Below are 56,489 nucleotides of genomic sequence, written 5' to 3' on the forward strand. Positions count from 1 at the left end.
GAGACGCTGATGTCCAGCACCGCCCGGCACTGGTTGGGCGGGCTGCTCGCGCACGCGCCCGCCGCGGCGGCGTTCACCACTCCCACGGTGAACGGGTACAAGCGGTACCTGCCGTTCTCGCTGGCGCCGGACCGGGTGGTGTGGGGCGCCGACAACAAGGGCGCGATGGTCCGGGTGGTCGGCGCCGGCACCGACACCGGGGCACGGCTGGAGAACCGGTCCGGCGAGCCGGCTGCCAACCCGTACCTCTATGTCGCCGCGCAGGTGGTGAGCGGCCTGGACGGCCTGGCCCGCGGCCTGGACCCGGGAGAGCCCACCGAGAATCCGTACGCCGCCGAGGCGGTGCGGCTGCCGGCCTCGCTGGGCGCGGCGGTGGACGCGCTGACCGCCGACCCGGTGTTCGCCGGTGCGCTCGGCGAGCGGGTGATCGCCTGGTACGCCCGGCTCAAGCGCGACGAGTTCGCCCGTTACCTGGCACACGTCTCCGATTGGGAGCAACGTGAATACTTCGACCTGTTCTGAGAGGATATTTCGGTCATGAAGGCTTTCCTCGTGAACGGTGTGTGGATCGAGCCCGGCGACCGGGAGACCATCGCCGTGCTCGACCCGGCCAGCGGTGACCTGATCACCGAGATCGCCCAGGCCACCCCAGCCGACGTGGACGCGGCGGTGGCCGCGGCCGCCGCCGCGCACGCCGACCGCCGCTGGTCGGGGCTGGCGCCGATCGACCGCACCCGGGTGCTGACCCGGATCGCCGACCTGATCGAGGAGCACCTCGAGGAGCTGGCGGTGCTGGAGACCCGGGACAACGGCAAGCCGATCGAGCGGTCCCGGGCCGACACCGCGTTCGCGGCCCGCGACTTCCGGCACTTCGCCGGCGCTCCGGGCCGGCTGACCGGCACCGTGGTGCCGATCGACGGCGGCGCGCACCACGTCTACACCGTGCTGGAACCGGTCGGGGTGGCCGCGCTGATCCTGCCCTGGAACTTCCCGATCATGACGGCCGCGCACAAGCTGGCACCGGCGCTGGCGGCCGGGTGCACGGTGGTGGTCAAGCCGGCCGAGCAGACGCCGCTGACCATGCTGCGGCTGGCCGCGCTGTGCGAGCAGGCCGGGCTGCCCGCCGGGGTGCTCAACGTGCTCACCGGCGACGGGCGCACCGGCGCGGCGCTGGTCGCCCACCCGGGCGTGGCGAAGGTGTCGTTCACCGGCTCCACCGAGGTGGGCCGGCGGGTGATGGCGTCGGCCGCGGCCACCACCAAGCGGATCACCCTGGAGCTGGGCGGCAAGAGCCCGAACATCGTGTTCGCCGACGCCGACCTGGACGCGGCGACCGCGACCGCGATGCGGGCCAGCTTCGGGCACTCCGGGCAGATGTGCACGGCCGGCAGCCGGATCCTGGTGCAGCGGTCGATCCACGACGAGATGGTCGAGCGGCTGACCGCGGCGACCCGCAGGGTGCCGGTCGGCAACGGGCTCGACGGCGGGATCTCGGTGGGGCCGCTGGTCTCCGAGGAACAACGGCAGATCGTGCTGTCCTACATCGAGCGGGGCCGGGCCGGCGGCGCGGCGGTGGCGGCCGGCGGCGGCGTGCCGGACCGGCCGGGCTACTTCGTCGAGCCGACGCTGTTCACCGGGGTCACCAACGACATGGTGATCGCCCGGGAGGAGATCTTCGGGCCGGTGGCCGGGGTGATCGCCTTCGAGGACGAGGCGGAGGCGGTCGCGATCGCCAACGACACCGGCTACGGCCTGGCCGCCGGGGTGTGGACCCGCGACCTGTCCCGGGCGCACCGGATGGCCGCCGCGCTGCGCACCGGCACGGTCTGGGTGAACACCTACAACGTCTTCGACCCGGCGCTCGCCTTCGGCGGGGTCGGCGACTCCGGGCTCGGCCGCGATCTCGGTGACGAGGCGCTGCGGTCGTTCTGCGAGTCCAAGGGAGTGGTGATCGCGCTGTGAGCGGCTCCGCTTCGTACGATGGGATCCAATCTTATGATTTTGACATCCAAACGATGAACCCGGTCGAGCTCAGGGCCGCCACCCCCGGCGCCCGGCACGCCCGGCACCTCAACGCGGCCGGCGCCGCCCTGCCCAGCGAGACCGTGCTCGGCACGGTCATCGACCACCTGCGGCTCGAGGCCCGGATCGGCGGTTACGAAGCGGCCGAGGCCGCCCGGGACCGCTCCGAGCAGGTGTACGCCCTGGCCGCCCGCCTGATCGGCGCCGAACCCGGCGACATCGCCCTGGTGGAGAGCGCCACCGTGGCCTGGCACCGGGCCGTCGACGCGCTGCCGCTGCGGGCCGGCGACCGGATCCTCGCCGCCGCCTCCAGCTACGTCAGCTCGGCCCTGCACCTGCTCGAGCTGCGCCGCTCCCGGGGCATCGAGGTCGAGGTGCTGCCCTGCGCCGCGGACGGCACCGTCGACCTGACCGCCCTGGCGGACGCGCTGCGCCGGCCGGCCGCCCTGGTCACCGTGGCGCACGTGCCCACCTCCTCGGCCCTGATCGAGCCGGTCGGGCAGATCGCCGCGCTGGCCCGGGCGGCCGGGGTGCCGCTGCTGCTGGACGCCACCCAGTCGCTCGGGCAGCTGCCGCTGGACGCCACGGCGATCGGCTGCGACATCGTGGTCGGCACCGGGCGCAAGTTCCTGCGCGGCCCGCGCGGCACCGGCCTGCTCTACGTCTCGCCGCGGATGCGTGAGCTGATGAGCCCGCCGCACCCGGACGTGCGCGGCGCGGTCTGGCAGCACGGCGACGCGGTCGAGCTGGCCCCCGGCGCGCGCCGCTTCGAGACCTGGGAGACCTCGCACGCGCTGCGCCTGGGCCTGGGTGCCGCCCTGCGCGAGACTCTCGACCTGGGGGTCGAGGCGATCGGCCGCTACACCACCGGGCTCGCCGATCGGCTGCGGGCCGCGCTGGCCGGCCTTCCCGGGGTACGACTGACCGACCCGCCCGCGGGCGGCGGCGCGATCGTCACGTTCGTCCGCGACGGCGAGAAGCCGGTCGAGACGGTACGGCGACTGCGCGCCGCCGGTGTGCACCTGGTCGCGGTGCCGGCCAGCCACGGCCGCTGGGATCTGGAGCGTCGCGGGCTGGACGCGGTGGTCCGCGCGTCGGTGCACGTCTACAACGACGAGTCGGACGTGGACGCCCTGGTCACCGCGCTCGGGAGGACGACCGGCGCCCGGACCGCGCCCGCCCTGATCAGCTCGGCCGCCCGGGCCGACGTGATCGTGGTCGGCGCCGGCGTGCACGGCTCGTCGACGGCCTGGCACCTGGCCCAGCGCGGCGCCGGCGTGATCCACCTGGACCGGTTCCCGGACGGGCACACCGAGGGCTCGTCACACGGCCGGCTGCGGATGATCCGCCGGGCGTACCCGAATCCGGTCTGGGACGACCTGGTGGACCGGGCCTACCTGGGCTGGGGCGAGCTGTCCGCCGCGGCCGGCGTGCCGCTGCTGACCACCACCGGCGGCCTCTACGCCCGCCCCGCCGCCGACGGCTCGACCGGACTGCGTGGACCGGACTGCGTCACGGTCTCCGCCGCGCGGGCCGCCGCGATCTTCCCGGGGCTGGCGCTCGGCGACGACTTCACCGCGGTCTACGACCCGGCCGCCGGGGTGCTCGACGCGGCCGGTGCGATGCGCGCGCTGCGGGAGCTGGGACTGGCCCACGGCGTGGACCGCCGGACCGGCGTGCGGGTCGAGCGGTGGAGCGCGGACGGCGCGGGCGTCACGGTGCACACCGCGGACGGGCTGCTGCGCGCCGATCGCCTGGTGATCGCGGCCGGGCCGTGGACCGGCGCGCTGGTGCCGCGGCTGGCCGGGCTGCTCGAGGTGGTCCGGATCGTCAACATCCACGTCGGCGCCACCGACCCGGCCACGCTGTCGGCGCCCGCGCTCGGCCCGTTCTCGGTCGAGGTGCCCGGGGCCGGCCTGCTCTACGGCCTGCCGGCGGCCGGCGGCGACGCCGTGAAGATCGGACTGGATCACGGGCCGGCCGACGATCCGGACCGGCCGCAGACCCCGGTCACCGCGGCCGAGGCGGCGCGGCTGCTGGCGCTGGCTCGCCGGTTCCTGCCCACCGCGGACGGCGATGTGGTCGACTCGGTGGCGTGCCGGTACACGATGGCGCCGCGCAACCGGTTCGCGGTGGGCGCGCTGCCGGAGACGCCACAGGTGCTGGTCGCCGCCGCGTGTTCCGGGCACGGTTTCAAGTTCGGGCCGGCGATCGGCGCCGGCCTGGCCGACCTGGCGCTCGGCAAGCAGCGCCCCGACCTGGACTTCCTCGCGCCGGGCGAGCTCGGATGAGCACCCCGGCGCGACCTCAGCCGCGGAAGACGGTGGCGGAACGGCGCTCGTACCAGCGGGCCAGCTGCTCGCCCGCGCTGATCACGTGCGACTGCATCTCCCGGCGTACCAGATCGGGGTCCTCGGTCTGCAGGGCGGCCAGGATGCGCTCGTGCTCGGCGAAGTTGTCGTCGCGGTGGCGGGGGTGCTCCTGCAGCACCAGCGCGGAGACGTTGCGCGGGAACGCCTCGTTGATCTCCCGGATCACCCGGGCCAGCCGCTCGTTGCCGGCGATCTCGTGGATCAGGGTGTGGAAGCGGTCGTTGGCCGCGTGCGAGGCCGCGTTCGGCGGGGCGTCGCCGGGGCGCAGCAGCTCGTTGGTGGCGCGCAGCTCGCCGAGGCCGTCGCGGGTGATCCGGCGGACCGCCCGCACGCAGGCCAGGCCCTCCAGCTCGGCGCGGACCTCGTACGCCTCGCGCACCTCCCAGGGCGCCGGGACCCGGACCACCGCGCCCCGGTTGGGCACCACCTCGATCAGGCCGCCGGTCTGCAGCTGGCGCAGCGCCTCGCGGACCGGGGTGCGGCTGACCCCGAGGGTCTTGGCCAGCTCGGCCTGCCGCAGCTGGGCGCCGATCGGGATCTCGCCGGACATGATCCGGGCCCGGATGGCGGCGGCCGTCTCGTCGACGAGCGCGCTGCTCGAGGTGGCGGGGCTGGCGGTGTCCATAGTGCCCTCGTTCGATCCGGGGAGCGGGAATGGGGAGAACCGCCGCCACGATAGCAAGGCCTTCGCTCAAAATGGGAGCCACGCTTCCCAAAATTGGATCCAAGAAGATTTGCAAGGTATCCCTAACCGCCTGACGAACAGGAGCCGCCGATGAGCGCGTGCCACACCGCCCCCACCGACGACGGATCCGCCGCCCGGGCCGTCCGGACGCACCCGCTGGACCCGCCCACCACCGCCGAGATCGCGCTCGCGGTCGGCGCCGCCCGCGCCGATGGCCGGCTCGGCGAGCGCACCCGCTTCTGGGGCGCCACCCTGGACGAGGCGCACGCCCGCCGGGTCGTCGCCGGAGAGGCCACCGGGGTGCGGATCGGGCTGGTCGCGATGACCGCCGGCGGCGGCGCCGCCTGGGAGATCGACACCCTGATCACCGGCGAGACCGCGGCGTGCACCGGTTGGCGCCCGCTCGACCCGCGCCGGCCCGGCATCACCTCCGACGAGGCCCGCGCCGCGGCACAGGCCTGCCGGGAGAGCCCGGCGTTCCGCGCGGCGCTGGCCAGGCGCGGCATCCACGACGTCTCGCTCGTCATGATCGACGCGGAGTCGATGGGCGGCTTCGAGGAGAAGTACCGCGACCGGCGGGTCACCTGGGGCACCGTCTGGCACCGCACCACCGAGGACGACAACGGCTACGCCCGCCCGGTGCAGGGCGTGGTCCCGATCATCGACATGCACACCATGGAGGTCCTGGAGGTCGAGGACCACGGCGTCATCCCGGTCTCGGCGGAGGCCGGCCCGCTGAGCACCGGCGCGTTCGGCCCGGACCGCGCCGGGCTCAAGCCGCTGGACGTGGTGCAGCCGGAGGGCCCGAGCTTCACCGTCGACGGCTGGCAGGTCAGCTGGCAGGGCTGGACGTTCCGGGTCGGCTTCACCCACCGCGAGGGCCTGGTCCTCTACGACCTGGAGTTCCTCGGCCGGTCGGTGCTCAAGCGGGCGGCCTGCAACGAGATGTACGTGCCGTACCTGGACGCCAACTCCACCCAGTACCGGAAGAACTTCTTCGACTGGGGCGAGTACGGCGCCGGCCCGCTGACCAACTCGCTGAGCCTGGGCTGCGACTGCCTCGGCGTCATCCACTACTTCGACGGCGTGCACCTGGGCGGGTACGGCGAGCCGGTCACCATCGGCAACGCGATCTGCATGCACGAGGAGGACGCCAGCATCCTCTGGAAGCACAACGACCTGCGCCGCGGGGTCAACGAGGTGCGCCGGTCCCGCCGGCTGATCATCTCGAACTTCCAGACCGTGGCGAACTACGACTACGGGTTCTACTGGACGCTGCACCAGGACGGCCGGATCGAGCTGGAGGTGAAGCTGACCGGCATCATGTCCGCGTCCGGCATCGAGGCCGGCGCCGAGGCACCGTACGGCCGGATCGTCGCCGAGCACGTGCAGACCCCGATCCACCAGCACTACTTCGGCATCCGGCTGGACACCGCGATCGACGGCGCCCGCAACCGGCTGGTCGAGGAGCACGCCGAGGCCGAGCCGGACCCGGCGCTGAACCCGTACGGCAACGCGGTGCGCTACGTCCGCGAGCCGCTGACCACCGAGACCGGCCAGCGCAACGACCCCGGCACCGCCCGGCACTGGCGGATCGAGAGCGCCGACCGGACCAACCGGTACGGCGACCCGACCGCCTACCGCCTGGACATCCCGGACACCACCCGCAGCTTCGGGCTCCCGGAGTCGGTGATGTCGCGCCGCGCCCCGTTCATCCACCAGCACGTCTGGGCCACCCCGTACGCCGGGGACGAGAACTTCATCGGCGGGCAGTACCCGAACCACGCCGAGCCGGGCGAGGACGGCGTGCACGTCTGGCAGCGTCAGGAGCGCTCGATCGACGGTGTGCCGCTGGTGGTCTGGCCGGTGCTGGGCGTGCACCACCTGCCCCGCCCGGAGCAGTGGCCGGTCATGCCGGTGGAGGCGATCCACCTGGTGCTCACCCCGGACGGGTTCTTCGACCGGAACCCGGCGCTGGACATCCCCGACCCGGCCGCGGCCCGGGGCGCGGGCAGCACCTGCTGCTCCTAGCCCGGCCACAGCGGGTCCCGTAAAGATCCGTTCACATTCGGGACACACGGCCGCGACGAGCAGCGGTCAGTATTGGATCCAATCCCGGTTGAATGAAATCCCAAATAGGCAGACTTTAATACACCCCCCGGAGTGCTCCTCATGGAAATCGGCAACCAGGCAGTCTCCCGCCGCACCCTGCTGCGCGGCGCCTCGATCCTCGGCATGGGCGCCGGCTTCACCGGCCTGCTCGCCGCCTGCGGCATCGCCGCCGAGAAGAACGACTCGAGCAGTGACACCGCCCGCAGCGGCGGCACCCTGACCCTCGCCATCGACGGCACCAGCGCGGTCAACGACCCGGCGTTCTACACCACCCTCGGCGACTGGATGGTCGTCGACTGCGTGTGCCGCGGACTGACCTTCATCTCCTTCGAGACCAACGAGCCCACCGCCGACCTGGCCGAGAGCTGGACGGTCTCCGACGACCAGCTGGTCTACACGTTCACGCTGCGCCAGGGCGTCACCTTCCACGACGGCACCGCGTTCACCTCCGCCGACGTGCTCGCCAGCCTGAACCGGCAGTTCAACGACGCGGACAAGACCCTGCCCAAGGGCTCCTCCCGGCCGCTCAAGGGCATCGGCGACAACCTCGCCGCGCTCACCGCCCCGGACGCCGCCACCGTGGTCTTCAAGCTCAAGAAGCCGGACCGCACCCTGCTCGGCCGGCTCTCCGACATCGGCGGGCGGATCATCTCCAAGGCCGCCCTGGAGAAGTACGGCGCCGGCATCGGCAAGAACCTGGTCGGCACCGGCCCGTTCAAGTTCGCCTCGGCCACCGCCGGGCAGAACGTCACCCTGGAGGCGTTCGACGCGTTCCGGCTCGGCAAGCCGCCGATCGACCGGCTGGTGCTGCAGCAGGTCACCGACCCGTCGACGATCGTCAGCTCGCTGCTGTCCGGTGACATCTCGGCGACCCAGTTCACCCCGTACTCGGCGCTGGAGCAGCTCAAGGGCGACACGTCGGTCACCGTCTACGACACCCCGAAGAGCTTCGACGCGTTCATCATGATGGACGTCCGGCGCATCCCGGAGCTGGCCGTGCGCAAGGCCATCAACCTGGCGATCGACCGGCAGGCTCTGATCACCCAGGCGTTCTTCGGCGCGGCGGTGCTGCCCGACGGCTACACGATCCCGCCGAACCAGGACGCGTACGACGCGAGCCTCGCCGACCTGTCCAAGACCGACGTCGCCGAGGCCAAGCGGCTCATCCAGGAGGCCGGCGCGACCGGCCGGACCGTACGCCTGATGGCCGCCAGCGACAGCTGGCACCCGAAGGCCGCGCAGCTGATCACGCAGAACCTCACCGACATCGGCCTCAAGGTGGAGACCGACTCGGTGGACCCGGCCGCCTACTTCAACCGGCTCTTCGACGCCGGCGACAAATTCCACGACCTGATGATCTGGGAACGCAACGGCTACTACCCTGACGCCGACGACATGATCGGTTCGCTGGCCAAGCCGTCCGGCGTCTACGGCGAGTTCATGAGCGGCTTCAACACCCTGGACGGCTCGGCGGCCTACGCCGACATGCTGTTCGAGGCGAAGAACATCGCCGACGCCACCGCCCGCAAGGCCCGCTACAGCGAGATCCAGCGCGCCTGGGCCGACAAGTACATGACGCTCTCGATGCTGGTCTGCGCCTCCAACCCGGTGGTCAGCGGCACCGACGTGAAAGACATGAACTGGAAGGCCCTGGGCAACCACCGCTGCTACGTGGAAAACGCGAGTGTCTGAATCGACCACCACGTCCGGCCTCCGCGGCGCCCTGGCGGCGCGGAGGCTCGGGCGCGGGCCCCTCGCCGCCGGCTCGTGGATCGTGGTGGCGCTGTTCGTGCTCGTCGCGATCGCCGGTCCGCTGCTGGTGACGGCGGACCCGACCCGCAACACCGCCGACGCGCTGCTGCCGCTCGGCGCGTCCGGGCACCTGCTCGGCACCGACGACCTGGGCCGCGACGAGCTGGCCCGGATGGTGCACGGCGCCCGGCCGCTGCTGCTGGTCGCGTTCCTGTCCACCGGGCTGGCCGCGCTGCTCGGCGTCGGGATCGGCATGATCGCCGGGTACGCCGGCGGCAAGGTCGAATGGGTGCTGATGCGCCTGATGGACCTGGCCCTGGCGTTCCCGTCGATGCTGCTGATCATCCTGATCGTCTCGGCCTGGAGTCCCGGCGTCGGCAGCCTGGTCACCGGGATCGGCACCGCGCTCGCCCCCGGCCTGGCCCGGCTGGCCCGGGCGCTGGCCGCCCGCGAGGCCGGCCGCGACTACGTGCTGGCCGCCCGGCTCGGCGGCACCCGGGCGCCCCGCATCCTCGTGCAGGAGGTGCTGCCGAACATGGCCGGGCCGATGCTGGCCCAGGTGGTGATGACCCTGTCGATCGCGGCCGGGTTCGCCGCCGGGCTCTCCTACCTCGGGCTGGGCATCCAGCCGCCGACACCGGACTGGGGCTACATGGTGCAGGCCGGTCAGGAGTTCCTCTACCGGGCGCCGCGCCTGGTGGTGCTGCCCGCCGCGGCCACGCTGATCTTCGTGGTGGCCTGCAACTTCGTCGGCGACGACCTGCGCGACGCGCTCGACCCGAAGGGGACCCGATGACAGGCACGTGGTGGCTGGTCGTCAAGCGCCTGGCCGCCGTACCCCTGGTGCTGCTGGCGCTGAGCACGATGGTCTTCGTCGCGGTCCGGACGCTGCCCGGCTCGCCGGCCACCGGGCTGGCCGCCGGCGGCAGCTCCGGCACGAGCAGCGCCGCCGACATCACCGCGAACACCGCGAAGATCAACGCCGCGCTCGGGTTGGACAAGCCGCTGCCCGAGCAGTATGCGACGTTCCTCGGCGACGTGGTCCACCTCGACCTGGGCAGCTCCTTCTACGGCGGCAACGACATCACCGGCCTGCTCGGCGACGCGCTGCCGGCCACCATCGAGCTGACCGTGGCGGCGATGCTGATCGCGGTGCTGATCGGCATGCTCACCGGCATCCTGGCCGCGCTGCGCCGCGGCACCTGGATCGACACCGCCACCCGGGCGATCGGCACGGTCAGCTTCTCGCTGCCCTGGTTCGCGCTCGGTGTGCTCGGCATCGTGGTCTTCGGCGTCTGGCTGCGCTGGCTGCCGGTGATCGGCCGGCTGCCGAACGCCCTCGACTACCACCCGCTGACCAACTTCGTCCTGCTCGACGCGATCCTGCAGGACCGGCCCGAGCTGATCTGGCCCTGGCTGCAGCACCTGATCATGCCGGCCACCACGCTGGCGCTGTCGATGGCCGGGTTCATCACCCGGATCGTGCGGGCCTCGGTGCTCGAGGTACTCGGCGACGACTTCGTGCGCACCGCCCGGATGAAGGGCCTGTCCCCCGGCGCGATCCTGCGCCGGCACGTGCTGCGCAACTCGTCGCTGCCGATCGTCACCGTGCTCGGCCTGCAGTTCGGCTCGTTGCTGGGCGGCTCGGTGGTCACCGAGACGGTGTTCTCCTATCCCGGCGTCGGCAACCTGCTGGTCAACGGGATCCTGCAGCGCGACTACCCGATCGTGCAGGGCGCCGCGCTCGCCATCGCGCTGCTGTTCACCCTGGTCAACGTCGTCGTGGACCTGCTCTACCTGGCACTCGACCCCCGTCTGCGGAAGGCCTGACCCCATGCACATCGTCCTCGTCCACGGCGCCGGCGGCACACCCACCACCTGGTCGGAGCTGGTCCCGCTGCTCGGCGACCGCCCGCACACCCTGATCACCAATCCGATGACGTCGCTGACCGACGACGTCGCGCACACCCTCGCCGTGGTCGAGGCGATCGGCGCCCCGGTGCTGCTGGTCGGGCACTCCTACGGCGGTGCGGTGATCACCAACGTGGGCCGCTCCGCCGCGGTACGGGGCCTGGTCTACGTCGCGGCGTTCGCCCCCGACGAGGGTGAGAGCGTCAACGGCATCGTGGAGCGCTACCCGCCGGCCGAGGTGGCCAAGTACATGCGCCGCGGCCCGGACGGCGAGTGGGCCTCCGAGCACACCGCCGACTATTGGGCCGAGATCGGCTGGGACGTGCCGGTCGACCAGCGCGGCATCTGGGACGCCGAGTCCCGGCCGAGCGACAACCGGATCTTCAGCCAGCCGACCGGGATCCCGGCCTGGCGCACCAAGCCCACCTGGTACCTGGTCGCCGCCGAGGACAAGACCCTGCCGACGGTCATCCAGCGCGACATGGCCGCCCGGGCCGGCGCGGTCACCAGCGAGGTGCCGGGCAGCCACTTCACCCCCCGGGTCCGGCCCGCCGACGTGCTGGCAGCGATCGTGCAAGCCCTGGACGCGTTGTGAGCGGCGAGACGCTGCTGGAGATCCGCGGGCTGACCGTCGGGTTCGACGTGCCGGCCGGGCGGCTGCCCGCGGTCGCCGGGGTCGACCTGAGCCTGCGCCGCGGGGAGATCCTGGCCCTGGTCGGCGAGTCCGGCTCGGGCAAGTCCGCGCTGTCGATGAGCCTGGTCGGGCTCAACCGGGGCCCGGGCGCGCACATCGGCGGCGAGGTGCTCTTCCACGGCCGTGACCTGGTCACCGCCGGGGAACGGGAGCTGCGCGGGGTGCGCGGCAAGGACATCGCGGTGGTCTTCCAGGACTCGCTCGCCGCGCTCAACCCCACCCAGCGGATCGGCGACCAGGTCGCCGAGATGATCCGGGCGCACCGCAAGGTGACCCGCGGGCAGGCCGGGCGGCGCGCCGAGGAACTGCTCGGCGAGGTCGGCATCGCCGGCCCGGCGCAGGCCGCCCGGGCCTACCCGCACCAGCTCTCCGGCGGCATGCGGCAACGCGTGATGATCGCGATCGGGCTGGCCAACGACCCGGCCGTGCTGATCGCCGACGAACCCACCACCGCGCTCGACGTCACCATCCAGGCGCAGGTGCTGCGCCTGCTCACCAAGCTGCAGTCGGAACACGGGACGGCGATCGTGCTGATCACCCACGACCTGGGGGTGGTGGCCGAGGTCGCCGACCGGGTCGCGGTCATGTACGCCGGGCGCATCATCGAGCAGGGCACCCGCGACGAGGTGCTGTTCGACCCGCAGCACCCGTACACGATGGGCCTGCTCAGCTCGGTCCCCCGGGTCGACGGGCCGGCCGTGGCCCGGTTGCCGGCGATCGCCGGCAACCCGCTCACCGGCGTGGCCCGCCCGGCCGGCTGCGCCTTCGCCCCGCGATGTCCGTTCGCCCACGACGCCTGCCGCGCCGAGATGCCGCCGCTGCGGCGACGGTACGGCGGGACCGCGCACGTGGACCGCTGCGTGCTCGACGACGCGGCCCGCACCCGCGCCCGCGGCGCCCTGGAGGTGCTCGCACCATGAAACTGCCCACCCCGCTGATCGAGCTGGAGAAGTTGCGTGTCGACTTCGGCGGCTCGGGCGGCCGCCGGGTCCGCGCGGTCCGCGACGTCGACCTGACCATCTACCAGGGCGAGACGCTCGGGCTGGTCGGCGAGTCCGGCTGCGGCAAGTCCACGCTCGGCCGGGCCACCGTGCGGGTCACCGAGCCGACCGGCGGCACCATCCGCTACCTCGGCGCGGACATCACCACGCTGCGCGGCGCGCACTTCCGGCAGACCCGCGCCGAGCTGCAGATGGTGTTCCAGGACCCGTTCGGGTCGCTGAACCCGCGCCGTACGGTCGCCGACATCGTCGCCGAGCCGCTGCTGCGCGCCCGGCGTACCCCGCGCCCGGAGGCCCGCCGGATCGTCGACGACCTGCTCGACCAGGTCGGACTCGGCCGGGAAGCGGGCACCCGGCGGCCGCACGAGTTCTCCGGCGGCCAGCGCCAGCGGATCGGCATCGCCCGCGCACTCGCCCCGGCGCCGACGTTCGTGGTCGCCGACGAGCCGGTCTCCGCGCTCGACGTGTCGATCCAGGCCCAGGTGATCAACCTGCTCGCCGACCTGATCCGCGAGCGCGGGCTGACCATGCTGTTCATCTCGCACGACCTGGGCGTGGTACGGCACATCGCGGACCGGATCGCGGTCATGTACCTGGGCGAGATCATCGAGATCGCGTCCCGCGACGACTTCTTCGCCGGGCCGGCCCACCCGTACGGCGAGGCGCTGCTGTCCAGCGTCCCCACGCTGTCGCGGCAGCCACGCCGCGAGCGCATCGAGCTCACCGGCGACCTGCCCGACCCGGCCGCCCCGCCGGCCGGGTGCACGTTCCACACCCGGTGCCGGTACGCGGTCGACCGCTGCCGTACCGAGGCTCCGGCCCTGACCGAGGTGGCCGCCGGTCGCCAGGTCCGGTGCCACTTTCCCCTGCTCCCCGTGAAGGGCCCCGCATGATCATCGACGCGTACAACACCACCCAGGACGTCCGGGGCCGCTCGGACTACCTGACCGGGGCGCGGCCCGGGCAGGCGGCGCCGCCGTACACGCCGTTCGACCCGAAGCGGATCCTGGACCGGATGGACGCCGCCGGGGTGGACCTGGCGATGGTCTGCTCGCTCGCCCAGCGCATCGAGAACGACTTCATCGCCGGGCTGGTCAGGGCGCACCCGGACCGGCTGTTCGGCTTCGGCCAGGTGATGCCGCAGGCCGACGACGCCCTCGACGAGATCCGGCGGATCAAGGACCTGGGCCTGGCCGGGCTCAAGCTGCACCCCAGCCTGCACGGCTACCACGTCGCCGACCACGGTCTGCTCGACCCGGTCTTCGCCACGTGCGCCGAGCTGGGCCTGCCGGTGCTGATCAACGCGTTGGACGACGCGTTCTGCGCGCCGCTGGCGATCGAGGAGATCGCCAAGGGCTTCCCCGAGGTGCCGACGATCATCGCGCACATGGGCGCGGTCTGGAACGTCCCCGAGGCGATCATCGTGGCCGAGCGCAACCCGCACATCTACCTGGAGACCTCGGCGACGCTGATGAGCGACGTGCGGCGCGCCTACGCCCGGCTCGGCCCGCGACAGATCCTGCTCGGCAGCGAATGGCCCGGCTCGGACTTCGACCTGGAACGCTTCAAGATCGCCAAGGCGGTGCCGGACGAGGCGGACCGGGCGCTGGTCGAGGGCGGCAACATGGCCCGGATCCTCGGGCTGCCGGCGTGATCGCGGTGACCGCGCCGGCGGGCATGCCGGCCGGCGACGTCGCGCTGCTGCGGCGCGCCGAGGCGGTGCTGGACGCGGCCGGGGTGCCCGGGCGGCACGAGGTGGCCACCGCCCTGCGCGCCGCGGACGGCAGCCTGCACGTCGGCGTGCACGTCGAGGGGTCGTGCCGGCGCAGCTCGGTCTGCGCGGAGGGGGTGGCGCTCGGCGCCGCCCGGGCCGCCGGCGTGCCGCTGGGCGAGGTGACAAGTGTGGTGTCGGTGCAGATCAAGCCGGCCGGCACCTTCCGGGTCATCGCGCCGTGCGGGGTGTGCCGGGAACTGATCAGTGACTACAGCCCGGCCGCGACGATCTGGCTGACCGAACCGGACACTGGCGAGGTCATCGCCGTGCCGGCCCTCGACCTGCTGCCGGCGAAGTCGCGGCGGGTCTGGTGACAATCTGCGTGGAGGCGACGTGAACGAGCAACTCGGTGGCAACGGCCGGCCGGTCCGCTGGGAGGAACTGACCTGGCCCGAGGCCGGGCGGACCGCGCAGCGCACCGACGCGGTGATCATCCCGGTCGGCGCGATCGAACAGCACGGCCCGCACCTGCCGCTCAACGTGGACACGGTGATCTGCCAGGCGGTCGCCGAGGAGGTCTCGGCGCTCACCGGCGTGCCGGTCGTCCCGCCGCTGAGCTACGGCGTCTCGGCCTCGCACGGCGACTTCGCCGGCACCGTCGCGCTGCGCCCGGAGACCCTGATCGCGATGATGGAGGACGTCATCGACTCGCTGCACGCCTCCGGGGTACGCCAGTTCGTGCTGCTCAACGGGCACATCTGGAACAACGGCGCGCTCGACGTGTCGGCCGAGAAGCTCCGGGTGCGCCACCGGGACTCCCGGATCCGGGCGATCGGCTACGTCACCATGTACCCCGGCCCCGAGGTCAACGGCCGGGTGCAGTTCGGCCGCGGGCTGATGCACGCCAACTTCTTCGAGACCTCGGTGATGCTGCACCTGCGCCCCGACCTGGTCCGGATGGACCAGGTCACCTCGCACGTGGACGTCGACTCGTTCTGGGACTACCGGATGGACCAGGTCAGCGAGACCGGCGTGTGGGGCCGCGACGTCGCCGAGGCCGACGCCGGGCACGGCAAGTCCGAGTTCGAGCGCTGCGTGCGCACCACCGCGCAGGCCGTCGCCGCCGCCGTCCACGAGCCCTGGCCCTCCGCCGCGCACCGCCCCGAGTGAAAGGCGTACCCATGAAGATCTTCGACATCACGCTGCCGATCCATCCGGAGATGCTGCACTGGGGCCGCAAACCGGAGGTGGAGGTCGTCGAGTCGCTGGCCAACGGCGACGCCTCGAACGTGACCCGCTGGCGGCTCGGCGCACACACCGGCACCCACGTGGACGCGCCGGCCCACTTCGTCGACGGCGCCACCCCGGTCGACCAGCTCGACCTGCACGCGCTGGTCGGCCCGGCCCTGGTCGCCGACCTGACCGCGGTGACCGGCGACATCGGCGTCGCCGACCTGGAAGCCGCCGGGGTGTCCGGGCAGCGGCGGGTGCTGCTCAAGACGTCCAACTCGGCCGGCCCGCTGAAGGCCACCGAACGCGCGCCGAGCTGGGTCGGGCTGTCCCCCGAGGCGGCCCAGTGGTTGATCACCGAGGGCGTCGCGCTGATCGGCATCGACTACCTGACCATCGAGAGCCACACCCGCACCGAGACCTGGGACGCCCACCACGTGCTGCTCGGCGCCGGGCTGATCATCCTGGAGAACGCGGATCTGGACGGCGTGCCCGGCGGCACGTACGAGCTCGTCTGCCTGCCCACCAAGCTGGTCGGCGCGGACGGCTCCTTCGCCCGCGCCATCCTGATCGAGCGGGACGCCTGATGGCCGTCGCCGTCGCCGCGCCGCACCCGGCGGCCGTCGACGCGGCCCGTGACGTGGTCGCGGCCGGCGGCAATGCGCTGGACGCGGTGATCGCGGCCGCCGCGGCGCTGACCGTGGCGTACCCGCACCAGTGCTCGATCGGCGGTGACCTGGTCGCCGTCGTGCGCCCGGCCGGTGGCGAGCCCCGCGCGGTGCTCTCCATCGGCGCGGCCGCCACCGCCGTCGACGTCGGCGCGCTGCGGGCCGCCGGGCCCCGGATGCCGTTCGGCGGGCCGCAGACGGTGACCGTGCCGGGGGTGGTCGCCGGGTGGGCGACGCTCGCCGGGCTCGGCGCCCGGCTGCCCCTGGCCGAGCTGCTCGCCCCGGCCCGCGCGCTGGCGGCCGGTGGTGTGCCGGTCAGTCCCGGCCTGCGCCGGGCCGTCCGGGTCCGGCTCGACGACATCCGGGCCGACCCCGGGCTGCGCGCGCTGCTGCTCGACGAGGCCGGCGAGCCGGTCACCCGGCTGGTGCAGCCGGCGCTCGCCGCCACCCTCGACGAGCTCGCCGCGAACTGGCGCTCGTTCTACACCGGAGCGCTCGCCGCCCGCCTGGTCGCCGGGCTCACCGCGCTGGGCAGCCCGCTGACCACCGCCGACTTCCGGGCGCACGGCGCCGAACTGACCGCGCCGCTGGTGCAGGCGGCCGGCGGGGCGACCTGGTACGCCGCCCCGCCCCCGGTGCAGGGCGCCACCTTCCTGGCGATCAACGGCTCGCCGGCGCTGCTGACCGACGCGCGCCGCGCCCAGATCGCCCGGGACACGCTGCTCGGCGACCCGCGGATCGGGCCGGTCGACGTCGACGGCCTGCTGCTGCGCACCCCGGCACCGGGCGCCGCCGGCACCGGGCCGAAACCGGCAGGGGACACCGTGGCGGTCACCGCCGTCGACGCGGACGGCACCGCGGTGACCCTGATCCAGAGCGTCTTCCAGAGCTTCGGCTCGGGGCTGCTGGAGCCGGGCACCGGCATCGTGCTGCACAACCGGGGCTCGTCGTTCAGCCTCGACCCGGCGCACCCCGGGCGGCTCGCGCCGGGCGCCCGGCCGCCGCACACGCTCTGCCCGGTGCTCGCCGTCACCGGCGACACCGTGGTGGCGCTCGGCTGCCAGGGCGGCCGGTCCCAGCCGTGGATCCTGGCGCAGGTCGCCGGGGACGTGCTCACCTCGGCGGACCTGGCCGGGGTGCTGGCCCGGCCACGGTGGATCATCGGGGCCCGGGAGATCGACCGGGAGGTGCCGACGCTGCTGCTGGAGCCGGGCACCCCGGCGGCGTACGAGCTGGCGTCCACGGCCGCCGGGCTGGGCCTGCTGGCCGAGACGACCCGGGGGCTGCACGACGACGCCGGGCACGTCCAGGTGGCCCGGCTCAGCGGTGGCGTGCTGACGGCGGCCAGCGACCCGCGCGCCGACGGCTCGGCCGCCCTGCTCGTCCAGGGACCCCGGCCGGCTTCCCTCGTACCAAAAAATGATCTTGATGGGAGAGTGGGACGCGGTGACCCTGGCTGAGGCGGTCCTGTTGCTGGTGGCGGGGCTGGGCGCGGGGACGGTGAACGCGATCGCCGGTGGTGGCTCGCTGCTGACCTTCCCGGCCATGCTGGCGATCGGCATGCCGCCGGTCGCGGCGAACGTGAGCAACGCGCTCGCGGTCGCCCCCGGCTACGGCGCCAGTGTGCTCGGCAGCCGCGCCGACCTGATCGGTCAGGGCCGGCGGATCCTGCGGGTGATCCCGACCGCGCTGCTCGGCGCGCTCGGCGGGTGCCTGCTGCTGCTCAACACGCCCCGCCGGGTGTTCGACCTCGTGGTGCCGTTCCTGGTGATCGGCGCGGCGCTGACCCTGGCCGGCCAGACCCGGCTGCGCGCCCTGGTCGGCCACCCGCAGCAGGTGAGCCCGCGCCGGGCGACGATCATGCTGCACACCGCGGTGTTCCTCTGCGCGCTCTACGGCGGCTACTTCAACGCGGCCCTCGGCGTGCTGCTCGTCGCCGGGCTGGCCCTGGTGCTCGACGAGACGCTGGCCCGGGTGAGCGCGCTGAAGAACCTGCTCTCCGCCCTGATCGGGGTGGTCACCATCGCGGTCTACAGCATCTTCGGACCGGTGAACTGGGCGGCGGTCGCGGTGATCGCCCCGGCCACGATCGTCGGCGGTTACCTGGGCGCCCGGGTCGCGCGCCGGCTCCCGGCCGCTGCACTCCGCGCGGTGATCGTCGCTTTCGGCCTGACCGTGGGCACGGTGCTGCTCGTCCGCGCCCTCTGACCCCATTTTTTCGGTACGACCGGAGCCGCCGGCCCGGGGCGCCCCCCGGGGCGAGTGAGAACCGGCGACCGGTGGTGGCGGTCAGCACCAGCACCCGCGAACGGCGGTCGGCCGGGTCCACGGCGCGTTCCACCAGACCCCGGTCGGCGAGCTGGTTGGCCATGAAGCTCAGGTTCGGCGCGTTGCAGTGCAGCCGTTCGGCCATCACCTTCATCGGGGGCGGCGGCTCGTCGGGGTCGATCGCCCACAGCACCTGGAACGTCGACGACGTCAGGCCGTGCCCAGCCAGGGCGCCACCGCGACGGGCTTCTTCGACGGCAGTTCGGTCACCATGGACCCGGGCGCGGACAACCCGGAGACGGTCGCCGGCCGCACTCTCGACGACTACAGCCGGCGCCGCGGCGCCTCCTACCCCGGCCGCACGGCGACCCCCGTGATCACCTGGGCCGCGCGGCTGCTGCCTCGCACCACCGTGGCGCGGATCGCCGGCTCGTTCAGCCGCCGCCAGCAGTGGCACCACGCCGTGGACACCGCCTGACCGGCCGGCATCCGCCGCCGGCTCCTCCCTCGACGAGGACGGCGAGCACGGCGCGACCGCGAACGGGGGTGTCGCCGACCCGGTGACCGTTCGCGGTCGGCGCACTAACCCAGCGCGGTGTGCCGGTCGGGGAACCGGATCTCCAGCTCGATCGTGGTCGGCCCGGTCGTCAGGCTGGCCGCGAGGGGCTCGGGTCTGCCCAGTTTGTAACCCTGGGCGAAGTCGACCCCGTACGCCCTCAGCAGATCGACGGTCCCCTGGTCCTGCACGCACTCGGCGGCGACCCGGATGCCGAGGGCGTGGCACAGCTCCACCAGTTTGGACACCACGGCCTGGTCCGGCGGCGACTGGCAGATGTCGACGACGAACACGCCGTCGATCTTGACCAGGTCGACGGGCAGATACTTCAGGTAGGCCAGGGCGGCGTACCCGGTCCCGAAATCGTCGAGGGCCAGCTGGCAGCCGATCTCCCGGATACCCGTGGCGAAGGCGAGGGCTTCGTTGCGGTTCTCGATCAGCGCGGTCTCGGTGATCTCGAAGGTCAGGCACTCCGCCTTCACCCGGTGCCGGCGGATCGCCTCGGTCACATAGGTCAGCAGCCCGGGGTCGGCAAGGGACTTCCCGGAGATGTTGACCTGGTAGTGCGAGGTCTGCGCACCCTGCCCGATCAGTTCCAGGGCGTGATCGATGACCCACTTGTCCACCGCGAGGATCTCGCCGACCCGTTCGGCCATGTCCAGGAACGCCCACGGCGCGAGCAGTTCCCCGGTGTCGCCGCGGACCCGCAGCAGGATCTCGTGCCGGGTGACCTGGTTGAGGCCGAGATCCACGAGGGGCTGGGCGTAGAGCGCGAACCGGTCGGTGGCCACCGCGTGCAGCACCCGGGACCGGCACCGCTCCGTCCGGTCCTCCCGCGGGGCCGGCCGGTCGAGGACCTGGACGGCGACGCTCGTCCGGCCGGCCTCGCGGGCCGCGTGTTCGCCGTCGACGAGCAGGTCGAATCCGGTGGCGGTGACGCCGGCGGTGAACCGGACCACGCCGGCACACGTGCTGAGCCGCAGTGCCTTCTGCTGGACGGTGAACAGGTGACGCCGGAACGTGTCGACGATCCGGTGCGCCAGGTCGTCGGCGGCGTCGGCGCCCTGCTGCGGGGAGCAGACCAGCACACCCCACAGACCCGGACCGACCAGTCCACAGGTAGGGCCGGGTCCGGCGATCGTCCGCAGCAGCCCGGCGATGTCCGAGGTCAACCGCTCACGATCGTGATCGGTGACCTTCGCGGACAGGAGGGTGGCGGGCTCCGTCGCCACGACGATCAGGGCACCGTCGGTGGTGCGCCGGGCCCGATCGACCTCGTCGGTGAGGTAGCCCCGCGTCGGCAGCCCGGTGACCAGGTCCCGGGCGGCCAGATCGGCGCAGAGCATCGCCCTGCGCGTGGCGAGCCGCCGGCGCTCCTGCCGATCGGTTTCGAGGGTGGTGACGTCCACCCCGGTGGCCACAATGCCGGACGGCTCGCCCGCGGTGGTCAGGATCTCGATGTCGCAGTGGACGTGGTGAACGCTGCCGCTCGGGTGGATCACACGAAAGGTGACGTCGCCGGGGCGATGCTGCGCCCAGGCGGTCTCCACGGCCTCCCGGACGGCCGGCGCGTCGGCCGGGTGAACGAACTCCCCGAGCACCTCAGGGGTGAGGGTCAGTGTTCCCGGTGCGTTGCCGAAGATCATGGACATCTCGTCGGACCACTTCAGGTGGCCCTGTGCCTCGCCGGCGCCGATCGTCCAGGTGATCGTGCCGCGCTTCGCGAGCTGTGCGGCGCGGGCGATCCGGCTCGCCTCGTCGACCTTCGCCGTGAGCGGATCGACGAGGTCGGCGTCGACGAGGATCTGATAGCCGTCGGCGAGCGAGAGGTCGTACGCGCTCTGCACGGTCCGCGCGACCCGGCGGGCCCGGGCGAGTTCCAGCGGGCTCGGCTCGGCCGTCTCGGCCAGAGCCAGGATGTCATCGAGGTCCACGAGCACCTCCCGGGCGCCGTCGGTTGTCCGAGTCGGTGTAGCCGGCTTGTTCGGCCAACTGACGCAGGTGCTGCCGGGCGGCCGCCTTGTAGCGACGGACGCTGATGTCGGCCAGCCCGAGGATGCGGGCGATCTCCTGGTTGGAGAAACCCTCCCGCGACATCTGGAAGACCTCGGCCTGCCGGGCCGGCAACTGCTGCAGCCAGGTGCGCAGTGTCTCCTGCGCCTCCCACGCGTCAGCGATATCCGGCTTCGCCTCCGGCGGCAGGTCCTCCGGTGGCATCGCCCGCTCGCGCTGACGCCGGTCGTGCTCCTTGAGGAGCTTGTTGCGGGCGGTGGCGATGGTCCAGGCCATCGGCTCGGTGTAGGTCCGGATCTTCGGCCACTGCACCCGGCCCTGCAGGTAGGCCTCCTGCAAAGCGTCCTTGATCGCCTCCCGGTCCCAGCGCCGCGCGCGCAGGATCCGTTCCACGGTGTGATAGCTCTGCTCGGTGAAGACCCGGAACTCCTCGTCGTGACTCTTCTTCAGACGCAGAGCCTCCGCTCTCTGCGCCGCCTCCCCGTCCACCGGCTCCGGCAGCAACGCGGCCGAGCCGTCCACCCCGCTCACGCCGCCTCCTCGTCGCTGCCGCCGGCCGTCGACTCCCGGCCCCCGAACTCCACCTCACGATGCCCGTCCCGGTCCCGCTCGACGATCCGGACGACACCACGGTGCCGCTCGGCCAGACCCATCAACCCGGTCGCCCGGGCCGCGGCACGCACCGACGCCTCGCGCTCGGCATGGCATCGCGTGCGGTGCGCGATGTAGGCCCGCACCAACCCCGCCACCGCCCCCGCGGCCAGCACCAGACCCATCGCTCTGTAATCAGAGGCTGGTCCCCACATCATCTCGTCCACAACGCCCCCTCGTCACCATCACCTCACAAGTAACTGTCCGTGTGGCGGCCTCGATGTAGATGGGCGACCGTCCACATTCCTGTCCATGATCCTGGATCATGGCCTTCAACAGTAGTGACGTCCGAAAGTTATCGCCACGGAACGCAGAGCGACAATCCTTCTGGGCAATGGTTCAACTACCCAAAGTCACCATAGTGTCGCCGGGGCCCCTTCCCGCCCGAGTGACCCTCCGTAAGATCCACACCGGGTCAGGGGCGGAAGCGGTCGGCCAACTCGGTGGTCAGGGCGGGCCAGGCGAGCGGGTCGTGGCCCGGGACGACCGGATAGCCACGGGAGGCGCCGATGTCCTTGAGGCGGCGGATCTGGGTGACGGTCTGTTCCGGGGTGACGCCCCGGAACGAGCCGATCGCGCGTTCGCCGGTGATGTTCTCGGTCAGGTCGGCGGCGTCGCAGGCGAAGACGTAGCCGCCGCCACCGGCCAGGTCGACCACGAAGCTCTGATGGCCGGGGGTGTGGCCCGCGGTGAGCAGCGCCGTGACGCCGGGCGCGATCTCGGTGTCGCCCTCGGCGAGACGCCAGTCGATGCGCGGATCGTCGTAGTCGACGCGGGCCATCGAGTAGCGTTCCGGCTCCGGGTGGTTCGACATGCCGTAGTCGAGTTCGGCGCGCTGGACGTGCACCGGGACCCGGCCGGCGAAGTGTTTGAGGCCGCCGGCGTGGTCGACGTGCAGGTGGCTGAGCGCGACGGCGGTGATGTCGGCGAGAGCGACACCGACCGCGTCGAGGGCGGCCTCGAGGGGTTCGCCGGGGCCGGGCGGCAGCTCCGGCTGGTAATTCGGGCTCGGGTAGAACCGGCGGCGCAGGGCCGGGTCACGCAGCAGCGCGGTGTTGAACCCGGTGTCGAGCAGCAGCCAGCCGTCCGCGGTCTCGAGCAGCAGGCCGGGCACCGGTTCCCGGACTCGTTCGGTGCGCGACGCGCCGAACACGGACGCCGACTTGGGCAGGTCCTCCCAGCCCAGGGTGAGTGCGATGATCCGCCGGACCGGCATCTGCTCTCCTCAGTGATCGTCGCGGCGCAGTCGCCACGGCACCGCTCGTGACGGGCGGGCGCCGGGGCGGCGCAGCCCGATGATCGCCCCGGCGATGACCAGCAGCGCGACGGCCGCCGTGGCACCACCCGTCCGGGCCACCGCCGTCACCCCGGCCCCGTGGGCGTGCTCCATCAGCGGGTGGACCGCGAGCATCACCGCCGCCGTGCCCGCGGTCATCCGCCAGACCCCGCCGTCCGGGCAGCTCCAGAGCCGTCCGGCGCACGGCAGGCAGAGCGCGGCCAGCCCGGCCGCGATCGCGGTGGCGGTCACGCTGCCGTGCGCGGCCGCGGACCGCGCCATCGCGAGGTGCGCGAGCACGCAGACCCCGGTGAGCACGGCGCTCAGCCGTGCCCACCTGCGGCCCGATCCGGCGGTCACCCCACCACCCACTTCCTGTCGTCCGACAGGAATTCTCCGCGCGGCCGGTGACACCTGAAGATCCACCGGATTGCCGATCGGTTTCGGACTCGGCGGCGACCGCCGGTCAGCGGCAGGTGCGTCCCTTGTTGAGGCAGGCCGCGATCCGCTGCATGGTGCGGTCGGAGTTGACGTTGACGAAGTCGTTGTGGTCGGAGAACGGGTTGTGGTTCTCCTCCGGGAACGAGTCCAGGGCGTACTGGCCCTTGCGCTGGACCTCCGGGGAGAGCCGGTAGGAGACCGTGATCCGCAGCTGCGGGATGGCCACGAAGCCGGCCGGGCAGGCGCCGGTCTTCGCATCGGCGAAGGCGACGTGGGCGCGGTGGTTGGCGCTGTCGGTGTTCTTGCCGTCCCAGCAGCCCGGGAAGTCCTGGACCCGCTGGACCTGCCGCCCGGCCGGGCAGATCGGGTACTTGTCGGCGAGCCGGTCGGTGAACCCGGAGCAGGTCCAGGTGGCGCGGGCGTTGGCCGGGCCGCGGCTGGTCGGCTTCGCGTCGCCGGTCAGCTCGCGGAGGAACTTCGGCATCGGTACGACCTTGCTCACCGGGTTGCCCCGGTACTCGATCAGCACCGACGCGGGCCGCACGATGCCGCCGGTGTTGCCGGGCAGCTCCAGGTCCGGGCCCTGCGGGTCGGGCAGCGCGGCGGCGGACGGTGCCGCCGACGGCTGACCGGACGACTGACCGGACGGCTGACCGTCGACCGTGCAGGCGGCCAGCTTGCCGAGTCCGTCGGGGCGGGCCGCACCACGGCTGATGGCGATGGTGATCCGGTCCAGGACGGCGGTCCGCTTGGCCTTCAGCGGGCCGAGAACGGCGTTGTCGACGAAACCGGCGCCGCCCTGCCCGCGGGTGGCCACGAGTCGCTCGTTCGCTTCCGAGATCTGGCGGTCCAGCTCGGCGAGCGACCGGTCGACCTCGGCCAGTGCCCGCTGCGGCACGCCGGGGAGCTTGTCGCGGACGCTCGGGCAGCGGACCTGGGGTGTCGCCACCGGGCCGCCGGGCTTGGCCGACGAGGTGTGCAGCGCCGCGTGGACGCCGTCGTAGCTGACGTCGCAGTCGGCCAGCGACACCATGCCGGTCGGCCACTGCCCGCCGGCCCGGCGGATCGCCGCGCCGATCGTCGTCAGCGCGGCCGCCCGGTCCGATCCGAGCGTGCTCAGCACCTCGTTGGTGAGGTCCGCATTCACTCCCCGCACGGCGAGGATGCGCCGGTCAGCGGCGGCCTCCGCCTGATCCAGATCGGACAGCTGCCGCGCGACGGCGGCTGCCGCACCAACCGGCACGGCGGGGAGGCGGTCACGGACGGCCGGGCAGACGACGGCTCCGGACGTACCGGAAAGGGCCTCGCGGACCCGGGTGTCATCGGCCCGGACCGCAGGATCGATCCGGACCACCGGCCAGAAGTACGACGAGCGGTCGCCGTTGCGGCAGGTCGTCCCGGAGGCGGCCAGGTCGGCGTCGGAGGAGAACGCGGTGATCGCCTTGTTGCCGACGAAGTCGTGCACGTGTTCGGCGCCGTTGCGGATGCCCGGCTGGGCGACCGGGTTGTCCGGGCTGAACTTGCCGTTGCCGTTGGTGCCGCAGTCCACGGTGAACCGGCCGCGGGACGCGTCCCGGCCCGGCCGCGGGTTCACCACGTTCGCGGCGACCCGGTCGATCGGGACGTACTGGTTCAGGCTGGTCGAGGCGTCGGCCGTGCCCTTGCCGCCGCCGGAGACGAACGTGACGGTCAGGACTCCGGCCGCGACCAGCGCGGTGCCGGCCGCGGCGACCCGAACCAGGGTCGAACTCCTCGGCGACGGCCGTCGGTAGCGAGCTCTCACGCGCTTCTCCTCATCGTGGGACGCACCGCCGTGGTGGTCGGTGTCGCCCCTCGATACGCGGGCCGGCCGGGACCGGATGGCCGTGGCCCGCTCAGGTAAGCGTTCGGTAAGAACTCGGCTGCCGCCGGAGTCAGGCCGCCAGGCGGTCGGCGGGCCAGTCGACCTGCGGGTCGGTGGCCGGCCGGCTCAGGTAATAGCCCTGAACGTGGTGCAGGCCCTCCTCGGTCAGCACGGCGAGTTCGGCGCCGGTCTCCACCCCCTCGGCCACCACGGTCACGCCGAGCGAGGCCCCGAAGTTGCACATCGCCCCGATCAGCGCCCGCCGGGCCGGATCCTGGTCGCTGTCGGCGATGATGCTGCGGTCGAGTTTGACGATGTCCGGGCGCAGTCGCAGGATGTGCTGCATCGAGGCGTACCCGGCGCCGGCGTCGTCGACGGCCAGGCGCGCGCCGGTCGCGCGGACCAGCCGCATCGAGTCGGCCAGCGTGTCGTAGTCGTCGACCGCCGTATGCTCGGTCACCTCGATCACCAGCCGGGCCGCCTGGGCGCCGAGCCCGGCGAGCAGCTGGTGGAACCGCTGGTCCAGGATCGTCTGCGCCGACACGTTCACCGACAGGTACGCCTGGGCGGGCACGCTGGGCAGCCGCCGGCAGGCCGCGGCGACCGCGTGCATCTCCAGGTCGATGCCCAGCCCGACCTGCCACGCCTCGGCGAACCAGACGTCGGGCGTGCGGTACGGCTCCGCGGCGAACCGGGCCAGCGCCTCCATCCCGGAGATCTCGCTGCGGTCGACGTCGACGATCGGCTGCAGGACGATCTGCAGCGCGCCGGCGTCGCGCATGCTGTGCTCGACGCGGGCCCGGATGGCGTCGTGCTCCTGCCGCAGCTGCTGCTCGGCCGAGGCGGCGGCCATCTCCACGGTGACGTCGGCGCTGAAGCCGCGGTAGCCCACGATGCAGCCGCCGGCGCCGTACATCGGGGTGGCGCTGCTGCTGAGGGTGCGCATGGTGCCGTCGCGGTGCACGGCGCTGCTGATCCAGTCCTGGCGTGCCGAGGTGTCGAAGACGTGCTCGCTCGCGGCCGGATCGCGGTCCAGCAGCTCCCGGACGTCGCGGCCGGTGAGCTGCTGCGCGTCGTAGCCGAGCAGCTCGCCCACGCCGTCGCTGCTGTAGGCGATCCGCAGGTCGGCGTCGACCTGCCAGACCCAGCCGTGCGCGGTGTGCACGGTGTCGCGGAACGCCTCCACCGCCTCGTCGGCGCGGGCCGCGAGGCTGCGGTGGAACCGCACCAGCCGGACCGTGGTGGCGGCGGCCAGCGGCAGCCAGGCGACGCCGATCAGGCCGAGCCACTCGTCGAGCTCCGGGGTCTCCCCCTTGATCCACACTTCGAGCCAGTCCCACGCGTACGAGATCAGGGCCACCACCATGCTCACCGCGAGCACGGTCACCGCCGACGACACCACGCTGCGCGCGCGCTGCAGCTCGGCGGGGGTGTCCGTGTCGTTCTCCTTCACCTCCGGCTCATCGGCGGGGATCAGGGCCGGATGAGCGCGAGAGCGGTCAGGGCCGCTCGTGGCGGGCGGCGTCGAGGCCGGCGCGCACCTCGGTGAGCAGGTCCACCAGCAGGCCGAGCCGTTCGTCGGAGAGCCCGGCGAAGGCGATCGTCGCCTCGGGGTGCATCGCCAGCATCGCGGTGGTCAGCAGCTCCCCGCCGCGCGCGGTGAGCCGCACCTCCCGCCGGCGGCTGTCGTCGCCGGCCACCTCGGCGGTGACCGCGCCCAGCTCGGTGAGGGTGCGCAGGGTCTTGGAGACGGCCGGCTGGTTGACCTCCATGGCGGCCGCGATCTCGCCGACCGAGCAGCCCTGCGGCGCCCCGGCCAGGTGCGACAGCACGGCGACGTGGGTCAGCGTGACGCCGTGCGGGCGTAACGCGCGGTTGAGCCGGGTGGTGCTCAGCTGGTGGACGACGGCGAGCTCGCGGACAGCTCGCCCCTGGGTCTGCGGGCGCTCCATCCGTCAATAATATTCCACGGAATACTTGACGGGGGGCCGACGCGGCCGCCAAAATACATTCCATGGAATGGAAAACAGTTTCCCTGGTCACCGCGGGTTTCGCCGCACAGCGCGTGACCCAGACCGTGCTGGACGGGTTCTACGCCCGCTCCGGCTACCCGGTGCCCTACTACACCGGCCAGCTGTCGTTCAGCGCGAGCAAGCTCTCCGGGTGGTACACCGGGATGGAGCGCGACGGCACCCTCGACGTCTACTGGCAGACCCAGTTCGTCGACTTCGCCTTCATCGCCGCGACCGCGCTGTTCTTCACGGCGCTGCTGTTCGCCGTGGCGCGGGCCTTTCCGGCGGGCAGCGGCGGGCGCACGTTCGCCCGGCGGCTGATCTGGTTCGGGCTGGCCGCGCCGCTGCTCGACGTACTGGAGAATCTGCTCTCGTTCGTGATGCTGCCGGACCCCGGTGCGATCTCACCGGTGGTGGCGCTGCTGTATTCCAGCGCGGCGGCGCTCAAGTTCGCCTGCTTCTTCGCGGTCTACCTGTGGGCGGCGGTGGGACTGACCACCGCGGCGGTCGTCCGGATCCGCGGCCGCCGGGCCGCCGCGACGGCTTGACAACATGCAGTCTGCCGACTGCATAATGCAGGTCATGGCCGGTGACATGGACAAGGTGTTCAAGGCGCTCGCCGACCCGACCCGCCGCCGGCTGCTCGACAGCCTGCGCGGCGAGGGCGGCCAGACCCTGGGGCGGCTCTGCGCGGGCCTGGCCATGACCCGGCAGACGGTGACGCAGCACCTCGCCGTGCTGCACGAGGCAAACCTGATCAGTTCCGTCCGGCACGGCCGGGAGAAGTGGCACTACCTCAACCCGGTCCCCATCGATGAGGTGCGGCAGCGCTGGATCGCCCCGTTCGAGCAGCCCCGGCTACGGGCCCTCGACACGATCCGCCAGCACGCAGAGGAGGCCCACATGACCACGACAAAACCCGATTTTGTGTACGTGACCTACATCCACGCCACCCCCGACCAGGTCTGGCAGGCGCTCACCGACGCCGAGCTGACCGGCGCCTACTGGGGGCATCACAACGTCTCCGACTGGCAGCCCGGATCGCGGTGGGCCCATCAGCGCACCGACGGCTCCGGCATCGCCGACGCCGGTGGTGTCGTCCTCGAGACGGCCCCGCCGCACCGGCTGGTCATGACGTTCGGCGACCCGGACGCCGGCGCCGACGCCTCCACGGTCACCTTCACCATCGAGGCGCACCAGGAGATCGTCCGGCTGACCGTCACGCACGTGGACATCCCGAGCGCCGAGGACCTCGAGGCCGCCTCGGCCGGTTGGCCCGCGGTGCTGGCCAACCTGAAGTCCCTGCTCGAAACGGGGCACGTGCTGCCGCAGGCGCCGTGGGAGATGCACACCGCGCTGCGGGCGGGCCGGCAGACCGGCCGGTGACGGCCGGGTTGGATCAAGGGTGGCCGGGCATACCCCGATCGTGACATCTTCGCGCGGGCCCGGCTCACTGAGCCGCCATGCCCACCTCCGCACCCGGATCGACCCGTCGCTGCCGCACACGGTGGAGCACCCGGTGCACACCGTGGTGGTCGGCGGCGGGATCGCCGGGATGACCGCGGCCCTGCTGCTCGCCGAACGCGGTGTCGCGGTGACCCTGCTGGAACGCGACGACCGGCTCGGCGGCCGGCTCGCCGCGTGGCCCAAACAGCTGGCCGACGGCTCCACCCAGATGGTCGGCCACGGGTTCCACGCGTTCTTCCGGCAGTACTACAACTGGCGGGGCATCCTGCGCCGGATCGACCCGGCACTGTCGTTCCTGCGCCCGGCCGAGCACTATCCGGTGGTGTCGCGGGCCTGGCCGGACGAGGACTTCGGCGGCCTGCCGGGCCAGCCCCCGTGGAGCCTGCTCGCGCTGATCGCCCGCTCGCCCAGCCTGCGGATGCGGGAGATGCGCGACGTCGACGGGCCGACCGCGATGGCGCTGCTGCGGTACTCGCGGGAGCAGACGTACCGGGACTTCGACACCATGCCGGCCGCGGAGTTCCTCGACCGGCTCGCCATGCCGGACCGGGCTCGCGCGCTGCTGTTCGACGTGTTCGCGCACTCGTTCTTCAACCCGGCGGCGCAGATGTCAGCCGCTGAGATGATCATGCAGTTCCACTTCTACTTCCTGCGCAACGCCGAAGGGCTGGACTTCGACGCTCCGGAGGACGACTACCAGAGCACGATCTGGACACCGCTGTGCGAACGGTTGCAGGCGTTCGGCGGGGACATCCGTACCGGCGCCACCGTCGACCGGATCGAACCGGGCTGGACCGTCACGCTCACCGGCGGCGCCCGGATCCGCGCCGACCACGTCGTGCTGGCCACCGACCCGGCGTCGGCGCGGGACCTGGTCGCGGCGTCCCCCGACCTGGCCCGGCTGGCACCGCGCCTGGCGAGCGACATCGCGACGGTACGGACCACCGCCCCGTACGCGGTCAGCCGGATCTGGACCGACCGCGACCTCGCGCCGCACCGCGCGGGGTTCAGCAGCGTCGCCCGGGAACCGCTGCTGGACTCGATCAGCCTGTTCCACCGTGTCGAACGAGGCTCGGCCCGGTGGGCGCGGAAGACCGGCGGCGCCGTCGTGGAACTGCACGCCTACGCCGCGGAGGCCGGCATCGACGCGCCGGCCGCGGCACGCGACATGTGGTCGCAGCTCGCCGCGGTCTGGCCGGAGGCGCGCGGGTTGCGGGCGGTCGACGGCGACACCCGGATCGGGCACGACGCGCCCGCGTTCGACGTCGGCAGCGACGCCACCCGCCCCGGCGTGACCACCGACGCCGACGGGTTGTTCCTGGCCGGCGACTGGGTCCGGATGCCGTTCCCGTGCGCGCTGATGGAACGCTCGGCCGCCTCGGCGGCGACGGCCGTCAACACGATCCTGCACCGGCACGGCGTGCGGCAGGTGCAGGTCTACTCGATCCCGCCGCGTGGCCTGCTGGCTCCTGCTCAGCGCACCTTCTCCGCGCGGAACTGCATCCGCGGCGTCGCGTAGAACTCCTGCGCCTGCACCAGCCGCAGCTCCCGCTCCCCGGAGGTGTAGGTGAGCTCGATCAGGTCGAAGACGCTGGAGGCGGTGCGCTCCAGGGCCACCGCCGCGTCCTTGGTCGCCACGTAGTGCGCGGTGAACAGCGCGGCCGTCACGTCACCGGAGCCGTTCGCCTTGAACGGCAGGTGCGGGGTGCTCACCAGCCACGCGCCGGCGCCGTCCACGACCAGCATCTCGATCGTGCCCGGCGCCCGGTCCGGACGCTCCACACTGGTCACCAGCACGGTCGACGGGCCCATGGCGCGGGCCAGGTCGGCCGAGTCCAGCGTCGACGCGATGCTCGCCGGTTCGGTGCCGGTCAGGAACCCCAGCTCGAACTGGTTCGGCGTGATGATGTCGGCCACCGGCACCACCCGGTCGCGCAGCAGCACCGGGATCTCCGGCGCGACGAAGCAGCCGGACTTGGCGTTGCCCATCACCGGGTCGCACGCGTAGACCGCCGCCGGGTTCGCGGCCTTCACCCGGCGCACCGCGTCGACGATGACGTCCGCGATGCCCGCGCCGCCCTGATAGCCGGAGAGCACCGCGTCGACCTGCGGGAACACGCCGCGCTCCTCGACACCGAGCAGGATCTCGGCCACGTCCGCCGGCGGGAGCAGCGGGCCGCGCCACGCGCCGTACCCGGTGTGGTTGGAAAAGGCCACCGTGGGGACCGGGACGACCTCGACACCGATGCGCTGCAGCGGGAACACGGCCGCGGAGTTGCCGACATGACCGTGCGCGACCGACGACTGGATGGAGAGAACCTTCATCACCACAGCTTAGAGATCCACTTGCGGGCCGCTTTCACACCGGCCGATGTTGTTTCGTACGACGGACTTTGTTTCGTACGACGGACACAACGGCGGCACGGTGTCCGATTCAGCACAGACGATGGCCCTCTCACCCAGGCTGCTCGCCGAAGGAGAACTGGCCATGGCTGTCCCCGCTCCCCGCCGCCCGCTCCGGGCCTGGCGCTGCCCCGCTCTCACCCCCGCCCCGCGCCGGGCCGGCTCCGGCGTCGCGGAACTGACCGGGCTGCCGGCCGCCGTCATCGCCGCCCATCACCTGATCGCCGCCGGCAACACCTACCCCGCGGCGACGCTGCTCGGCCGGTACCTCGACGCGCTCGACATCGCGTGGCTGCCCGACGACCCGATCCTGGTCGACGCGTTCACCCTCTACGCGACGCTGCGCCACGACGACCGGCAACTGGCCGCGGCCCGCTACGCCGAGCAGGCCAGCCGCCGGCTGCACACCGAGCTGCACCCCCGGCGCCTGGCAGCGGCTCGCGTGCTCGGGAACCTGCTGCACCGGCGGGGGCTTTTCGACGAAGCCATCACCGTACGAAAAAGCATCCTGGACGCCCATCGGCAGCTCGACATCCCGCCCAGCACCGCCGAGGTCCACAGTGAACTCGCCGCCAGCCTGCACGCCGCCGGGCACTGCGGCGAAGCCGTGCGCGCCGTCGACCGCGCCTGGCGCACCTGGCAGAACCACCCGGGCGACGACACGATCGGGCAGCCCATCCTGCGCGGCTACCTGCGGATGCTGAAGAGCTGCGGCCGCTTCGACGACCTGGCCGACCTGCTCTGCGAGATCAGCCTGGACCCGGCCGCGGCGGCGCTGGCCCTGTCGATGCGCAGCGGCGACGACACCGCCTACCTGGACCGGCACCAGCGGCAGGTGTGCGCGGGCCGCGAGTCCCTCCATGCATCGGAGCCAGGTCGGTCCCAGCCCCACCCGCGCTAGCGGCCCGTTCCGCCCTCGCGCCGGGCAGCGCGGACCGGCGGGGCGGCGCCGGCCCGCCGGTCGGGTGGCGCCGGCCGGTGACCGTGCCCGGCTGGCGCTGAGGGGTGTCTCGACGCTCCCGAGAGACCCCTCACCAGGTCCCAGCTGGCGCCCACGGCCCCCTCAACACCCTCGAAACAGCCCTCAGCACCAGCCCAGCTCCCGCAGCTCGCGCCGAGAACCACCCCCGACGCCCCGAGACACCCCTCACCACCAGCCCGTCGAGCCCAGCTGGCACTGAGGGGTGTCTCGACGCTCCCGAGAGACCCCTCACCACCAGCTGATCGGGGCCGGCTGGTGGTCAGGGTCGTTTCACTCTCGGTTTGGCGGCCCTCAGCGCCAGCCGGCTTGCTGGCCTCGCCGGGGGTCGGGAGCGGCGGGCTGGGGCCGGGCAATGCGGCGGGGCGGGGCGGGTTCGCAATGACAGATCGCGGGCGCTGGCCGCCCCCAGGTGGGCGGTGGGCGCACGCACTGTGGGATTGCGGATTGCTGCCGCCCCGGCGTAGGCAGCCATCGCGCGCATCGCCCATGATCGCGGGCCGCTGGCGCCCCTGGAACAGTCGCTTGCGGGCGCCGGCGCCCAGAATCGGCCAAACGCGGGGCACTGGTGCCTGTGCCCCCGCGATCGCGGATTCTCACCGCCCCGGCACCGGAAGCGGAAGCGGGCGGGTCGAGGCAGGGCTGATGGCGGGTGCGGACCCGACGGCAGGAGCGGGCCGACGCAAGGAACGGACCGACGCAAGGAACGGACCGACGCAAGGAACGGGCCGACGCAAGGAACGGGACAGGGGCGGGGACCGGTGTGAGGGCGGGGAGCGCGCGCGGCGGGGTGGCGGCGGGTCAGGCTTCTCGGGTTGGTGGGGAGAGGGAGTCGGCCAGGGCGGCGAGGGTTTGGGCCAAGGACGGCAGCAGGGTGGGTGTGATCTGGTCGACGACGCGGCGGCGGGCGCTGGACAGGTGGGTGGGCTGGGTCTGGCGCATCATCTGCAGGCCGGCGGTGGTGAGGATGGCGTCATTGCCGCGGCTGTCCTTGCTGTGGCGTTCCTTGCGGACCAGGTCGTGGCGGGTCAGGTCGTCGACGACCCGGGTGATGCGCGACGGGGTGAGGCCCGCCGACGCGGCTAGCGCGGACATCCGCATCCGGTGCTCGGGCGCCTGACTCAGGATCAGCAGCACGGCGAACTCGGTCATGGTGACGCCGGTGCGGGACATGTCGTCCTCCAGCGCACGGGGCAGCGCGTGCACCAGGCGCCCCAGGCTCTGCCAGAGCAGGAGCTCGTCCGGGGTCAGCGGCGCGGGCGGGTTGTCGGTCGTCACCGCCACATTGTATTTGGTCAGGCAAGCAAGTACCTTCTGATTTGCTTAACTAAGCAAGTAAACGACGGCACGAAGCGAGCACACCATGCAGATCCTTGTCATCGGCGCCACCGGCTATGCCGGGCGCCGGGTTTCCGCCGCACTGGCCCGGGCCGGGCACACCGTTCTCGGGATGACCCGCGACGCCGGGAGCGCCGGCGCGCGGGAGCTGGCCGCGGCCGAGGTGGTCCCGGTCGAGGGTGACCTCACCCGGCCGGAGAGCTGGCGCGGGCACCTGACCGGCACCGACGCCGTCGTGCACCTGCTGATGGAGACGGGAGATCCGGTCGGCGCCGACCGGGCGCTGTTCGCCGAGGTGGCTGCGGCGCAAGGCCGCGACGGCCGTCACCGGCACCTGATTTACACGACCGGGATCTCATCGTACGGGCGGACCGGGCTGGGGCTGATGGACGAGAACACGCCGGGCGATCCGGGGAGTCCGATCGGCTTCCGCTTCGTACTGGAAAAGGAACTTGCCGACAGCGGCCTGGCGCACACCGTGATCCGGCCGGGCTTCCTCTATGGCGGGCCGGCGAGCACGTCGATGACCGGACAGTGGTTCGCGGCGGCCGAGAAGGGTGCGCCGGTCTTCTACGGCGACGTCACGAAGCGGTGGAGCTGGGTGCATGTGGACGATCTCGCCGAGGCTTACGTGCGGGTGCTCGACAACCCGGCGGCGGTGGACGGGGAGGTGTTCGTGATCGCCGACGATCAGCGGGTGGCCGCGCTGGACGTGCAGCGGGTTGCCGTTCGGGCCGCGGGGTGGGCCGGGGAGATCGCCCTGACCGGGGCTGAGGACGGCGGGATCATGCAGATGGCTGCTGATCAGGATGAGCTGGTCAGCAGCGCCAAGGCGCACCGGGTGCTCGGCTGGCGGGCGCGGCATCCGGGCTTCACCGACGCGCCGGAGCGGCACTATCGCGCGTGGAAGGTGGCGCGGCCCTGACGCAGCAGGTGGGCGGCGTGGTCGGCGTGGGCGGTGTCGACCAGCACCGCGTACCGATGAGGGTGGACCTCGATGGGCACCGCCCGGCGGCCGCGGGACAGGCCGTGACCCACCGCGCGCAGGGCGCTGCCGGTCACCGCGCCGCCTGCCGCCGCTGACACTGCCACCCGGGTGGGCTCGGCGGTCGCCTCGACGAGGTCGGTGGTCACCAGCAGGCCCAGCGTCAGCGCGCCGGCGGCCAGGCCGAGCGCGCCGCCGTGGACGAGCGCCGCGGACGAGGGCCATCGGGCGGCCGGGCGGGGGTGGGTGCGCAGGTCGCATCCGACGACGGTCGCCGACCGGGCCGGGATGCCGCCCTCGGTCAGCTGGTGCACGGCCCGGCCGGCTGTCGCGAGGTCGCCGGCGGACGCGACGATCCGTTGCGCGTGGGCGCGGGGCGGGTTGCGGAGCCGAGTGGTGATGTTCGCGTCGCGCTGCCAGCCTGCGTTCTGATCCATGGGTAGCTCCTGACGACGAACTCGGCGCGACGGGTGCACCCATCGTCGTGAGCGGCGATGTTCGTTCGCCCACGGAACGCTGACAGTTCGGTGACGGTCCCCGGCGGTTTCCACAGTGGGGCGTCGTCCACAGCCCGCCCACCGGGCCACCCCGATCCGCACCACACTGACCAGCGGGGGCTGCCCCCAGGGAGGGTGGGATCTGCGTGGGACCTGCGTGGGACCTGCGCGGGACCTGCGCGGGCCTGGTCAGAGGCTCCATCCGATCGATGAACTCCTCTTGACGAAACCATTGAGAGCGGTAACACTCTCGAAACACAAAGCGCTCAGCCACAGCGACCGTGCCCCGCTCCGGTGCACCCGTGAGCAGCTCCCCCACACCTGCCCGCCCGGACCGTGACTCCTCACGGCCCGGACCCATCCGTACCCAAAATTGTTAGCGCTAACAAACAAGGAGGAGCATGTCGCAGTCAATCCGCCGGGTGCTGTCGCTGGTCACCGCAGCGCTGCTCGGCCTGTCCACCGCCCTCGTGGCCCGGCCCGGCCCCGCGCTCGCCGCACCCGGCCCGACCTTTACCAACCCGGTCGTCGACGTGCCCAACAGCGCCGACCCGACGCTCACCTACTACAACGGCTTCTACTACTACGTCGCGACGACCTGGTCCGCCGACGTCGTGATGCGCCGCTCGGCGACGATCGCCGGCCTGCGCACCGCGGCCGAGCAGGTCGTGGTGCGCACCGGCGGCACCACGATGTGGGCGCCGCACCTCGAAATGATCAACAACCGGTGGTACCTGTACTACTCGATCGAGCAGACCGGCGGGGCCCGGCGCACGCACGTCGCGGAGAGCGCCGGCACCGACCCGCTCGGGCCGTACACCGTGCGCGGCATCCTCAACCTGATGCCGAACGGGGGCTGGGCGATCGACGCCGCGCCAGTGAAGCTCGGCACCGCGCTCTACATGACGTTCTCGGCGTTCCACGCCGACGGGCTGCAGTCGCTGTACATCGCGCCGATGTCCAACCCGTACACCGCGTCGGCGGCCGGCAGCCGGATCTCCGCGCCGACGCTGGCCTGGGAAACCCAGAACGGGGCGGTCAACGAGGGGTCGTTCCCGCTGCAGCGCAACGGGCGGACCTTCCTGACCTACTCGGCCAGCCACTGCAACGGGCCGAACTACAAGCTCGGGATGCTCGAGTACACCGGGACCAACCCGCTCGCGGCGAGCTCCTGGACCAAGGCGGCCAGTCCGATCTTCCAGCGCAACGACGCCGCCGGGGTGTTCGGGCCCGGGCACCACTCGTTCTTCACCTCACCGGACGGTACCGAGACCTGGATCGCGTACCACGCGAACTCGTCGGCGTCGCAGGGCTGCGGGACGACCCGGACCACCCGCGTACAAAAAATCTCCTGGAACGCCGACGGCACGCCGAACCTCGGCGTGCCGGTCTCGACCGGCACCGTGCTCGCCGCGCCGTCCGGTGAGACCGCGGCCCCGGTCCGGATCCGCAACCAGCACAGCAACCTCTGCCTCGACGACTACAACTGGGTGGCCACCCCCGGCGCCGAGGTCCGGCAGTGGACCTGCGGCACCGCCGCCGTGCAGGACTGGTACCTGGTGCCGGCCGCCGACGGGTACGTCACGATCAGCAACCGCAACAGCGGCCTGTGCCTGGACGACAAGGACTGGGCCACCGCGCCGGGCTCGGTCGTGCAGCAGTGGACGTGCAACGGCCTGGCCGTGCAGCAGTGGAAGGTCACCGCGCTCGGCGACGGGTACGCCACCTTGCAGAACCGCACCAGCGGCCTGTGCCTGGACAACTACAACTTCGGCACCGCACCCGGCGCCGAGGTGCGGCAGTGGACCTGCTCCGGCAACAACGCCCAGCGCTGGGCGATCGCGTGAGGGCCCGGGCAGCGCTCGTGCTGGCGGCCGTCGTCGTGCTGCTGGCGAGCTTCGTCCAGCCGGCGAGCGCGCAGTTCATCACGGTCGGCAACCCGGTCGTGCAGCAGCGGGCGGACACCGCGATCTACAAACACACCGACGGCTACTACTACATGACCGCGTCGGTGCCGGACTACAAGCGCGTGGAGCTCCGGCGCGCGACCACACTGCAGGGGCTCGGGACCGCCACCACCGCGAACGCGTTCGTGGCCCCGTCCAGCGGGGCGTTGAGCGGCTGGATCTGGGCGCCGGACATCCGGTACTACGACGGCGCCTGGTACATGTACTTCTCGGCCTCGCCGAGCACCGCCACGTTCGCCCAGCGCCTCTACTGGATCCGCAACACCTGCGCGAACCCGATGACCTGCGCCTGGAGCGCGCCGCAGCGGTTCACCACCGGCTGGGAGTCGTTCCAGCTCGACGCGGCCTCGTTCGTGAACCGCGGCGTGCGGTACTTCGTCTGGGCGCAGGACAGCCCGGACACCAACTACAACAGCCACATGTACATCGCCCGGATGAACAGCGCCACCGGCATCACCGGGACGGTCACCGAGATCGCCCGGCCGACGTACAGCTGGGAGATGGAAGGTGTCGCCGGCGTGGTCGAGGGACCGTCGCCGCTGGTGAAGAACGGCCGGGTCTACATCGCCTACTCCGCCTCGGCGACCGACTCGCGCTACAAACTCGGCTTGCTCTCCTCCTGGGACACCGCGGACCTGCTCGACCCGGCGTCCTGGTACAAGCATCCGAACCCGGTGTTCCAGACCGCGAACGGCGTCTACGGCCCGGGGCACGGCAGCTTCACGGTCGCCGAGGACAACACCACCGACGTGCTGGTCTACCACGCCCGGGACTACGCCACCCCGACACCGGACGCGCTGACCGACCCGAACCGGCACACCCGGATGCAGCAGCTCTACTGGCGCGAGAACGGTGACCCGTTCTTCGGACAACCCCTTCCCGACGGTACGACCAGGCCCGGCATCCGCGGCGCGCACAGCAACCGGTGCGTCGACAACTACAACCTCGACACCACCCCGGGCGCCCTGGTCCGGCTCTACGACTGCAACGGCAACACCGCCCAGGAGTGGGAGTTCAGCTACCGCGGGGTCAGCTGGTACGAGATCCGCAACCGCAACACCGGCACCTGCCTGACCGACCTGAACGCCAGCACCACGGCGAACGCCGACGTCGGCCTGACCGCGTGCACCAACACGGCCGCCCAGCAGTGGACCCTCCTGGACCAGGGCAGCGGCTGGTTCTCACTGCGCAACGTCGCCGGCACCATGTGCCTGGACAACTACGAGTGGAACGCGGCGAACGGGGCACGCCTGTCGCTCTACCCGTGCAACGGCACCGCGGCCCAGCGCTGGCGCCGCGGATAGACCGCAGCCGATAGGGTCGAGGGCATGACGTCAGCCGTTGCCGCCACTGCCTTCGACTCGCTGCGCCTCGACGCGGTGCCCGACCAGGAGGGGCTGCGCCGGGTCTACGACCTGCCCGGTGACGCGGCCGTCCGCAAACAGATGACCGCGCTCACCGAGCAGACCCGGCGTCTGATCGCCTGCTCGTCGCTGATCCTGGTGGCCAGCGTGGACGCCGAGGGCAACCTCGACGTCTCCCCGCGCGGCGGCCCCGCCGGGTTCGTCACCGTCCTGGACGACCGGACGGTGGCGATCCCGGACGCGACCGGCAACAAACGCCTCGACAGCCTGCAGAACGTCGTCGCCACCGGCCGGGCCGGGCTGCTGTTCGTCATCCCGGGCCGCAGCACGACGCTGCGGGTCAACGGCCGGGCCTGCGTCTCCACCCGCCCCGAGCTGCTGTCCCAGCTGACCGCCGTGGGCAAACCGCCGGCCAGCGCGCTCGTGGTGGGCATCGACGAGGTCTACCCGCACTGCCCGAAGGCGTTCCTGCGCGGCGCGGCCTGGAAGCCCGAGCAGTGGCTGCCCGCCGACGCCCAGCCGACCTCGGCCGAGGTGACCCTGGCCCAGCTGCGGATGCCGGACCTGACGATCGCCGCGATCGAGCAGAACGAGGCGGACGCGCTGAAGTACCGCTACGAGTGACCGCGCCGGCTTTCAGCCGACGTGAATGCCGGGCCGCAGGTCCGGGTCCGGCTGATGCTTGCGGATGATTTCTCGTACGACCGGAGCCGTGTCGCCGCGCCCGAGCAGGAAGTAGCGGAACATGTGCACCAGCGGACTGCCCTCGGCCCACGCGAAGTAGCAGTGCGGCTGCACCCCGGTGCTCTGCTGCAGCGCGAGCAGCACCGCCGCGATGGCGTTCGGACCGGCCGGCGCGTTCGCCCGCAGCACCCGGTATTCGCCTACCTGGACGCCCCGGACCTGCAACGTGTCGCTGAACTCCGACGGGTCGACGACGGTGATCTCGAGGAACATCACATCGGCGGTGCCGGGCACCGGGTTGTGACCCCGCTGTTCCTGTTCCTTTTCGGCGTATTCGGCGACATCACCGGACTGCCGGCGGTTGGCGATGAGGTTCAGAGCCCCGTCGAAGGCGATCGAGTCAGTGACGAAGCGGCGGGCGTTCTCGTCGAACTCGATCCGGTCGGCGCGCAGCTCGGTGGTCCGTGACACCCGGGAGATCAGCGACACGATCACGATGCCGGCGATGAACATCCCGGAGATCGCGATGCCGTCCGGCTTGCTGATCACGTTCTTGACCAGTGCGTACAGCAGCACCGCGGTGAGCGCCCCGAACCCGGCGGTGGCCAGGCGCCGGCCGGCGCGCAGCACCGAGACGGTGACCGCGAACGCGCCGGAGACCATCATCGCCAGGATGCCGGTGGCGTACGCGCCGGCCTGGGCGTTGACGTCGGCGCCGAAACCGATGGTGATCGCCACGCAGATGACGGTGTAGACCAGCACGACCGGACGTACCGCCCGGCCCCACTCCGGCGCCATCCCGTAGCCGGGCAGGTAGCGGGGCACGATGTTGACCAGCCCGGCCATCGCGGACGCCCCGGCGAACCAGAGGATCAGGATGGTGCTGATGTCGTACGCGGTGCCGAACACCTCACCGAGCTGGTCGTGCGCGAGCCAGGCCAGCGCGCGCCCGTTGGCCGGGCCGCCCGGCTGGAACGCCGCGGCCGGGATCAGCACGGTGGTCACGAAGCTCGCCGCGAGCAGGTACACGCTCATGATCAGGGCGGCGACGGTGAGCAGTTTGCGGGTGTTGTGGATCCGCGAGCGCAGCCGCTGCTCGTCGTCGGCGCCGTCGACCTCGATCAGCGGCATCATGCTGACCCCGGTCTCGAAGCCGGACAGGCCCAGCACGAGCAGCGGGAACGCCAGCAGCGCCGGTTCGACCAGGCCGCCGAAGCCGCCACCGCCGGCGCTGAGCGCGCTGGTCCACGCGGAGAACGCCCCGGCCGTGGTGGCCACGTCGATCAGCCCGGCCACGACGGTCACCGCGTTCAGGATCAGGAACACCGCGACCAGCGGGATCGCGACGGTGACCGCCTCGCTGAAGCCGAGCAGGAACACCCCGCCGAGCAGGAGCAGCAGGGTCACGGTGATCACGACCTCGTGGCCGTGCAGCACGCTCGGGAAGAACGGGTTCTCCACGATGTGCACCGACGCGTCGGCCGCCGACAGGGTGATCGTGATGATCCAGGAGGTGCAGACGAAGCCGAGCAGCACCAGCACGAAGAGCTTGCCGCGCCAGAACGGCAGCAGCTTCTCCAGCATCGCCACCGAGCCGGCGCCGTGCGGGCTCTCCTTCGCCACCCTCAGGTACATCGGCAGCATCCCGAGCAGGGTCAGCGCCACGATCAGCAGGGTGGCCAGCGGCGACACCGCGCCGGCCGCGAGCGCGGCGATCGCCGGCACGTACGCCAGGCTGGAGAAGTAGTCGACGCCGGTCAGGCACATCACCTTCCACCAGGCGTGCGGCTTCGCGTGGCTCTCCCCCGCCGCCGGTCCGGACGGCTGCACCTGGTGGCGCAGCAGCCACCGGGCCAGGCCGCCGCCGGCCTGTTCCTGCCGGGCGGGGCTGCCCACCACTGCCGGTAATGCGTACTCGTCCGTGGCGTCCACAACACTCTCTTCCTGCGGGGCTGTCCGTAGTTCGGTGCGTTGAGCACGGTACGACCCCGCGGGTAGTGCCGGTCAGCCGGTACGCTCCTGCCGCCGCCAGGCGACCTGCTGGATCAGCAGGGTCAGCACCCCGGCGACCACGATCGCCGCCATGTTGATCAGCAGTTGCAGGGCGGAGCCGACCGCCTCGTCGCGCACCCCGTAGGCGAGTGCGACCGCCGCGTTCGCCGCCGCCGGGATGGTGGTCACCGAGATCAGCACGCCGACCAGGGTGCCGGCCTTGGCCGAGGTCAGCGACAGGATGCCGGCCACCCCGCAGAGAAGGCCGACCACCCAGGACAGCGCGTCCGGGCGCCAGATGAAATCGGTCAGCGGCCGGTCGGCCAGCAGCATCGACTTGTCGACGAGACCGATAGCGGTCAGCAGCCACACCACCCCGATCGTGATCACCATCCCGATCGAGAACCCGACCCCGAGGGCCAGCACCGACCGGCGCACCAGCGGCGCCCGGCGTTTGACCAGGCCCACGCAGAGCGCGGCGAGCGGCCCGAACTCCGGCCCGACCACCATCGAGCCGACGATCAGGATCGGCTGGTCGAGCAGCACACCCAGCGCGGCGATCACCATCGCGATGATCATGAACGCGAGATACGACGCGGACAGCGCGGATTCCTCACCGGTCTGCTGCTCGATCTCGTGCCACACCACCGCGTCCACGCCCAGCCCGGGCACCCGGCGCGCGGCCCGGTCGGCCGACGCCGACAGCGTCGTGTCAATCTTCTCGATCACGATCGCGCCGACCCGGTCCAGGCCGAGACGTCGCAAGCGGTCCAGCACGGCACTGGCACTTTCGCGTACGACGTCGAACTCGATCACGTCGCCGACCGGCTCGCGCGCCACCCCGGTCAGCACGATCACGTGCGTGACGCCGTCGTCACCGGCCAGCGCGTCCAGCGCCCGCCCGGTGACCGCCTCAGGCGAGATCACCCGTACATGCAGCATTCTCGCCCCTCAGCTCACAGTGACCGCAAGTGTAGGGCGGCGGATTCTGCGACTGAGGGTTCCCGGGGTGTCCGGGCGGGGAGTACGGTGAGCCCAGGTGTGCCGGGAAGCCTGGTCGGCGGTCATTGTTCCATGTCGACCGAAGGGTTTCCCGATGTCTGCGCCTGCGCTGCGAGCTGTCGATCTGACGAAACGATACGGTCGTCTGACCGCCCTGGACCGCCTGACCCTGGACGTGCGGCCGGGTGAGGTCTTCGGCTTCCTGGGGCCGAACGGGGCCGGCAAGTCCACCACCATCCGTCTGCTGCTGGGCCTGGCCCGGGCCACCGCGGGGCGTGCCGAGGTCTACGGGGTCGACGCTGGCGACGTGGCCCGGGCGCATCGATCGCTGGCCTACGTTCCGGCCGACGTGGCGTTGTGGCCGCAGCTGACCGGCGCCGAGATCCTGCACCTGCAGGCGCGGACCGGCCCCGGCACCGACCTGGTCTACCGCGACGAGCTCGTCGAACGGTTCGGCCTCGACCTGTCGAAACCCGCCCGGACCTACTCGACCGGGAACCGGCAGAAGGTGGCACTGGTCGCCGCGTTCGCCACCCGGGCGCCGCTGCTGGTGCTCGACGAGCCCACCAGCGGCCTGGACCCGCTGATGGAACGCGAGTTCCGTGCCGCCGTCGGGCAGGCCCGTCAGCGTGGGCAGACCGTCTTCCTCAGCTCGCATCAGCTCGCCGAGGTCGAAGCCGTCTGCGACCGCGTCGGCATCCTGCGCGCCGGTCGGCTCGTCGAGGTCGCCACCATCGGCCGGCTCCGTGGCCTGCACCGATCCGAAGTCACCGTGTCCTACTCGGGTACCGCCCCGCTGCTGAGCACCGTCGCCGGCGTCGAGTCAGTCGAGACAACCGGGGACGGGCAGCTGCGGTTCACCGTGACCGGGCCGCCGGCTCCCGCGCTGCGGGCGCTGGCCGACGCCGGTATCACTGCCCTTTCGGTACGCGAACCGAGCCTCGAGGAGATCTTCCTCGAGTACTACGGGACGCAGGCCGGGCGATGAGCACCGGAATCCTGCCGAGCCCGGTCACCGCGGGGCTCACCCTGCCGCCCGGGCCGGGCCGGGCGGTCACCGGACTGGCCGTCCGGCAGATCCGCCGCGGCGGCCTCGTCGTCGCGGTCCTCATCACCGGCATGACCGCGCTGGTCACCGCTACCTACGCCCAGGTGATGGCGGATCCGGCCGCCGCCGGCAGCCTCCAGGCACTCGCCGGGAACCCGGCCATCCGTACGCTGTTCGGCTCCCCGATCGGCCTCGACACCGCCGGTGGTTTCACCGTGTGGCGGGTCGGCACGTTCACCGCGGTGCTGCTCGGTGCCTGGGCGATCCTGGCGACCACCCGGATCACCCGCGGCGAGGAGGACACCGGCCGATGGGATGTGCTGCTCGCCGGGCGTGTCCCGTTGCGCGACGCCGTCCTGCGGCACGTCACCGCCGTCATGATCGTCCCGGTGGGGACCGGTTGCCTGCTGGCCGGGGTGCTGATCGCCGCCGGGACGCCGGCCTCCGGCGCCGTGGTGCACGGTGCCGGTACCGGCCTGCTCGGCGTGGTGTTCGTGGCGGTGGCGGCGCTTGCCGCGCAGGTCTTTCCGGCCCGGTCACCGGCGACCGGAACGGCCGTCGCCGTGCTCGGCGTGACCCTGCTGCTCCGCATGATCGGCGACGGTGTCCCCGCACTCGGCTGGGTGCGCTGGCTGTCACCGTTGGGGCTGACCGCGTTGAGCGGACCCTTCGTACACAATCGGGGTCTTCCGCTCGTGATCCTGGCCGTCGCGGCAGCGGTGATCACGCTAGCGGCCCTGGCCGCCGCCGGCCGGCGAGAGATTCGCGGTGGTCTGGTTGCGCCGGCAACCGGTCGCCGGCCCAGGCTCGGACTGCTCGGCGGTGTGGCGGCGTTCGCGGTCCGCCGGGTGCTGCGGCCGTTGACCGGCTGGGCGATCGGCATCGGCGCCTACTACCTGCTGATCGGACTGACCGCCGTGTCCGTCACCGGGTTCCTCGCCGACAATCCCGCGATGGCCGGCCAGGCTGCCGCGGCCGGCTTCGACGGGCTCGGCGCCGTCGTGGGCTTCGCCGCAGTCCTGTTCGCGATCCTCGCCATGCCGGTCGGCGGCTTCACTGCCGTGCGGATGGGCGCGTTCGTCGCGGCCGAGACCGACCGCCGGCTGACCCTGCTGACCGCCCAGCCGATCAGCCGGGCCAGGCTGCTCGGCGCGGAGATCGCGGTGACCATGGGCGCCGGGACCGTGCTGACCACGATCGCCGGGATTGCCACCTGGTCCGGGGTGACGACGGTCGGCGGTGATCTCGGGCTCGTCGCGGCCCTGTCCGGGGTGTGGAACACGCTGCCGCTCGTCGGGCTCAGCCTCGGCGCCGCCGTGTTCGCCACCGGCTGGGCGCCGCGGTGGGTCAGTGTGATCGGCGCTGTGCCCACGACCGGAGGCTTTCTGTTGCTCGTCGTCGCCGAGAGCGTGGCAGCACCGGATGGAATACGTGAGCTGTCGCCGTTCGCCCACCTCGCGGCGGTGCCGCTGACCGGCGTGGACTGGCCTGCCACCGCGGCGATGACGGGCCTGGCCGTGATCCTGACCGTGGCTGGGATCGCCGGCTACCGCAGACGGGACCTGCGGTCGTGAGCCGCTGAACCGCATGTGGCCGGCGAGGTGGTCGCCGGTGCGAGCCGAAGATCACTATCCCTCCGCGCCACCGGGCCGGAACTGCCTGGCACAGGTAGGGTTGGCCCCGGTGCGCCGGGAAGTCTGGTCGGCAAGTTGCTGGACCGACCCCGAAAGTAGGCCTGCCCCGTGAGTGCTGTTCCCCGTGTCCTCGGCCGTGGCTCCTGGGCCGAGGCCCGCCGGATCGCCGACGTGCTGCGCAAAGAGACCATCGGCGGCGCGTTGCTGCTGGTCGGGACCCTGATCGCGCTGATCTGGGCGAATTCGCCGTGGGCGCACCACTACACGACGATGACCGCGTTCACCGTCGGGCCGCACGCCCTGCACCTGGACCTTTCGCTGGCGACGTGGGCGGCCGACGGGCTGCTGGCGATCTTCTTCTTCGTGGCCGGGCTGGAGCTCAAACGCGAGTTCGTGGCCGGTGACCTGCGCGATCCACGCCGGGCCGCGGTGCCGGTCGCTGCCGCGGTCGGCGGCGTCCTGGTCCCCGCATTGCTCTACACCCTGACCAACTGGGGCGGAGCGGTCGAGGGGTGGGCGATCCCGACCGCGACCGACATCGCGTTCGCCCTGGCCGTGCTCGCCGTGGTCGGCCGGAGCCTGCCCACCGCGATGCGCACGTTCCTGCTCACCCTGGCCGTGGTCGACGACCTGCTGGCCATCGTGATCATCGCGGTGTTCTACACCGCACACCTGTCGATCCTGCCGCTGCTGGCGGCGATGGTGCCGCTGGGGTTGTTCGCGGCGCTGGTGCAGCGCCGGGTGCGGTCGTGGTGGTTGCTGCTGCCGCTCGCGTTCGCGACCTGGGCACTCGTGCACGCGTCCGGAGTGCACGCCACCGTCGCCGGGGTCCTGCTTGGCTTCGTCGTCCCGGTGCTGCGGTCGCAGGGTTCGGGGACCGGGCCCGGTCTGGCCGAGCACTTCGAGCACCGGTTCCGGCCGATCTCCGCCGGAGTCGCCGTACCGGTGTTCGCGTTGATGTCGGCGGGTGTCGCCATCGGCGGGCCGGCCGGGCTGCGGGCAGTGGTCACCGATCCGATCGCGGTCGGCATCATGCTCGGCCTGATTCTGGGCAAGCCGATCGGGATCCTGCTCGCGACCTGGCTGACCGCCCGGTTCACCCGCGCCGAGCTCGACACCGGGCTGGCCTGGATCGACGTGGCCGGGCTGGCGCTGTTGTCCGGGGTCGGGTTCACCGTGTCGCTGCTCATCGGTGAACTCGCCTTCGGCACCGGTAGCGGCGCCGACGACCGGGTGAAAGTCGCCGTCCTGCTCGGCTCGCTGATCGCGGCAGGGCTGGCAGCGGTCGTGCTGCGGGCCCGTAATCGCACGTACCGGCGCCTGCACGACGCCGAGCAGGTCGACCGCGACCACGACGACATCCCCGACGTCTATCAGAGCTGACCGGGCGTATCGTCGGGCCATGCGCGCAGCGGACATAGCGACAGCGATGAGCACCGTGGTCGAGAGCATGCCCGCGCGCGAGGCGGCCCGTGTTCTGGCCGCGCAGGACCTGCCCGGGCTGATCGTGGTGGACGGCAAGGGCCGTCCGCTGACCGTGCTGGCCGGCACCCAGGTGCTGCGGATGGCGCTGCCGTCGTACTGCCAGGACGATCCGGCCCTGGCCCGGGTGATCGACGAGGCCGCCGCCGACGTCATCCTGGCCGGTATCGGTGAGCGCACCGTCGCCGACCTGCTGCCGAAGAACCGGCCCGAGCTGCCCGCGGTGCACGCCGACGCGACGTTGCTGGAGGTCGCCTCGGTGATGGCCCGCTCGAACATTCCGCTGGTCGCCGTCGTCGACAAGAACCGGGTGATGACCGGCGCGATCACCCTGGACGGGCTGCTCGACCGGCTGCTCCTCTAAAAAACAAAGAACCGCAACCAGAGGTACGGCACGGCCATCGCCACCGAGATCACGGTGACGATCAGGCCGTACTTCGTGAAGCCCCAGAAGCTGATCCGGTGCCCGGCGCGTTCGGCGATGCCGAGCACCACCACGTTCGCCGAGGCACCGACCGCGGTGGCGTTGCCGCCCAGATCGGCGCCGATCGCGAGCGCCCACCACAAGACCTGAGCCTTGCCGATGCCGCCCTCGGCGTTGACCAGCTCGCTGACGATCGGGCTCATCGTCGCCACGTACGGAATGTTGTCGACGATCGCGGACAGGCCCGCCGACGCCCACAGCATCAGCATGGTGGCCGGCCACAGCTTGCCCGCGACCGCGTCGGTCGCCGACCGGGCCAGGGTGTCGATCACCCCGGTCTCGACCAGGCCACCGACCATGACGAACAGCCCGGCGAAGAACACCAGCGTCGGCCACTCCACGTCCTTGGCGACCTCGGTGGCATCCAGCCGCGACAGCGCCAGCAGCAGCAGGCCGCCGAGCAGTGCCACTACCGACGGCTCCAGGTGCAGCACGACGTGCAGGCCGAACGCGACAAGTACCGCGCCGAGCACGGCCAGGCTGAGCACCACCAGGCGCCGGTCGCGGATCGCGTCGGCCTCGCGCAACGCCATCACCTGTTTGACCCGTTCGGCGTCGTACCGGAAAGCCTTACGGAACATGATCCGGCACAACACCACCAGCACGATCAACACGACCAGCACGAACGGCGCCATCACGCTGAGGAAGTCGTTGAAGGTGAGCCCGGACCGGCTGGCGATGATGATGTTCGGCGGGTCACCGACCAGGGTGGCCGCGCCGCCGATGTTGGATGCGAGGACCTCGGCGATCAGGAACGGCACCGGGGGCACACCGAGGCGCTCGCAGACCAGCAACGTCACCGGCGCGACCAGCAGCACCGTCGTCACGTTGTCCAGCGCAGCCGACACCACGCCGGTCACCACCAGCAGGATCACCATGATCGGGAACGGGCGCCCGCGGGCCTTCTTCGCCGACCAGATCGCCACGTACTCGAACAGTCCGGTGCGCTTGAGCACGCCGACGATCAGCATCATCCCCAGCAGCAGGAAGATGACGTTCCAGTCGATGCCCGCGTCCTCGGAGAAGAACGCGTGCTCGGCGTCGGTGGCACCGAGCGCCAGCATGATCGATGCGCCGCCGAGCGCGACCGCCACCCGATTGATCTTCTCGGTCGCGATCAGCACGTACGCCGCGACGAACACCACGACGGTGATCCAGGAAAGCGTGGTCATCTCGGGTGTGCCTCTCGGATCCGGGCAGCCGTCATCGCTCGCCGACCAGACTTCCCGGCACACCTGCGATCAACCTAGCAGCCGGCACCGCTGGTCAGGATCACGAGGACAGCAGCAACGGCTGCATCAGCACGTAGGCGCACAGCAACACCAGACTCTCGCCGCGGCCGAGTCTCAGGCCGCGGCGGAGCAACGCCCAGGCGAGCCCGTTGGTGACGATCATCGCGACCAGTGGCACCACAGCGGTCCTGATCGCGGTGCCGCCGGAGGCGAGGCCCACCACGGATCCCCCGATCAGGCTGTTGAACAGGTTGCTGCCGAACAGATTCCCGACCGCCAGCTCCGACTCGCCGCGCCGCTGCGCGGCCACCGTGGTGACCAGTTCCGGCAGCGAGGTCCCCACCGCCACGAGGGTGAAACCGACGATCAGCTGGGGGAACACCGCAATCCGGGGCGATCACGGCGGCGTTCGCCACCAGGAGTTGAGCGCCGGCCAGGACCCCGCCCAGCGCGAGGACGACACGAATCGGTTCGGCCCAGCCCGGAACCCGCGCGCCGACCAGTGGGAGTGGCAGGGGCGCCGGGGGAACTCACCTGATCGGTCGCGGGGATCCCGGCTGCCGGGACCGCGCACCGCGGCCTGATCACCGTCGCGATCGGCTGACTACTGTCGGCAATGCTGCGATAAGTGAGGTTCGAGGGTGCGGAGGCTCCGTGGAGACGACATCCAACACAGCGACGGTCCGGTTGCCCGGGTCGAAGTCGGTGACCGCCCGCGCGCTGTTCCTGGCTGCGCTGGCCGACGGCACGAGCCGTCTCATCACGCCGCTGGAGTCGGCCGACACCGTGGCGTTCGCCGGCGCGTTGGCCGCGCTCGGCTTCGCCGTTCACCGGGACGACCAGGTCTGGAGCATCACGGGCAGCCCTTCCGGACCGCCCGCCGGCACCGCGACCGCCTGGTGCCTTGACGCCGGCACCGCGGCACGCTTCCTGCCGGCGCTGGTGGCGCTGGGCAGCGGCGAGTTCACCATCGATGCCAGCGAGCAGATGCGGGCCCGGCCGATGGGGGCGCTGCTGCGCGCGCTCCGGGCCCTCGACGTACGGGTGGAGCCCGCCCCCGGTGACCGGTTGCCGTGGCGGATCGCCGCCGATGGCGTGGCCGGTGGACCGGTCCAGGTGGACGCCGGCACGTCCAGCCAGTACCTGAGCGCCCTGTGCCTGATGGCGCCCGCCACCAAGAACGGCCTGGCCATCGAGGTCCTCGACGAGGTCTCGGTGCCGTACGTGGAGCTGACGCTCGCCATGATGCGGGAGTTCGGTGCGGTCGCCACCCGTGACGGATCGCGGATCGTCGTCGAGCCGGGCACGTACCGGGCGCGGGATTACGTCGTCGAGCCGGACGCGTCCACCGCGTCGTACTTCTTCGCGGCCGCCGCGGTCACCGGCCGGACCGTGACCGTTCTCGGGCTCGGCCGCCGATCGCTGCAGGGTGACCTCCGGTTCGCCACCGAGGTCCTCACCGCAATGGGCTGCCAGGTCACCGTGGATGACGACCGGACCACGGTGACCGGCCCCGCGCAACTGCACAGTCCGGGCGCCGTCGTCATGCGCGACATCAGCGACACGATGATGACCCTGGCCGCCATCGCCCCGTACGCCGACGGCCCGGTCCGGATCACCGACGTGGGCAACGTCCGGTTCAAGGAGTCCGACCACATCGACGCGATGGCCACCGCCCTCGGCGCGTGCGGCATCATCACCCACGCGGGGCCGGACTGGCTCGAGATCATCCCCGGCGTGCCCCACGCGGCGTTGGTGCAGACCCGCGCCGACCACCGCATCGCCATGAGCATGAGCGTGCGGGGCATCCGCACGCCGGGCATCCGCTTCGACGACCCGGACTGCGTACGGAAAACCTTCCCCGGCTTCCACCAGAGCTTCGCCGAACTCCAGCAGGCCTGGCAGCGGTCCTGAGCGGCGCGGCGTCACCCGGCGGGCGGCAGCGGCGATCTATGCCGGGACGTCGGAGGTGGCCCGTGGGGTGGTTCGGGCGCGGGTGAGGATCCCGGCGGCGCCGGTCAGGCAGGCGGCGCCGACGGCGGTCATGACGGTCCGGTATCCGCCGTGGGTGACGAGCAGTCCGGCGGCGGCCAGCGGTGCCGTGGCCTTGGCGAGGGTGACGAAGGCGGCGAGGGTGCCGGCGATGCTGGCGTAGGCGGTGGTGCCGTAGCGGTCGGCGAGCAGCTGCGGGGTGGCGAGGCTGGAGATGCCGAAGCCGAGCCCGAACCCGGTGACGGCGATGATCGCGCCGAGGCGGGTGCCGGCGAGTGCGGGCAGGCTGAGCGCGGCGGCGGCCTGCAGGGCGAAGATGGCGGCGACGACCCGGTGTAACCGCAGACGGCGGGCGGTCGCGGTGAGCAGGAGCCGGCCGGTGACGGACAGCACGCCGAGCAGCCCGGCGACGGTCGCGGCGAAGGTGGCGGGGTGACCGCGGCTGACCAGATAGCCGACGAGGTGGACGGTCATGGTGGTCATCGCAGCGGCGTGGGCGACGAAGGCGGTGGTCAGCCACCAGAACCGGCTGTCGCGGACCGCGGCCCGGATCACGATCCGGCGGTTCGTGATGGCGTGGCGCCGCGACGAGTGCGAGGTTGCTGGTGGGCGGCGCACGACGAGCACGTGCAGCGGGACGGCGACGCTCGCGTAGACGGTGGCGAGGATCAGCAGGGTGGTGCGCCAGCCGTAGCGTTCGGTGAGCCCGCCGGTGAGCGGCATGAAGATGGTGCTGGCGAACCCGGCGACGACGATCATGCCGAGGATCGCCGCCGGGCGGCGGGTGGCGTCGAACCACGAGACCAGGACCGAGGTGGCGGCCTCGTAAAGGGTCATCGCCATCGCGGCCCCGAGCCCCGCGAAGATCAGGTAGAGCTGCCCGACGGTGCGGGCCTGGGACCAGGCCACCAGCATGCCGGCGCCGAGGATCGTGCCGGTGGTCATCAGGGCGCGGCCGCCGTGGCGGTCGAGCCAGCGTCCGACGGGTATGGCGGCCGCGGCCTGGGTGAGGATCGCGGTGGTGAACGCGCCGGTGACGACCGCGGCCGAGGTGTGCAGGCCGGCGGCGATCGGATGCAACAGCACGGCGAAGGCGTAGTAGAGCGTGCCGTACCCGATGGTCTGGGTGATCGCGAAGGCGGCGACGATCCTCCAGCCGTGGGTCACCCGCCGGCCGCGGGCGGCGGCCGGCGCGTTGACGGTGTTCACCGCGGTCAGCAGCAGGTGCCGGGCTGTTCCCGGGCGGGTTCGCCGCCCAAGGTGACCAGGGTGAGGGGTGCGGTGAGCAGCCCACCGGCGACGCCGGTGGCCAGACCACGCCCGGCAGGTTCGGTCGCGGACGGTGCCGCGCCGCAGCAGCCGTCGATGCTGTCGGCGCCGTCGACGGGGTTGCTGTTGCAGACCCCGGTCTCGGGCAGGTCGAGTTGCACGTCGCGGGCGGCGTCCCAGTCGCCGGCCAGGGCGGCGACCACGGAGCGGGCCTGCTCGTAGCCGGTGGCGAGCAGGAACGTGGGTGCCCGGCCGTAGCTTTTGACGCCGATGGCGTAGTAGCCGGGCTCGGGGTGGGTGAGTTCGTCGACGCCGTGCGGCGGGACGGTGCCGCAGGAGTGCTCGTTCGGGTCGATCAGCGGGGCGAGGGCGCGGGTGGACCCGAGGATCGGGTCGAGGTCCAGGCGCAGCTCACCGGTGATGGTGTGGTCGGGCCGGAACCCGGTGGCGGCCACGATCCGGTCCACGCTCACGGTCTGCTCGCCGCCGGACACCCGCACCTGGTCGCCGTCGGCGGTGAGGCTGTCCACGGAGAAGCCGGTGAGCAGGGTGACGGTGGCGTTCCCGACGTGGTCGCGCAGCCGGGAGCCGAGGGCGCCACGGGCGGGCAGCGCGTCGGCGGACTCGCCGCCGTAGGTGCGTGCCGGGCTGCCCGCCCGGATCGCCCAGGTCACCGTCGTGCCCGGCGCCTGCTCGGCGAGGTCGGCCAGCGCGAGCAGGGTGTTGGCGGCGGAGTGTCCGGCGCCGACGACCAGGGTGTGCCGGCCGGCGAACCGGTCCCGGTCCCGGCCGAGCACGTCCGGCAGGGCGGACTCGACGAACGCGGTCGCGGCGGTCTCGCCGTGCGCGGGGATGCCGGCGGCGCCGAGCACGTTCGGGGTGCTCCAGGTCCCGGAGGCGTCGATGACGGCCCGGGCCAGGATGTCCTCACCGTCGGCGAGCCGGACCAGGAACGGGGTGTTCTCGCGGCCGAGGCTGCGCACGCGGTCGAGGCCGAGGCGGGTGACCGCGGCGACCTTCGCGGCGTAGCGCAGGTGCGGTTTGAGGTCGGGCAGGTCGGCCAGGGGCTGCAGGTAGTCGGCGGCGAGCTGGGCGCCGGTGGGCAGTGCGGCGTCGTCGGGGCGGATCCACCCGGCCTGCTCGAGCAGCCGGGCGGCGGCCGGGTCGATGTCGTACCGCCACGGGGAGAACAGCCGCACGTGACCCCAGTCGCGGACGGCGGCGGCCGGCCCGTCACCGGCCTCCAGGACGAGGAACGGCAGGTGGCGTTCGGCCAGCTGGGCGGCGGCGGCCAGGCCGACCGGTCCGGCGCCGATGACCACGACGGGCAGGTCGGGGAAGGTGCTGGTCATGAGTGGGACTCCTTGCGGGAGAAAGGGTCAGAGGTGTGGGCTGCGGCGTTCGATGAGCACGACGTCGCGCCACCGGTGGTCGTACGCGGCGTGACGGCCGAGGCGTTCGCGCACGCCGACGGTGCGGAACCCGCAGGCGGTGTGCAGGGCGAGGCTGGCGGTGTTCTCCGGAAATATCCCGGACTGGATCGTCCAGATGCCGGCCCGCTCGGTGGAGGCGATCAGCGCGTGCAGCAGGGCCCGGCCGACACCGTGTCCCCGGGCGGGCGGGTCGACGTAGATCGAGTGTTCGACCACTCCGGCGTAGACCGGGCGGGCCGACACCGCGGTGACGGCGACCCAGCCCCGCACCGTGCCGGTCGCGTCGGCCGCGACGAGGCGGTGGGCGGGCAGTTTCGCCGTGTCGAACACCGTCCAGGTGGGTACGGTGGTCTCGAAGCTGGCGTCACCACCGTCGAGGCCGGCCTGGTAGATCGCCAGCACCGCGGCGGCGTCGGCCGCCCGCATCGGCCGGACGATCGGGGTGCTCATCGTCGTGCTCCTTCGCCAGTTCGGATTCGACATCTCTTGAATTAGATGCTTCTCGAAACGAAGAGTTGCACGCGGTTTAGATAGATGTCAACCTAGACACATGTCAAAATCAGGCGAGTCGCTCGCGGTCACCGATCCCGCGACGGACGTGCCGTGCTGCCCGCCGCTGGCCGCGCGCCGGATCCCGGCGGCCGCCGCCGCGGTGCTGGCCCCGGCGTTCAAGGCGCTCGGCGACCCGGTCCGGCTGCAGCTGATGTCGATGATCGCGTCCGCGCCCGGCGGCGAGATCTGCGTGTGCGACCTGACCCCGGCGTTCGAGCTGTCCGGGCCGACCATCTCGCACCACCTGAAGACTCTGCGCGAGGCGGGCCTGGTCGACGCGGAACGCCGCGGCAGCTGGGTCTACTACCGGCCCCGGCCGGACCTGATGCGGCAGTTGAGCATCCTGCTCGCCCTCGAAGCCGGCACCGCCTGACGCCAGGCAGGCCCGTTCACCCGCCGTTCGTTTGCCAATCCGGATATGGTTCAGCAATCATTGAGTCAATGAACGCTGAAGCTTTGTCGCTGGTGGCGCGGGCCCGGGTCCACGCCGCCCTCGGCGACCCCGCCCGCCTCGCCATCGTCGACGCGCTCACCCTCGGCGACGCCTCCCCCGGCGAGATCTCGGTGGCCCTGGGCATCCCGACCAACCTGGTCGCCCACCACGTGAAGGTGCTGCAGGACGCCGGCCTGCTCGCACGAACCCGTTCCGAAGGCGATCGCCGCCGCACCTACCTGCGCCTGGTGCCCGGGATGCTGTCCGCGCTGACCGCCCCAGGGCTGGCCGGCGCGGAACGGGTGGTGTTCGTCTGCACCCACAACTCGGCCCGTTCCCAGCTCGCCGCCGCGCTCTGGCGTGACCGGATCGGCGGCACCGTCACCTCGGCCGGCACCCATCCGGCACCGCGGGTCCACCCCCGCGCCGTGCGGGTCGCCCACGACCACGGCCTCGCCCTGGACCCGACCGGCACCCACCACGTCGAGGACGTCGTGCACGACGGCGACCTGATCATCGCGGTCTGCGACAACGCCCACGAGGACCTCACCGGCGACGTCCGGCCCCGCCTGCACTGGTCGGTGCCGGACCCGGCACGCGTCGACACCGACGCGGCGTTCGAGGCCGCCTACACCGACCTGGCCGACCGGATCGACCGGATCGCGCCCGTCCTCACCACCGGAGCCGACCATGACTGACGTCAACCCGGCCGTGATCGCGGCGACGACCGGGCCCAGGCCCGCCATCGCCTTCCGGCGGCGGCTGCTCGCCGAGTTCCTCGGCACCGCACTGCTGGTCACCGCCGTCGTCGGCTCCGGCATCATGGCCACCACGCTCTCCCCGCACGACATCGGCCTGCAACTGCTCGAGAACTCGGTCGCGACCGCGCTCGCGCTCGGCGCGCTGATCCTCACCTTCGGACCGATCTCCGGCGCGCACTTCAACCCGGTGGTGTCGGCGGCCGATTGGTTCCTCGGCCGCCGCGCCGGCACCGGTCTGACGATCAAAAACCTTTGTGGGTACGCCGTAGCGCAGACCTCCGGGGCCGTCGCCGGCTCGGTCCTGGCGAACCTGATGTTCGACCTGGCCCCGGTCACGTTCTCCACCAAGGACCGGGCCGCCGGGCACCTGTGGCTCGGCGAGATCGTCGCGGTCGCCGGGCTGCTCCTGCTGATCTTCGCGCTCGGCCGTTCCGGGCGGGCCGCGGTCGCCCCGGCCGCGGTCGGCGCGTACATCGGCGCCGCCTACTGGTTCACCTCGTCGACGAGCTTCGCGAACCCGGCCGTCACGATCGGGCGCGCCTTCACCGACACGTTCGCCGGCATCGCCCCGGCCTCGGTCCCCGGTTTCGTGATCGCCCAGCTCGCCGGGCTGGTGATCGGCGTCGGCCTGCTCCTGGCCCTCTACCCCACCGACGACCAGACCCCCTGACCACCGCACCCGTCACCGGCCCTCGAGGAAGCACAGCTGATGAGCGACACCAAGCCCACCGTCCTGTTCGTCTGCGTCCACAACGCCGGCCGGTCCCAGATGGCCGCCGGCTGGCTGCGCCACCTCGCCGGTGACCGGGTCGAGGTCCGTTCCGCCGGGTCGGCACCCGGCGAAAAGATCAACCCGTCCGCCGTGGAGGCGATGCGCGAGGTCGGCATCGACATCACCGGCCAGACCCCGCAGAAGCTGGAGTGGGAGACCGCGCAGTCCTCCGACGTGATCATCACGATGGGCTGTGGCGACGCCTGCCCGGTCTTCCCCGGCAAACGCTACGAGGACTGGAAACTCGACGACCCGGCCGGCAAGGGCGTCGAGGCGGTCCGCCCGATCCGCGACGGGATCAAGACCCGCGTCGAAACCCTGCTCGCCGACCTGCTCCCGGCCTGACCCCCGAGCTCCACCTGTTCGAGGACGCGGCGGTGCTGCCTGGTCGCGAACGGCCGACCATCGCCACCTGAACGGCGATCAGGCGTCACCACTGGGGCTCACCAACCCGGATTCGTACGCGAAAACCACGGCCTGGACCCGGTCGCGCAGCCCCAGCTTCTGCAGGATCCGGCCGATGTGGGTTTTGACCGTCGCCTCGGCGACGTGCAGCCGCCCACCGATCTCCGCGTTCGACATCCCCTGCGCCAGCAGCAACAGCACCTCGCTCTCCCGCTCGGTGAGCCCGTGCGCGGCGGCCGGATCCGCGGACCGGTCCACCAGCCGCCCGGCGAACCGGTCCAGCAACCGCCGGGTGACCCGCGGCGCCACCACCGCCTCCCCGCCGGCCACCACCCGGATCGCCGACAGCAACTCCTCCGGCGGCACGCTCTTGAGCAGGAACCCGCTCGCCCCCGCCTGCAGCGCCGCGAACGCCTCCTCGTCGGTGTCGAACGTCGTCAGCACCAGCACCCGCGGCAGCGCCCCCGCCGCGCAGATCTGCCGGGTCGCGGCGACCCCGTCGAGCACCGGCATCCGCAGGTCCATCACCACCACGTCGGCCGCGGTGGTCCGCAGCAGCCGCAGCGCCTCGGCCCCGTCCCCGGCCTCCCCCACCACGGTCATGTCGTCCTGGTAGTCGAGGACCATCCGGAACCCGGCCCGCACCAGGTGCTGATCGTCGACGAGCACCACCCGGATCATCGCGCCACCGCCACGTCCGCGAGCGGGATCAACGCCCGCACCTGCCAGCCGCCACCGGCGTGCGGGCCCGCCGCGAACGTCCCGCTGTACAGGTTCACCCGTTCCCGCATCCCGATCACCCCATGTCCGCCCGGCGTCACCGCCCCCGGCCGATCACCGCTGTCGGTCACCGTGACCTCGACGCTCTCCGGCCGATAATGCACGTGTACGACAGCGCGCGCCCCCGCCCCGGCGTGCTTGATCGTGTTGGTCAGTGACTCCTGCACGATCCGGTACACCGCCAGCACCACGCCCCCGGGCATCTCCGGCGGGGCGCCCTCGACCTCCAGCTCGACCGGCAGACCGGCCCCGCGCGCCCGTTCCACCACCGCGTCGAGCTGGCCGAGGCCGACCGGGCTGCGGTCGGTGAGGT

At 72.2% G+C, this 56,489-nt stretch carries 54 protein-coding genes and 2 pseudogenes (2 of these 56 running past the window's edge); 34 read left to right on the forward strand and 22 right to left on the reverse strand.

The window, feature by feature from the left end; translation table 11 throughout:
* The 3 genes in view from Apa02nite_RS29800 to Apa02nite_RS29810 are tightly spaced (at most 53 nt apart) and all read left to right on the forward strand, a layout consistent with a single transcriptional unit that may run on beyond the window.
* Window positions 1-522, forward strand: partial view of a glutamine synthetase family protein gene (locus Apa02nite_RS29800; RefSeq protein WP_203827971.1) — the end only. Its footprint begins 984 nt before the window's first position; the window shows 522 of its 1,506 coding nt (coding positions 985-1,506); its start codon lies beyond the left edge, outside the window; it ends in the stop codon at window positions 520-522.
* Window positions 523-537: 15 nt separating this feature from the next.
* Entirely contained in the window at window positions 538-1,962 is a 1,425-nt protein-coding gene (locus Apa02nite_RS29805) for an aldehyde dehydrogenase family protein (protein ID WP_203827972.1), read from the forward strand.
* Between the two features lie 53 nt (window positions 1,963-2,015).
* Window positions 2,016-4,313 (forward strand): FAD-dependent oxidoreductase, encoded by a 2,298-nt coding sequence (locus tag Apa02nite_RS29810; protein ID WP_203827973.1) that lies wholly within the window; start codon window positions 2,016-2,018, stop codon window positions 4,311-4,313.
* 16 nt (window positions 4,314-4,329) lie between these two features.
* Here Apa02nite_RS29810 and Apa02nite_RS29815 read toward each other — a convergent pair whose 3' ends face one another.
* A complete protein-coding gene (locus Apa02nite_RS29815; RefSeq protein ID WP_203827974.1) occupies window positions 4,330-5,019 on the reverse strand; it encodes a GntR family transcriptional regulator in 690 nt (229 codons plus the stop codon).
* A gap of 150 nt (window positions 5,020-5,169) precedes the next feature.
* Here Apa02nite_RS29815 and Apa02nite_RS29820 point away from each other — a divergent pair, with 150 nt between their 5' ends.
* The 13 genes from Apa02nite_RS29820 to Apa02nite_RS29880 all read left to right on the forward strand — a co-directional run bounded on the left by Apa02nite_RS29820 (window position 5,170) and on the right by Apa02nite_RS29880 (window position 18,369).
* A complete protein-coding gene (locus Apa02nite_RS29820; protein ID WP_203827975.1) occupies window positions 5,170-7,110 on the forward strand; it encodes a primary-amine oxidase in 1,941 nt (646 codons plus the stop codon).
* Window positions 7,111-7,251: 141 nt separating this feature from the next.
* Window positions 7,252-8,883: an ABC transporter substrate-binding protein gene (locus tag Apa02nite_RS29825; protein WP_239164669.1), complete on the forward strand. Its 1,632-nt coding sequence runs from the start codon at window positions 7,252-7,254 to the stop codon at window positions 8,881-8,883.
* Window positions 8,876-9,739 (forward strand): ABC transporter permease, encoded by an 864-nt coding sequence (locus Apa02nite_RS29830; RefSeq protein ID WP_203827977.1) that lies wholly within the window; start codon window positions 8,876-8,878, stop codon window positions 9,737-9,739. The genes Apa02nite_RS29825 and Apa02nite_RS29830 overlap by 8 nt, the downstream gene beginning before the upstream one ends.
* Window positions 9,736-10,773: an ABC transporter permease gene (locus Apa02nite_RS29835; protein ID WP_203827978.1), complete on the forward strand. Its 1,038-nt coding sequence runs from the start codon at window positions 9,736-9,738 to the stop codon at window positions 10,771-10,773. Before Apa02nite_RS29830 ends, Apa02nite_RS29835 begins: the two co-directional genes overlap by 4 nt.
* Before the next feature lie 4 nt (window positions 10,774-10,777).
* Window positions 10,778-11,449, forward strand: a complete 672-nt coding sequence (locus tag Apa02nite_RS29840; RefSeq protein WP_203827979.1) for an alpha/beta fold hydrolase — start codon at window positions 10,778-10,780, stop codon at window positions 11,447-11,449.
* A complete protein-coding gene (locus Apa02nite_RS29845) occupies window positions 11,446-12,468 on the forward strand; it encodes an ABC transporter ATP-binding protein (RefSeq protein WP_203827980.1) in 1,023 nt (340 codons plus the stop codon). Before Apa02nite_RS29840 ends, Apa02nite_RS29845 begins: the two co-directional genes overlap by 4 nt.
* Window positions 12,465-13,442 (forward strand): ABC transporter ATP-binding protein, encoded by a 978-nt coding sequence (locus Apa02nite_RS29850; RefSeq protein ID WP_203827981.1) that lies wholly within the window; start codon window positions 12,465-12,467, stop codon window positions 13,440-13,442. Before Apa02nite_RS29845 ends, Apa02nite_RS29850 begins: the two co-directional genes overlap by 4 nt.
* Entirely contained in the window at window positions 13,439-14,203 is a 765-nt protein-coding gene (locus Apa02nite_RS29855; RefSeq protein ID WP_203827982.1) for an amidohydrolase family protein, read from the forward strand. Before Apa02nite_RS29850 ends, Apa02nite_RS29855 begins: the two co-directional genes overlap by 4 nt.
* Window positions 14,200-14,637: a cytidine/deoxycytidylate deaminase family protein gene (locus Apa02nite_RS29860; RefSeq protein ID WP_203827983.1), complete on the forward strand. Its 438-nt coding sequence runs from the start codon at window positions 14,200-14,202 to the stop codon at window positions 14,635-14,637. The genes Apa02nite_RS29855 and Apa02nite_RS29860 overlap by 4 nt, the downstream gene beginning before the upstream one ends.
* 19 nt (window positions 14,638-14,656) lie before the next feature.
* Window positions 14,657-15,433: a creatininase family protein gene (locus tag Apa02nite_RS29865; RefSeq protein ID WP_203827984.1), complete on the forward strand. Its 777-nt coding sequence runs from the start codon at window positions 14,657-14,659 to the stop codon at window positions 15,431-15,433.
* Between the two features lie 11 nt (window positions 15,434-15,444).
* Complete coding sequence (locus Apa02nite_RS29870) at window positions 15,445-16,080, forward strand: cyclase family protein (RefSeq protein WP_203827985.1); 636 nt, start codon at window positions 15,445-15,447, stop codon at window positions 16,078-16,080.
* A complete protein-coding gene (locus tag Apa02nite_RS29875) occupies window positions 16,080-17,621 on the forward strand; it encodes a gamma-glutamyltransferase (RefSeq protein ID WP_203827986.1) in 1,542 nt (513 codons plus the stop codon). The genes Apa02nite_RS29870 and Apa02nite_RS29875 overlap by 1 nt, the downstream gene beginning before the upstream one ends.
* Window positions 17,608-18,369, forward strand: a complete 762-nt coding sequence (locus Apa02nite_RS29880) for a sulfite exporter TauE/SafE family protein (protein ID WP_203828038.1) — start codon at window positions 17,608-17,610, stop codon at window positions 18,367-18,369. Before Apa02nite_RS29875 ends, Apa02nite_RS29880 begins: the two co-directional genes overlap by 14 nt.
* Window positions 18,370-18,478: 109 nt before the next feature.
* On the opposite strand, the pseudogene Apa02nite_RS52430 reads toward Apa02nite_RS29880, so the two are convergent.
* Window positions 18,479-18,658 (reverse strand): annotated as a pseudogene (locus tag Apa02nite_RS52430) (MarR family winged helix-turn-helix transcriptional regulator); the annotation flags it as partial.
* On the opposite strand from Apa02nite_RS52430, the gene Apa02nite_RS29885 reads away from it, so the two are divergent.
* Window positions 18,647-18,907: an SDR family oxidoreductase gene (locus tag Apa02nite_RS29885; protein ID WP_203827987.1), complete on the forward strand. Its 261-nt coding sequence runs from the start codon at window positions 18,647-18,649 to the stop codon at window positions 18,905-18,907. The pseudogene Apa02nite_RS52430 and the gene Apa02nite_RS29885 overlap by 12 nt on opposite strands.
* A 104-nt stretch (window positions 18,908-19,011) precedes the next feature.
* Here the strand turns inward: Apa02nite_RS29885 and Apa02nite_RS29890 are convergent, their stop codons facing one another.
* From Apa02nite_RS29890 to Apa02nite_RS29925, 8 genes are all read right to left on the reverse strand, one after another.
* Window positions 19,012-20,919 carry an EAL domain-containing protein gene (locus Apa02nite_RS29890; RefSeq protein ID WP_203827988.1) on the reverse strand — a complete coding sequence of 636 codons (1,908 nt, stop codon included), beginning with the start codon at window positions 20,917-20,919 and terminating at the stop codon, window positions 19,012-19,014.
* Window positions 20,906-21,529, reverse strand: coding sequence for an RNA polymerase sigma factor (locus tag Apa02nite_RS29895; RefSeq protein WP_203827989.1), 624 nt, complete (start codon window positions 21,527-21,529; stop codon window positions 20,906-20,908). Before Apa02nite_RS29895 ends, Apa02nite_RS29890 begins: the two co-directional genes overlap by 14 nt.
* The gene (locus Apa02nite_RS29900; protein WP_239164663.1) at window positions 21,526-21,774 is read right to left on the reverse strand and encodes a hypothetical protein; all 249 of its coding nucleotides are present in this window, start codon (window positions 21,772-21,774) and stop codon (window positions 21,526-21,528) included. The genes Apa02nite_RS29895 and Apa02nite_RS29900 overlap by 4 nt, the downstream gene beginning before the upstream one ends.
* Window positions 21,775-22,064: 290 nt before the next feature.
* On the reverse strand, window positions 22,065-22,865 hold the full coding sequence (locus Apa02nite_RS29905; protein WP_203827990.1) for an N-acyl homoserine lactonase family protein: 801 nt from the start codon (window positions 22,863-22,865) through the stop codon (window positions 22,065-22,067).
* A gap of 9 nt (window positions 22,866-22,874) precedes the next feature.
* Window positions 22,875-23,285, reverse strand: a complete 411-nt coding sequence (locus Apa02nite_RS29910) for a hypothetical protein (RefSeq protein ID WP_203827991.1) — start codon at window positions 23,283-23,285, stop codon at window positions 22,875-22,877.
* A 106-nt stretch (window positions 23,286-23,391) separates the two neighbouring features.
* Entirely contained in the window at window positions 23,392-25,149 is a 1,758-nt protein-coding gene (locus Apa02nite_RS29915; protein WP_203827992.1) for a DUF1996 domain-containing protein, read from the reverse strand.
* A gap of 130 nt (window positions 25,150-25,279) precedes the next feature.
* Entirely contained in the window at window positions 25,280-26,662 is a 1,383-nt protein-coding gene (locus Apa02nite_RS29920) for a sensor domain-containing phosphodiesterase (protein WP_203827993.1), read from the reverse strand.
* Window positions 26,663-26,708: 46 nt separating this feature from the next.
* Window positions 26,709-27,161 carry a MarR family winged helix-turn-helix transcriptional regulator gene (locus tag Apa02nite_RS29925; protein ID WP_067695631.1) on the reverse strand — a complete coding sequence of 151 codons (453 nt, stop codon included), beginning with the start codon at window positions 27,159-27,161 and terminating at the stop codon, window positions 26,709-26,711.
* A 62-nt stretch (window positions 27,162-27,223) separates the two neighbouring features.
* Here Apa02nite_RS29925 and Apa02nite_RS29930 point away from each other — a divergent pair, with 62 nt between their 5' ends.
* The 3 genes from Apa02nite_RS29930 to Apa02nite_RS29940 are packed head-to-tail and all read left to right on the forward strand — an operon-like array spanning window position 27,224 to window position 30,207.
* Window positions 27,224-27,769, forward strand: coding sequence for a hypothetical protein (locus Apa02nite_RS29930; RefSeq protein WP_203827994.1), 546 nt, complete (start codon window positions 27,224-27,226; stop codon window positions 27,767-27,769).
* Window positions 27,770-27,803: 34 nt separating this feature from the next.
* Entirely contained in the window at window positions 27,804-28,607 is an 804-nt protein-coding gene (locus Apa02nite_RS29935; protein ID WP_239164664.1) for an ArsR/SmtB family transcription factor, read from the forward strand.
* 40 nt (window positions 28,608-28,647) lie between these two features.
* Window positions 28,648-30,207, forward strand: a complete 1,560-nt coding sequence (locus Apa02nite_RS29940; protein WP_203827995.1) for a hydroxysqualene dehydroxylase — start codon at window positions 28,648-28,650, stop codon at window positions 30,205-30,207.
* Here the strand turns inward: Apa02nite_RS29940 and pdxY are convergent.
* Window positions 30,162-31,013, reverse strand: a complete 852-nt coding sequence (gene pdxY / locus Apa02nite_RS29945; protein ID WP_203827996.1) for a pyridoxal kinase PdxY — start codon at window positions 31,011-31,013, stop codon at window positions 30,162-30,164. The genes Apa02nite_RS29940 and pdxY overlap by 46 nt on opposite strands.
* Before the next feature lie 163 nt (window positions 31,014-31,176).
* Between pdxY and Apa02nite_RS29950 the strand changes: the two genes are divergently transcribed.
* Window positions 31,177-31,992, forward strand: a complete 816-nt coding sequence (locus tag Apa02nite_RS29950; protein WP_203827997.1) for a tetratricopeptide repeat protein — start codon at window positions 31,177-31,179, stop codon at window positions 31,990-31,992.
* A gap of 879 nt (window positions 31,993-32,871) precedes the next feature.
* Here the strand turns inward: Apa02nite_RS29950 and Apa02nite_RS29955 are convergent.
* Window positions 32,872-33,348 (reverse strand): MarR family winged helix-turn-helix transcriptional regulator, encoded by a 477-nt coding sequence (locus Apa02nite_RS29955; protein WP_203827998.1) that lies wholly within the window; start codon window positions 33,346-33,348, stop codon window positions 32,872-32,874.
* 85 nt (window positions 33,349-33,433) lie between these two features.
* Here Apa02nite_RS29955 and Apa02nite_RS29960 point away from each other — a divergent pair, with 85 nt between their 5' ends.
* Entirely contained in the window at window positions 33,434-34,333 is a 900-nt protein-coding gene (locus Apa02nite_RS29960) for an NAD-dependent epimerase/dehydratase family protein (protein ID WP_203827999.1), read from the forward strand.
* Here the strand turns inward: Apa02nite_RS29960 and Apa02nite_RS29965 are convergent.
* Window positions 34,303-34,830, reverse strand: coding sequence for a hypothetical protein (locus Apa02nite_RS29965; protein ID WP_203828000.1), 528 nt, complete (start codon window positions 34,828-34,830; stop codon window positions 34,303-34,305). The genes Apa02nite_RS29960 and Apa02nite_RS29965 overlap by 31 nt on opposite strands.
* A gap of 461 nt (window positions 34,831-35,291) precedes the next feature.
* Here Apa02nite_RS29965 and Apa02nite_RS29970 point away from each other — a divergent pair, with 461 nt between their 5' ends.
* The 3 genes from Apa02nite_RS29970 to Apa02nite_RS29980 are packed head-to-tail and all read left to right on the forward strand — an operon-like array spanning window position 35,292 to window position 38,845.
* Complete coding sequence (locus tag Apa02nite_RS29970; RefSeq protein ID WP_203828001.1) at window positions 35,292-36,737, forward strand: family 43 glycosylhydrolase; 1,446 nt, start codon at window positions 35,292-35,294, stop codon at window positions 36,735-36,737.
* Window positions 36,734-38,161, forward strand: coding sequence for a family 43 glycosylhydrolase (locus Apa02nite_RS29975; RefSeq protein ID WP_239164665.1), 1,428 nt, complete (start codon window positions 36,734-36,736; stop codon window positions 38,159-38,161). The genes Apa02nite_RS29970 and Apa02nite_RS29975 overlap by 4 nt, the downstream gene beginning before the upstream one ends.
* A gap of 24 nt (window positions 38,162-38,185) precedes the next feature.
* Complete coding sequence (locus Apa02nite_RS29980) at window positions 38,186-38,845, forward strand: MSMEG_1061 family FMN-dependent PPOX-type flavoprotein (RefSeq protein ID WP_203828003.1); 660 nt, start codon at window positions 38,186-38,188, stop codon at window positions 38,843-38,845.
* Window positions 38,846-38,857: 12 nt separating this feature from the next.
* Here the strand turns inward: Apa02nite_RS29980 and Apa02nite_RS29985 are convergent, their stop codons facing one another.
* Both Apa02nite_RS29985 and Apa02nite_RS29990 read right to left on the reverse strand, forming a co-directional pair.
* Entirely contained in the window at window positions 38,858-40,837 is a 1,980-nt protein-coding gene (locus tag Apa02nite_RS29985; protein ID WP_373873067.1) for an APC family permease, read from the reverse strand.
* A gap of 72 nt (window positions 40,838-40,909) precedes the next feature.
* Window positions 40,910-41,839 carry a DUF389 domain-containing protein gene (locus Apa02nite_RS29990; RefSeq protein WP_203828004.1) on the reverse strand — a complete coding sequence of 310 codons (930 nt, stop codon included), beginning with the start codon at window positions 41,837-41,839 and terminating at the stop codon, window positions 40,910-40,912.
* Window positions 41,840-41,993: 154 nt separating this feature from the next.
* Between Apa02nite_RS29990 and Apa02nite_RS29995 the strand changes: the two genes are divergently transcribed.
* The 4 genes from Apa02nite_RS29995 to Apa02nite_RS30010 all read left to right on the forward strand — a co-directional run bounded on the left by Apa02nite_RS29995 (window position 41,994) and on the right by Apa02nite_RS30010 (window position 46,427).
* Window positions 41,994-42,887, forward strand: coding sequence for an ABC transporter ATP-binding protein (locus Apa02nite_RS29995; protein WP_203828005.1), 894 nt, complete (start codon window positions 41,994-41,996; stop codon window positions 42,885-42,887).
* The gene (locus Apa02nite_RS30000) at window positions 42,884-44,521 is read left to right on the forward strand and encodes an ABC transporter permease (RefSeq protein WP_203828006.1); all 1,638 of its coding nucleotides are present in this window, start codon (window positions 42,884-42,886) and stop codon (window positions 44,519-44,521) included. The genes Apa02nite_RS29995 and Apa02nite_RS30000 overlap by 4 nt, the downstream gene beginning before the upstream one ends.
* Before the next feature lie 168 nt (window positions 44,522-44,689).
* Window positions 44,690-45,964, forward strand: coding sequence for a Na+/H+ antiporter NhaA (nhaA, locus tag Apa02nite_RS30005; protein ID WP_203828007.1), 1,275 nt, complete (start codon window positions 44,690-44,692; stop codon window positions 45,962-45,964).
* Window positions 45,965-45,983: 19 nt separating this feature from the next.
* The gene (locus Apa02nite_RS30010; RefSeq protein WP_203828008.1) at window positions 45,984-46,427 is read left to right on the forward strand and encodes a CBS domain-containing protein; all 444 of its coding nucleotides are present in this window, start codon (window positions 45,984-45,986) and stop codon (window positions 46,425-46,427) included.
* Here Apa02nite_RS30010 and Apa02nite_RS30015 read toward each other — a convergent pair.
* Window positions 46,424-47,719: an ArsB/NhaD family transporter gene (locus Apa02nite_RS30015; RefSeq protein WP_203828009.1), complete on the reverse strand. Its 1,296-nt coding sequence runs from the start codon at window positions 47,717-47,719 to the stop codon at window positions 46,424-46,426. The genes Apa02nite_RS30010 and Apa02nite_RS30015 overlap by 4 nt on opposite strands.
* 100 nt (window positions 47,720-47,819) lie before the next feature.
* Window positions 47,820-48,270 (reverse strand): annotated as a pseudogene (locus Apa02nite_RS30020) (sodium:calcium antiporter); the annotation flags it as partial.
* Between the two features lie 163 nt (window positions 48,271-48,433).
* On the opposite strand from Apa02nite_RS30020, the gene aroA reads away from it, so the two are divergent.
* On the forward strand, window positions 48,434-49,693 hold the full coding sequence (gene aroA, locus Apa02nite_RS30025; RefSeq protein WP_203828010.1) for a 3-phosphoshikimate 1-carboxyvinyltransferase: 1,260 nt from the start codon (window positions 48,434-48,436) through the stop codon (window positions 49,691-49,693).
* Between the two features lie 36 nt (window positions 49,694-49,729).
* Here aroA and Apa02nite_RS30030 read toward each other — a convergent pair whose 3' ends face one another.
* From Apa02nite_RS30030 to Apa02nite_RS30040, 3 genes are read right to left on the reverse strand one after another with little or no spacing between them, the layout of a single operon-like run.
* Entirely contained in the window at window positions 49,730-50,980 is a 1,251-nt protein-coding gene (locus Apa02nite_RS30030) for an MFS transporter (protein ID WP_203828011.1), read from the reverse strand.
* Between the two features lie 5 nt (window positions 50,981-50,985).
* Window positions 50,986-52,392: an FAD-dependent oxidoreductase gene (locus Apa02nite_RS30035; protein ID WP_203828012.1), complete on the reverse strand. Its 1,407-nt coding sequence runs from the start codon at window positions 52,390-52,392 to the stop codon at window positions 50,986-50,988.
* A 27-nt stretch (window positions 52,393-52,419) separates the two neighbouring features.
* On the reverse strand, window positions 52,420-52,923 hold the full coding sequence (locus Apa02nite_RS30040) for a GNAT family N-acetyltransferase (RefSeq protein ID WP_203828013.1): 504 nt from the start codon (window positions 52,921-52,923) through the stop codon (window positions 52,420-52,422).
* Between the two features lie 100 nt (window positions 52,924-53,023).
* Between Apa02nite_RS30040 and Apa02nite_RS30045 the strand changes: the two genes are divergently transcribed.
* From Apa02nite_RS30045 to Apa02nite_RS30060, 4 genes are all read left to right on the forward strand, one after another.
* A complete protein-coding gene (locus tag Apa02nite_RS30045) occupies window positions 53,024-53,398 on the forward strand; it encodes an ArsR/SmtB family transcription factor (RefSeq protein WP_203828014.1) in 375 nt (124 codons plus the stop codon).
* 68 nt (window positions 53,399-53,466) lie between these two features.
* Entirely contained in the window at window positions 53,467-54,156 is a 690-nt protein-coding gene (locus tag Apa02nite_RS30050) for an arsenate reductase/protein-tyrosine-phosphatase family protein (RefSeq protein WP_203828015.1), read from the forward strand.
* Entirely contained in the window at window positions 54,149-54,889 is a 741-nt protein-coding gene (locus Apa02nite_RS30055; protein ID WP_203828016.1) for an aquaporin, read from the forward strand. The genes Apa02nite_RS30050 and Apa02nite_RS30055 overlap by 8 nt, the downstream gene beginning before the upstream one ends.
* Before the next feature lie 39 nt (window positions 54,890-54,928).
* Window positions 54,929-55,336: an arsenate reductase ArsC gene (locus tag Apa02nite_RS30060; protein WP_203828017.1), complete on the forward strand. Its 408-nt coding sequence runs from the start codon at window positions 54,929-54,931 to the stop codon at window positions 55,334-55,336.
* A 78-nt stretch (window positions 55,337-55,414) separates the two neighbouring features.
* Here the strand turns inward: Apa02nite_RS30060 and Apa02nite_RS30065 are convergent, their stop codons facing one another.
* Window positions 55,415-56,077, reverse strand: a complete 663-nt coding sequence (locus tag Apa02nite_RS30065; RefSeq protein WP_203828018.1) for a response regulator — start codon at window positions 56,075-56,077, stop codon at window positions 55,415-55,417.
* On the reverse strand, window positions 56,074-56,489 hold the end of the coding sequence (locus Apa02nite_RS30070) for a sensor histidine kinase (RefSeq protein ID WP_203828019.1). It continues 766 nt past the right edge of the window; only the last 416 of its 1,182 coding nucleotides appear in the window; its start codon lies beyond the right edge, outside the window; it ends in the stop codon at window positions 56,074-56,076. Before Apa02nite_RS30070 ends, Apa02nite_RS30065 begins: the two co-directional genes overlap by 4 nt.

The sequence above is a fragment of the Actinoplanes palleronii genome (assembly GCF_016862315.1).
Classification (GTDB): Bacteria; Actinomycetota; Actinomycetes; order Mycobacteriales; family Micromonosporaceae; genus Actinoplanes; species Actinoplanes palleronii.

Coding starts and splice junctions, on each gene's coding strand:
- Apa02nite_RS29970 (WP_203828001.1), top strand. CDS start 35,292: ATGTCGCAGTCAATCCGCCGGGTGCTGTCGCTGGTCACCGCAGCGCTG.
- Apa02nite_RS29875 (WP_203827986.1), top strand. CDS start 16,080: ATGGCCGTCGCCGTCGCCGCGCCGCACCCGGCGGCCGTCGACGCGGCC.
- Apa02nite_RS29960 (WP_203827999.1), top strand. CDS start 33,434: ATGCAGATCCTTGTCATCGGCGCCACCGGCTATGCCGGGCGCCGGGTT.
- Apa02nite_RS29870 (WP_203827985.1), top strand. CDS start 15,445: ATGAAGATCTTCGACATCACGCTGCCGATCCATCCGGAGATGCTGCAC.
- Apa02nite_RS29805 (WP_203827972.1), top strand. CDS start 538: ATGAAGGCTTTCCTCGTGAACGGTGTGTGGATCGAGCCCGGCGACCGG.
- Apa02nite_RS30045 (WP_203828014.1), top strand. CDS start 53,024: ATGTCAAAATCAGGCGAGTCGCTCGCGGTCACCGATCCCGCGACGGAC.
- Apa02nite_RS29930 (WP_203827994.1), top strand. CDS start 27,224: ATGGAATGGAAAACAGTTTCCCTGGTCACCGCGGGTTTCGCCGCACAG.
- Apa02nite_RS29990 (WP_203828004.1), bottom strand. CDS start 41,839: ATGCTGCATGTACGGGTGATCTCGCCTGAGGCGGTCACCGGGCGGGCG.
- Apa02nite_RS29950 (WP_203827997.1), top strand. CDS start 31,177: ATGGCTGTCCCCGCTCCCCGCCGCCCGCTCCGGGCCTGGCGCTGCCCC.
- Apa02nite_RS30000 (WP_203828006.1), top strand. CDS start 42,884: ATGAGCACCGGAATCCTGCCGAGCCCGGTCACCGCGGGGCTCACCCTG.
- Apa02nite_RS30050 (WP_203828015.1), top strand. CDS start 53,467: ATGAACGCTGAAGCTTTGTCGCTGGTGGCGCGGGCCCGGGTCCACGCC.
- Apa02nite_RS29850 (WP_203827981.1), top strand. CDS start 12,465: ATGAAACTGCCCACCCCGCTGATCGAGCTGGAGAAGTTGCGTGTCGAC.
- Apa02nite_RS29925 (WP_067695631.1), bottom strand. CDS start 27,161: ATGGAGCGCCCGCAGACCCAGGGGCGAGCTGTCCGCGAGCTCGCCGTC.
- Apa02nite_RS30065 (WP_203828018.1), bottom strand. CDS start 56,077: ATGATCCGGGTGGTGCTCGTCGACGATCAGCACCTGGTGCGGGCCGGG.
- Apa02nite_RS30040 (WP_203828013.1), bottom strand. CDS start 52,923: ATGAGCACCCCGATCGTCCGGCCGATGCGGGCGGCCGACGCCGCCGCG.
- Apa02nite_RS29840 (WP_203827979.1), top strand. CDS start 10,778: ATGCACATCGTCCTCGTCCACGGCGCCGGCGGCACACCCACCACCTGG.
- Apa02nite_RS29820 (WP_203827975.1), top strand. CDS start 5,170: ATGAGCGCGTGCCACACCGCCCCCACCGACGACGGATCCGCCGCCCGG.
- Apa02nite_RS30035 (WP_203828012.1), bottom strand. CDS start 52,392: ATGACCAGCACCTTCCCCGACCTGCCCGTCGTGGTCATCGGCGCCGGA.
- Apa02nite_RS29965 (WP_203828000.1), bottom strand. CDS start 34,830: ATGGATCAGAACGCAGGCTGGCAGCGCGACGCGAACATCACCACTCGG.
- pdxY (WP_203827996.1), bottom strand. CDS start 31,013: ATGAAGGTTCTCTCCATCCAGTCGTCGGTCGCGCACGGTCATGTCGGC.
- Apa02nite_RS29810 (WP_203827973.1), top strand. CDS start 2,016: ATGAACCCGGTCGAGCTCAGGGCCGCCACCCCCGGCGCCCGGCACGCC.
- Apa02nite_RS29815 (WP_203827974.1), bottom strand. CDS start 5,019: ATGGACACCGCCAGCCCCGCCACCTCGAGCAGCGCGCTCGTCGACGAG.
- Apa02nite_RS30015 (WP_203828009.1), bottom strand. CDS start 47,719: ATGACCACGCTTTCCTGGATCACCGTCGTGGTGTTCGTCGCGGCGTAC.
- Apa02nite_RS29905 (WP_203827990.1), bottom strand. CDS start 22,865: ATGCCGGTCCGGCGGATCATCGCACTCACCCTGGGCTGGGAGGACCTG.
- Apa02nite_RS29825 (WP_239164669.1), top strand. CDS start 7,252: ATGGAAATCGGCAACCAGGCAGTCTCCCGCCGCACCCTGCTGCGCGGC.
- Apa02nite_RS30010 (WP_203828008.1), top strand. CDS start 45,984: ATGCGCGCAGCGGACATAGCGACAGCGATGAGCACCGTGGTCGAGAGC.
- Apa02nite_RS29835 (WP_203827978.1), top strand. CDS start 9,736: ATGACAGGCACGTGGTGGCTGGTCGTCAAGCGCCTGGCCGCCGTACCC.
- Apa02nite_RS29995 (WP_203828005.1), top strand. CDS start 41,994: ATGTCTGCGCCTGCGCTGCGAGCTGTCGATCTGACGAAACGATACGGT.
- Apa02nite_RS30060 (WP_203828017.1), top strand. CDS start 54,929: ATGAGCGACACCAAGCCCACCGTCCTGTTCGTCTGCGTCCACAACGCC.
- Apa02nite_RS29900 (WP_239164663.1), bottom strand. CDS start 21,774: ATGGGTCTGGTGCTGGCCGCGGGGGCGGTGGCGGGGTTGGTGCGGGCC.
- Apa02nite_RS30055 (WP_203828016.1), top strand. CDS start 54,149: ATGACTGACGTCAACCCGGCCGTGATCGCGGCGACGACCGGGCCCAGG.
- Apa02nite_RS29935 (WP_239164664.1), top strand. CDS start 27,804: ATGGCCGGTGACATGGACAAGGTGTTCAAGGCGCTCGCCGACCCGACC.
- Apa02nite_RS29855 (WP_203827982.1), top strand. CDS start 13,439: ATGATCATCGACGCGTACAACACCACCCAGGACGTCCGGGGCCGCTCG.
- Apa02nite_RS29980 (WP_203828003.1), top strand. CDS start 38,186: ATGACGTCAGCCGTTGCCGCCACTGCCTTCGACTCGCTGCGCCTCGAC.